54 protein-coding genes and 9 pseudogenes (2 of these 63 cut by a window edge) are annotated in these 57,671 nt (G+C 39.0%); 14 read left to right on the forward strand and 49 right to left on the reverse strand.

The window, feature by feature from the left end:
- A pseudogene (locus ANG_RS08595) lies at nt 1-389 on the reverse strand (GNAT family N-acetyltransferase) (it extends 49 nt beyond the left edge of the window).
- Nucleotides 390-452: 63 nt separating this feature from the next.
- Here ANG_RS08595 and ANG_RS08600 point away from each other — a divergent pair.
- Nucleotides 453-866: a MarR family winged helix-turn-helix transcriptional regulator gene (locus tag ANG_RS08600; RefSeq protein ID WP_003033875.1), complete on the forward strand. Its 414-nt coding sequence runs from the start codon at nt 453-455 to the stop codon at nt 864-866.
- A 236-nt stretch (nt 867-1,102) separates the two neighbouring features.
- Here ANG_RS08600 and ileS read toward each other — a convergent pair whose 3' ends face one another.
- The 15 genes and pseudogenes from ileS to typA form a co-directional block, all read right to left on the reverse strand.
- Nucleotides 1,103-3,895, reverse strand: a complete 2,793-nt coding sequence (gene ileS, locus ANG_RS08605) for an isoleucine--tRNA ligase (RefSeq protein WP_025271930.1) — start codon at nt 3,893-3,895, stop codon at nt 1,103-1,105.
- A 263-nt stretch (nt 3,896-4,158) separates the two neighbouring features.
- A complete protein-coding gene (locus ANG_RS08610) occupies nt 4,159-4,944 on the reverse strand; it encodes a DivIVA domain-containing protein (RefSeq protein ID WP_020999494.1) in 786 nt (261 codons plus the stop codon).
- A 9-nt stretch (nt 4,945-4,953) separates the two neighbouring features.
- Nucleotides 4,954-5,745, reverse strand: a complete 792-nt coding sequence (locus tag ANG_RS08615; RefSeq protein ID WP_003033891.1) for a YlmH family RNA-binding protein — start codon at nt 5,743-5,745, stop codon at nt 4,954-4,956.
- A 4-nt stretch (nt 5,746-5,749) separates the two neighbouring features.
- Nucleotides 5,750-6,013 (reverse strand): YggT family protein, encoded by a 264-nt coding sequence (locus ANG_RS08620; RefSeq protein ID WP_003033872.1) that lies wholly within the window; start codon nt 6,011-6,013, stop codon nt 5,750-5,752.
- A 4-nt stretch (nt 6,014-6,017) separates the two neighbouring features.
- Nucleotides 6,018-6,383, reverse strand: a pseudogene (locus tag ANG_RS08625) (cell division protein SepF); the annotation flags it as partial.
- Nucleotides 6,384-6,479: 96 nt separating this feature from the next.
- Nucleotides 6,480-6,563, reverse strand: a pseudogene (locus tag ANG_RS11650) (cell division protein SepF); the annotation flags it as partial.
- Nucleotides 6,564-6,572: 9 nt separating this feature from the next.
- The gene (locus ANG_RS08630; RefSeq protein WP_003033946.1) at nt 6,573-7,244 is read right to left on the reverse strand and encodes a YggS family pyridoxal phosphate-dependent enzyme; all 672 of its coding nucleotides are present in this window, start codon (nt 7,242-7,244) and stop codon (nt 6,573-6,575) included.
- A 1-nt stretch (nt 7,245) separates the two neighbouring features.
- On the reverse strand, nt 7,246-8,520 hold the full coding sequence (gene ftsZ / locus ANG_RS08635) for a cell division protein FtsZ (RefSeq protein WP_003025701.1): 1,275 nt from the start codon (nt 8,518-8,520) through the stop codon (nt 7,246-7,248).
- 18 nt (nt 8,521-8,538) lie between these two features.
- Nucleotides 8,539-8,739, reverse strand: a pseudogene (locus ANG_RS11655) (cell division protein FtsA C-terminal domain-containing protein); the annotation flags it as partial.
- Nucleotides 8,718-9,924 (reverse strand): annotated as a pseudogene (gene ftsA, locus ANG_RS08640) (cell division protein FtsA); the annotation flags it as partial. The pseudogenes ftsA and ANG_RS11655, both read right to left, overlap by 22 nt.
- A gap of 122 nt (nt 9,925-10,046) precedes the next feature.
- Nucleotides 10,047-11,111 carry a cell division protein FtsQ/DivIB gene (locus tag ANG_RS08645; protein ID WP_003033922.1) on the reverse strand — a complete coding sequence of 355 codons (1,065 nt, stop codon included), beginning with the start codon at nt 11,109-11,111 and terminating at the stop codon, nt 10,047-10,049.
- On the reverse strand, nt 11,108-12,178 hold the full coding sequence (locus ANG_RS08650) for a UDP-N-acetylglucosamine--N-acetylmuramyl-(pentapeptide) pyrophosphoryl-undecaprenol N-acetylglucosamine transferase (RefSeq protein ID WP_003033948.1): 1,071 nt from the start codon (nt 12,176-12,178) through the stop codon (nt 11,108-11,110). The genes ANG_RS08645 and ANG_RS08650 overlap by 4 nt, the downstream gene beginning before the upstream one ends.
- A 1-nt stretch (nt 12,179) precedes the next feature.
- Nucleotides 12,180-13,532, reverse strand: coding sequence for a UDP-N-acetylmuramoyl-L-alanine--D-glutamate ligase (murD, locus tag ANG_RS08655; RefSeq protein WP_003033907.1), 1,353 nt, complete (start codon nt 13,530-13,532; stop codon nt 12,180-12,182).
- Nucleotides 13,533-13,605: 73 nt separating this feature from the next.
- A complete protein-coding gene (locus ANG_RS08660; protein ID WP_003033862.1) occupies nt 13,606-13,890 on the reverse strand; it encodes a DUF3165 family protein in 285 nt (94 codons plus the stop codon).
- Nucleotides 13,891-13,954: 64 nt separating this feature from the next.
- Entirely contained in the window at nt 13,955-15,796 is a 1,842-nt protein-coding gene (typA, locus tag ANG_RS08665; RefSeq protein WP_003032385.1) for a translational GTPase TypA, read from the reverse strand.
- 176 nt (nt 15,797-15,972) lie between these two features.
- Here typA and ANG_RS08670 point away from each other — a divergent pair, with 176 nt between their 5' ends.
- Complete coding sequence (locus ANG_RS08670) at nt 15,973-16,698, forward strand: pseudouridine synthase (protein WP_020999492.1); 726 nt, start codon at nt 15,973-15,975, stop codon at nt 16,696-16,698.
- A gap of 20 nt (nt 16,699-16,718) precedes the next feature.
- On the opposite strand, the gene ANG_RS08675 is transcribed toward ANG_RS08670, so the two are convergent.
- From ANG_RS08675 to ANG_RS08685, 3 genes are all read right to left on the reverse strand, one after another.
- Nucleotides 16,719-17,099, reverse strand: coding sequence for a rhodanese-like domain-containing protein (locus tag ANG_RS08675; RefSeq protein ID WP_020999491.1), 381 nt, complete (start codon nt 17,097-17,099; stop codon nt 16,719-16,721).
- A complete protein-coding gene (locus ANG_RS08680; protein ID WP_003025724.1) occupies nt 17,093-17,317 on the reverse strand; it encodes a YqgQ family protein in 225 nt (74 codons plus the stop codon). The genes ANG_RS08675 and ANG_RS08680 overlap by 7 nt, the downstream gene beginning before the upstream one ends.
- A gap of 273 nt (nt 17,318-17,590) precedes the next feature.
- Nucleotides 17,591-18,118: a Dps family protein gene (locus ANG_RS08685; protein ID WP_003033883.1), complete on the reverse strand. Its 528-nt coding sequence runs from the start codon at nt 18,116-18,118 to the stop codon at nt 17,591-17,593.
- 153 nt (nt 18,119-18,271) lie between these two features.
- On the opposite strand from ANG_RS08685, the gene ANG_RS08690 reads away from it, so the two are divergent.
- Entirely contained in the window at nt 18,272-18,931 is a 660-nt protein-coding gene (locus tag ANG_RS08690; protein ID WP_003033966.1) for a prepilin peptidase, read from the forward strand.
- 171 nt (nt 18,932-19,102) lie between these two features.
- Here the strand turns inward: ANG_RS08690 and trpB are convergent.
- The 11 genes and pseudogenes from trpB to ANG_RS08750 all read right to left on the reverse strand — a co-directional run bounded on the left by trpB (nt 19,103) and on the right by ANG_RS08750 (nt 29,295).
- Nucleotides 19,103-20,238: pseudogene (gene trpB / locus ANG_RS08695) on the reverse strand (tryptophan synthase subunit beta).
- 315 nt (nt 20,239-20,553) lie between these two features.
- Nucleotides 20,554-21,905 (reverse strand): IS3 family transposase gene (locus ANG_RS11020; protein WP_148290573.1). Its coding sequence is split into 2 segments (ribosomal slippage): nt 20,554-21,443 and nt 21,443-21,905, totalling 1,353 coding nucleotides; the frame shifts between segments, so codons are not numbered across the junction.
- A 207-nt stretch (nt 21,906-22,112) separates the two neighbouring features.
- Nucleotides 22,113-22,643 carry a VanZ family protein gene (locus tag ANG_RS08710; RefSeq protein ID WP_003035190.1) on the reverse strand — a complete coding sequence of 177 codons (531 nt, stop codon included), beginning with the start codon at nt 22,641-22,643 and terminating at the stop codon, nt 22,113-22,115.
- Nucleotides 22,636-23,718 carry a dual-specificity RNA methyltransferase RlmN gene (gene rlmN, locus ANG_RS08715; protein WP_025271931.1) on the reverse strand — a complete coding sequence of 361 codons (1,083 nt, stop codon included), beginning with the start codon at nt 23,716-23,718 and terminating at the stop codon, nt 22,636-22,638. Before rlmN ends, ANG_RS08710 begins: the two co-directional genes overlap by 8 nt.
- A gap of 33 nt (nt 23,719-23,751) precedes the next feature.
- On the reverse strand, nt 23,752-24,315 hold the full coding sequence (locus ANG_RS08720; RefSeq protein ID WP_003035207.1) for a YutD family protein: 564 nt from the start codon (nt 24,313-24,315) through the stop codon (nt 23,752-23,754).
- Nucleotides 24,316-24,452: 137 nt separating this feature from the next.
- On the reverse strand, nt 24,453-25,508 hold the full coding sequence (locus tag ANG_RS08725; protein ID WP_021001375.1) for a SepM family pheromone-processing serine protease: 1,056 nt from the start codon (nt 25,506-25,508) through the stop codon (nt 24,453-24,455).
- Complete coding sequence (gene coaD / locus ANG_RS08730) at nt 25,489-25,986, reverse strand: pantetheine-phosphate adenylyltransferase (protein ID WP_003025749.1); 498 nt, start codon at nt 25,984-25,986, stop codon at nt 25,489-25,491. Before coaD ends, ANG_RS08725 begins: the two co-directional genes overlap by 20 nt.
- Nucleotides 25,976-26,524 carry a 16S rRNA (guanine(966)-N(2))-methyltransferase RsmD gene (gene rsmD / locus ANG_RS08735; protein WP_025271932.1) on the reverse strand — a complete coding sequence of 183 codons (549 nt, stop codon included), beginning with the start codon at nt 26,522-26,524 and terminating at the stop codon, nt 25,976-25,978. The genes coaD and rsmD overlap by 11 nt, the downstream gene beginning before the upstream one ends.
- Nucleotides 26,525-26,711: 187 nt before the next feature.
- Nucleotides 26,712-27,254, reverse strand: coding sequence for a ribosome hibernation-promoting factor, HPF/YfiA family (hpf, locus tag ANG_RS08740; RefSeq protein ID WP_003032381.1), 543 nt, complete (start codon nt 27,252-27,254; stop codon nt 26,712-26,714).
- A 77-nt stretch (nt 27,255-27,331) separates the two neighbouring features.
- On the reverse strand, nt 27,332-27,997 hold the full coding sequence (locus tag ANG_RS08745; protein WP_025271933.1) for a ComF family protein: 666 nt from the start codon (nt 27,995-27,997) through the stop codon (nt 27,332-27,334).
- The gene (locus ANG_RS08750; RefSeq protein WP_025271934.1) at nt 27,994-29,295 is read right to left on the reverse strand and encodes a DEAD/DEAH box helicase; all 1,302 of its coding nucleotides are present in this window, start codon (nt 29,293-29,295) and stop codon (nt 27,994-27,996) included. The genes ANG_RS08745 and ANG_RS08750 overlap by 4 nt, the downstream gene beginning before the upstream one ends.
- A gap of 56 nt (nt 29,296-29,351) precedes the next feature.
- On the opposite strand from ANG_RS08750, the gene ANG_RS08755 reads away from it, so the two are divergent.
- The 7 genes and pseudogenes from ANG_RS08755 (at nt 29,352) to ANG_RS08780 (ending at nt 36,200) form a co-directional block, all read left to right on the forward strand.
- The gene (locus ANG_RS08755; RefSeq protein ID WP_003032900.1) at nt 29,352-29,987 is read left to right on the forward strand and encodes a YigZ family protein; all 636 of its coding nucleotides are present in this window, start codon (nt 29,352-29,354) and stop codon (nt 29,985-29,987) included.
- A 98-nt stretch (nt 29,988-30,085) separates the two neighbouring features.
- Nucleotides 30,086-31,015 (forward strand): cysteine synthase A, encoded by a 930-nt coding sequence (gene cysK, locus ANG_RS08760; RefSeq protein ID WP_003035221.1) that lies wholly within the window; start codon nt 30,086-30,088, stop codon nt 31,013-31,015.
- A gap of 64 nt (nt 31,016-31,079) precedes the next feature.
- Nucleotides 31,080-31,693: pseudogene (locus ANG_RS08765) on the forward strand (transposase).
- A 104-nt stretch (nt 31,694-31,797) separates the two neighbouring features.
- A pseudogene (locus tag ANG_RS11025) lies at nt 31,798-32,067 on the forward strand (IS30 family transposase); the annotation flags it as partial.
- Between the two features lie 176 nt (nt 32,068-32,243).
- Nucleotides 32,244-33,122 (forward strand): annotated as a pseudogene (locus ANG_RS10740) (ISAs1 family transposase).
- Between the two features lie 141 nt (nt 33,123-33,263).
- A complete protein-coding gene (locus ANG_RS08775) occupies nt 33,264-34,760 on the forward strand; it encodes an albumin-binding GA domain-containing protein (RefSeq protein WP_025271936.1) in 1,497 nt (498 codons plus the stop codon).
- A 177-nt stretch (nt 34,761-34,937) separates the two neighbouring features.
- Nucleotides 34,938-36,200: an ISL3 family transposase gene (locus ANG_RS08780; RefSeq protein ID WP_025271937.1), complete on the forward strand. Its 1,263-nt coding sequence runs from the start codon at nt 34,938-34,940 to the stop codon at nt 36,198-36,200.
- A gap of 60 nt (nt 36,201-36,260) precedes the next feature.
- Here ANG_RS08780 and ANG_RS08785 read toward each other — a convergent pair whose 3' ends face one another.
- The 7 genes from ANG_RS08785 to ANG_RS08815 all read right to left on the reverse strand — a co-directional run bounded on the left by ANG_RS08785 (nt 36,261) and on the right by ANG_RS08815 (nt 42,975).
- Nucleotides 36,261-36,650, reverse strand: coding sequence for a hypothetical protein (locus tag ANG_RS08785; protein ID WP_003036379.1), 390 nt, complete (start codon nt 36,648-36,650; stop codon nt 36,261-36,263).
- A gap of 7 nt (nt 36,651-36,657) precedes the next feature.
- Entirely contained in the window at nt 36,658-39,303 is a 2,646-nt protein-coding gene (locus tag ANG_RS08790) for a valine--tRNA ligase (protein WP_025271938.1), read from the reverse strand.
- Nucleotides 39,300-40,199: a hypothetical protein gene (locus tag ANG_RS08795; RefSeq protein WP_025271939.1), complete on the reverse strand. Its 900-nt coding sequence runs from the start codon at nt 40,197-40,199 to the stop codon at nt 39,300-39,302. Before ANG_RS08795 ends, ANG_RS08790 begins: the two co-directional genes overlap by 4 nt.
- Nucleotides 40,171-40,776 (reverse strand): GNAT family N-acetyltransferase, encoded by a 606-nt coding sequence (locus tag ANG_RS08800; RefSeq protein ID WP_003036461.1) that lies wholly within the window; start codon nt 40,774-40,776, stop codon nt 40,171-40,173. The genes ANG_RS08795 and ANG_RS08800 overlap by 29 nt, the downstream gene beginning before the upstream one ends.
- A 336-nt stretch (nt 40,777-41,112) precedes the next feature.
- Nucleotides 41,113-41,367, reverse strand: a complete 255-nt coding sequence (locus tag ANG_RS08805) for a DUF1912 family protein (RefSeq protein ID WP_003036340.1) — start codon at nt 41,365-41,367, stop codon at nt 41,113-41,115.
- A gap of 10 nt (nt 41,368-41,377) precedes the next feature.
- A complete protein-coding gene (locus tag ANG_RS08810; RefSeq protein WP_003036471.1) occupies nt 41,378-42,742 on the reverse strand; it encodes a DUF438 domain-containing protein in 1,365 nt (454 codons plus the stop codon).
- Complete coding sequence (locus ANG_RS08815) at nt 42,742-42,975, reverse strand: DUF1858 domain-containing protein (RefSeq protein ID WP_003025778.1); 234 nt, start codon at nt 42,973-42,975, stop codon at nt 42,742-42,744. Before ANG_RS08815 ends, ANG_RS08810 begins: the two co-directional genes overlap by 1 nt.
- Before the next feature lie 309 nt (nt 42,976-43,284).
- Between ANG_RS08815 and ANG_RS08820 the strand changes: the two genes are divergently transcribed.
- Entirely contained in the window at nt 43,285-44,217 is a 933-nt protein-coding gene (locus ANG_RS08820; RefSeq protein WP_003036435.1) for a nitronate monooxygenase, read from the forward strand.
- 335 nt (nt 44,218-44,552) lie between these two features.
- On the opposite strand, the gene ANG_RS08825 is transcribed toward ANG_RS08820, so the two are convergent.
- Together ANG_RS08825 and rlmD are read right to left on the reverse strand one after the other, a co-directional pair.
- Nucleotides 44,553-44,933 (reverse strand): cytidine deaminase family protein, encoded by a 381-nt coding sequence (locus ANG_RS08825; protein ID WP_003036480.1) that lies wholly within the window; start codon nt 44,931-44,933, stop codon nt 44,553-44,555.
- Nucleotide 44,934: 1 nt separating this feature from the next.
- Nucleotides 44,935-46,293 carry a 23S rRNA (uracil(1939)-C(5))-methyltransferase RlmD gene (gene rlmD, locus ANG_RS08830; RefSeq protein ID WP_025271940.1) on the reverse strand — a complete coding sequence of 453 codons (1,359 nt, stop codon included), beginning with the start codon at nt 46,291-46,293 and terminating at the stop codon, nt 44,935-44,937.
- Between the two features lie 37 nt (nt 46,294-46,330).
- Between rlmD and recX the strand changes: the two genes are divergently transcribed.
- The 3 genes from recX to ANG_RS08845 all read left to right on the forward strand — a co-directional run bounded on the left by recX (nt 46,331) and on the right by ANG_RS08845 (nt 48,164).
- The gene (gene recX / locus ANG_RS08835) at nt 46,331-47,107 is read left to right on the forward strand and encodes a recombination regulator RecX (RefSeq protein ID WP_003036445.1); all 777 of its coding nucleotides are present in this window, start codon (nt 46,331-46,333) and stop codon (nt 47,105-47,107) included.
- Nucleotides 47,108-47,193: 86 nt separating this feature from the next.
- A complete protein-coding gene (gene ntdP / locus ANG_RS08840) occupies nt 47,194-47,727 on the forward strand; it encodes a nucleoside tri-diphosphate phosphatase (protein WP_003031472.1) in 534 nt (177 codons plus the stop codon).
- A gap of 119 nt (nt 47,728-47,846) precedes the next feature.
- Nucleotides 47,847-48,164, forward strand: a complete 318-nt coding sequence (locus ANG_RS08845) for a DUF960 domain-containing protein (RefSeq protein ID WP_003036352.1) — start codon at nt 47,847-47,849, stop codon at nt 48,162-48,164.
- A 125-nt stretch (nt 48,165-48,289) separates the two neighbouring features.
- Here ANG_RS08845 and ANG_RS08850 read toward each other — a convergent pair whose 3' ends face one another.
- The 10 genes from ANG_RS08850 to ANG_RS08895 all read right to left on the reverse strand — a co-directional run.
- A complete protein-coding gene (locus ANG_RS08850; RefSeq protein WP_020999484.1) occupies nt 48,290-48,664 on the reverse strand; it encodes a S1 RNA-binding domain-containing protein in 375 nt (124 codons plus the stop codon).
- A gap of 1 nt (nt 48,665) precedes the next feature.
- The gene (locus ANG_RS08855) at nt 48,666-50,066 is read right to left on the reverse strand and encodes a bifunctional Cof-type HAD-IIB family hydrolase/peptidylprolyl isomerase (RefSeq protein ID WP_003036370.1); all 1,401 of its coding nucleotides are present in this window, start codon (nt 50,064-50,066) and stop codon (nt 48,666-48,668) included.
- Nucleotides 50,067-50,105: 39 nt separating this feature from the next.
- Nucleotides 50,106-50,738, reverse strand: coding sequence for a response regulator transcription factor (locus ANG_RS08860; RefSeq protein WP_003036430.1), 633 nt, complete (start codon nt 50,736-50,738; stop codon nt 50,106-50,108).
- Between the two features lies 1 nt (nt 50,739).
- Nucleotides 50,740-51,735 carry an envelope stress sensor histidine kinase LiaS gene (locus tag ANG_RS08865; RefSeq protein WP_003036415.1) on the reverse strand — a complete coding sequence of 332 codons (996 nt, stop codon included), beginning with the start codon at nt 51,733-51,735 and terminating at the stop codon, nt 50,740-50,742.
- Nucleotides 51,732-52,430 carry a cell wall-active antibiotics response protein LiaF gene (gene liaF, locus ANG_RS08870; protein ID WP_003036398.1) on the reverse strand — a complete coding sequence of 233 codons (699 nt, stop codon included), beginning with the start codon at nt 52,428-52,430 and terminating at the stop codon, nt 51,732-51,734. The genes ANG_RS08865 and liaF overlap by 4 nt, the downstream gene beginning before the upstream one ends.
- 260 nt (nt 52,431-52,690) lie before the next feature.
- A complete protein-coding gene (pknB, locus tag ANG_RS08875) occupies nt 52,691-54,565 on the reverse strand; it encodes a Stk1 family PASTA domain-containing Ser/Thr kinase (protein WP_003036358.1) in 1,875 nt (624 codons plus the stop codon).
- Nucleotides 54,562-55,302: a Stp1/IreP family PP2C-type Ser/Thr phosphatase gene (locus tag ANG_RS08880; RefSeq protein WP_003036337.1), complete on the reverse strand. Its 741-nt coding sequence runs from the start codon at nt 55,300-55,302 to the stop codon at nt 54,562-54,564. The genes pknB and ANG_RS08880 overlap by 4 nt, the downstream gene beginning before the upstream one ends.
- Before the next feature lie 18 nt (nt 55,303-55,320).
- The gene (gene rsmB, locus ANG_RS08885) at nt 55,321-56,634 is read right to left on the reverse strand and encodes a 16S rRNA (cytosine(967)-C(5))-methyltransferase RsmB (RefSeq protein WP_003036325.1); all 1,314 of its coding nucleotides are present in this window, start codon (nt 56,632-56,634) and stop codon (nt 55,321-55,323) included.
- Nucleotides 56,624-57,559 carry a methionyl-tRNA formyltransferase gene (gene fmt, locus ANG_RS08890; RefSeq protein WP_025271941.1) on the reverse strand — a complete coding sequence of 312 codons (936 nt, stop codon included), beginning with the start codon at nt 57,557-57,559 and terminating at the stop codon, nt 56,624-56,626. The genes rsmB and fmt overlap by 11 nt, the downstream gene beginning before the upstream one ends.
- Nucleotides 57,560-57,632: 73 nt before the next feature.
- Nucleotides 57,633-57,671 carry the end of a primosomal protein N' gene (locus tag ANG_RS08895; protein ID WP_025271942.1) on the reverse strand. Its footprint extends 2,343 nt past the window's final position, so the window shows 39 of its 2,382 coding nt (coding positions 2,344-2,382); its start codon lies beyond the right edge, outside the window — the gene reads right to left on this strand; its stop codon occupies nt 57,633-57,635.

A 57,671-nucleotide genomic window follows, 5' to 3' on the forward strand; every position in this document is an offset into this window, starting at 1 on the left:
AAGGGTTCGCTGATACCTTCAAATCCAAATTTCTCATACAAGCCCATCACCTGCTCTTGCGCCTCTATGTGAATCTCTTTTTCAGGCCATTTTTCAGCACAAGTCTCCATAATAGCTTGGACCAACTTACGACCAAGCCCTTAACCGCGAGTAGAAGCCGCTGTTACGACACGTCCAAAATGAATAGTAGTACCCGTTTCAAATACTCTCGCATAAGCGTCTACCTCGCCGGCTTCATTTTCATGAAAAATATGGATAGCCTCTAAATCGTGCTCGTCCAAATCATTATAAACACTATTTTGCTCTACGACAAATGTTTCCAAACGTAATTTCAAGCATTTATAAAATTCTAAGGTGGTTAATTCCTCAAATGTCTTTTTATACCACATACTTGTTTTCCCTTCTTCTTTATTATATAATAATTGTAAATGCAACTATAAAAGGAGCCTTTTATAGATTATCGTCATCTCTTTCGTCAAATGGGCATAATTTCTCGCCAAGCCATGATGAATATGAATCATGAAGCCAGCCAATACAACCTAGATAATAATCTTTTTCTTATCCTTATTCGCATTGTTGAGCATGAAGGACTGAATCAATCTCAACTTTCTCATATGGTAAAAATTGATAAAACAACACTTAGTCGCTCCCTTAGAAAACTAGAGGAAAAAGGATTTATCACAAAGAAAGTCAACTCTCAAAATAAGAAGTTTAAAGAGCTTTTCCCTACGACGAAGGCTTTGCAAATCTACGACCGATTGATTGGATTTGAAACGACCTACATCCAGTCTGTCATGAAAGCTCTGACTTCCTCTGAACTCTTTCAATTAGAAGTCATCCTCAATAAAATAGAAAATGCTCAATGAAATCAGTATAGCACACATTGGTTGCATTTGCAACTTTGAAATTAAAAAAATGAAGAGGCTGGGAGAAAAGTCCTTAACCTCGTCAGATTTTTCTGAGTTTCTTGCAAGTCGCAGTGGTTGAGTGGGTTCTATGTGGTTGATAAATCAACCTTTACAGCCCTACTCAACTGTGCGGGGGTGGGACAACAAAATCAAATTTCTTCGAAATTACCGATTTTTGTCCCACTCCCTTTTGATTATTTTGTTTCAAATCCTTCTGCAACTGCTTGCGCAAAATGTTCTTCAACGATTTCTGCGCAGTGGTCACAAACAATTGCATGATAGCTACATTCTTTGACTGTTTCATCTACCCGACGGCAACGTTCACAAACTTGTCCCTCTGCATGCTCAACTGTAAAAGCTACATCCTCGAAAGCAATAGCTTTTTCAGGAGCTTCCCCGTCTGCGATTGTTAATTTAGAGACAATGAGAAGTTGCGCAACGTCGCTATTAACCGCTTCAAGCAATGTTCTCACTACTTCATTTGGATAAACCGTTAAGTGAGCTTCCAAGGATTTTCCAATAACCTTTTCATTACGTGCTTCTTCCAAAGCTTTTTGAGCTTGACTGCGGAAGTGCATAAAGGCTGTCCAAGTATCCAACAGTTCTTCCTCATTAAGGAAAGTCTGCGCATCTGGCAATTCCGCTAACTGAACAAATTCTTCTGGCTCATGTTCTAAATAAGACCAGATTTCTTCTGCTGTATGTGGAAGAATTGGGGTCAACAATTTTGTAATGTTTACTAAAATATCGTAAAAGACGGTCTGCATTTGACGGCGTTCCAATGATTTAGCTGCTTCAATATAGACAACATCTTTTGCAAAATCAAGATAGAAAGCTGATAAATCAACTGTCACAAAGTTTACAATCGCTTTGTAAATATCCAAAAATTCAAAGTTGGCATAAGCCTCACGAATCGTCTTGACAAGTTGGTTAAAGCGAACAGTCATGTACTTATCAACAGAGCGAAGGTCATCATAAGCAACAGCGTCTTCTTTCGGATTAAAATCAGAAGTATTAGCAATCAAGAAACGCAGGGTGTTACGGATTTTTCGGTAGGTTTCAGACACTTGACCAAGAATATCCATAGAGATACGCACATCGTTGCTAGAATCCACACTCGTCACCCAAAGGCGCAAGATTTCAGCTCCAAATTGTCTTTCAACATCACTTGGAGCAATGGTGTTGCCGAGAGACTTAGACATCTTCTCGCCTTTGCCGTCCAAAGCAAACCCTTGTGAAAGGATTTGTTTATAAGGAGCCACTCCATGATTTGCAACAGAAGTAATCATAGAGGAGTTAAACCAGCCACGATATTGGTCAGAACCTTCAAGATAAAGGTCAGCAGGATAAGTCAATTCAGGACGATTGACCACCACACCATTCCAAGAAGAACCAGAATCAAACCACACGTCCATGATGTCCGTTTCTTTAGTGAATGTACCATTTGGTGACTCTGGATGAGTAAATCCTTCTGGAAGCAAATCTTTCGCTTCTCGTTGCCACCAAATGATAGAGCCATGTTCCGTAAAGAGCTCAGCCACATGCTCAATTGTTTGCTCTGTCATAATCGGTGTGCCGTCCTCCGCATAGAAGATTGGAAGTGGCACTCCCCAAGCCCGCTGACGCGAAATGACCCAATCTCCACGGTCACGGATCATATTGTAAAGACGAACTTTACCCCATTCAGAGTGGAACTTCACTTTTTCAATCTCATCAAGAATTTCCTGACGGAATTTTGAAACTGAAGCAAACCATTGCGGTACCGCACGCCAAATTATTGGCTTTTTCGTCCGCCAGTCAAATGGGTAGGAGTGAGAAATTTCTTCTTGCGCAAGGAGAAGTTGACCTAACTTTTCAATTACTGTAGGAACTACCTTGTCATAAAATTGCCCTGCAAAATCTGGGCCAGCATTTTCCATCATGATACCACGTTCATTAACTGTAACGGCTACTTCTAAGCCATTTGCAATCCCAACATTGTAGTCGTCCTCACCAAAACCAGGAGCTGTATGGACAATCCCTGTACCTGAATCTAGTGTAACGTGGTCACCAAGAATCACCAATTCATCTACTTCCTCATCCCACGGGTGCTCTGTCACGATATGGTTCAGTTCAGCACCGCGATGAGTTGCCAAGACCTCCACATCTTCCCAACCAAATTTTTCAGACAAGCTATTGAGCAGATCAGCAGCAACGACAAATTTACGACTTTCCCCAGCGGGCTTTACCACAACATAATCAAAGTCCGCACCTACTGTCAAACCACGAGAAGCCGTAATAGTAAATGGTGTTGTCGTCCAAACTACAATATAAGTATCTGTATCTAGCACATTTTTGCCGTCTTTTACCTTATTTGCATAGTAAAGAGAGGTTGAAACCAAATCATGATACTCAATTTCTGCCTCTGCAAGAGCTGATTCAGATGACCATGACCAATAAACCGGCTTCGCACCGCGGTAGATATAGCCTTTTTTCGCCATTTCTCCAAATACGCGAATTTGAGCAGCTTCATAATCCGGAGTCAACGTCACATACGGATGCTCCCAATCACCAGAAACACCTAAGCGTTTGAAATCTTCACGTTGTTTGTCTACTTGGCTGAGTGCGTAATCACGACAAAGCTTTAAATACTCTGCCAAATCCATTTCTTTGCGTTTCACACCTTGCTTCGCTAGGACTTGCTCAATTGGAAGACCATGAGTATCCCAACCTGGAATGTAAGGCGCATAATAGCCAGACATAGATTTTGAACGCACAATAATATCTTTTGAAATCTTATTCATGGCATGACCAACGTGAATATTTCCATTAGCATAAGGAGGGCCATCGTGAAGTGTAAAGTGTGGTTTACCTTCATTCAATTCTTGACGACGTTGATACAACTTTGCATCTTCCCACTCTTTTTGCCAAAGAGGTTCTTTATTCGGCAAACCAGCACGCATTGGAAAAGCTGTTTTTCCAAGATTAAGAGTTTCTTTTAATTTCATAAGTTCTCCTTTTTCATATTATTAACAAATTAAAATAAAAAAACCACAAATTCATCCAAAGGACGAAAATTCGTGGTACCACCTTCATTTAGATAAGAATAAGATTCCTATCCCTCTTACTCGTAACGTGAGTTAAGCGCTAAATCTTACTGTTTTTCAGATCTAAGTTTGTAAAATGATAATCCTAACAAAAGAGATTACAGGTCTCTCACCGTCACCTGCTCGCTGCGAATATTTTGTTAGCATCTTGTTTTTACATTCTCTTATAAAATATCTACAGATTCTGTTGAAGTAGCTTCTGAGTTATCTGTTGAAGTCTCAGCATTTGTCAGATTTAATCCTAAGACAGACTCATCTAATGTTTCAAACGCTTGTGTTTCGGCTAATTCACGATTTGCTTCTTCAATGCGTCTTTGTAATTCTTCCATTTCCTCTGGAGAGAACTGACGCGTCACATCCACTTCATCCTCTTCTGGAGTCGTTACGACTTCACCTAAAGCAGACTGAACAACTTCTTTAAAAGCTTCATCGCTTGTTTGCAAGTAAGTAGCTGTTGGACGAAGAATATCTTCCCATTCTGAAGAATTCACAATGCTTAATTGACTTTCAATGGTTGATTTTAAACGTTGGTGGAAGACACGCGTTTTATTTTTCAATTCTTCTGTTTCAACAGCCACTTTCTTAGCATTATCTGTCGCTTGACGAAGAATTTCATTAGCCTTGTATTTTGCCTCATCCAACAAATGTTGGGCTTCTTGCTCAGCTTTATGAACAATGTTTTCAGAACGGTCATTTGCCGCTTGTTTCACACGTTCTGCTGTATCTTGTGCAATCAATACAGCCTGGCTAAGGGAATCCTTCATCTCGTCAAAATAGGTCAAACGTTCTTCCAGATTTTTAATTTTTGACTCTTGCTCATGATTGACACGAACTAAATCTTCGTAATCTTGGACAATGATATCAAGAAATTCATCTACTTCATCAACATCATATCCTCTAAATTTGTGAGCAAAAGCTTTATCTTTAATTTCTAACGATGTAATAGCCATATTTTCTCCTTACTTACTAGACAATAATTCAACAGTTAACTTATACTTCCCATTTTTTGAAAAGCCATTTTCTCTTAAAACTTTTACTCTCCCATATCCTCGTACACTAATTAAGTCATTCAATAACAAATGATGACTGGGATTATCCAGCATGGAATAGTTTACCTTAACTTGCTTTGTTGCTATCAGCCGAGCGGCAATGCTTCGTGACAAATGAAATGAGGCAGCTACCACTTTATCCAAACGCATACTAGAGACAAGCACATCTCTTAGCTTTGAATCAGCTTGAGCGATAATTTGTTGTGAAAAATCTACTTGCTTTAATTTTAAAGGTGTCTTTGCTATCCTTGAGATATGATCGATGAAAAATTGAGTGAATTTCTTATCTACCATAATTTGTGCTCTACCTGAAGCTACAAGAATATCACCAAACACTTTACGTTCAATCCCTAATTGATTCAATAACGTTCCCATTATTTGCGAATGGGTTAAGTGGTGAAATTTATTCGCATAGCTGATTTCTAACAGATCCATTTCAAAATCATTTAATTGCAACTCATAGTAGAGAGGAGCAATAATGACTTTAGCAAATTCACTCGTATAATAATCCGAACTTGAAAATATTTGCAATTGTAAGCGATTCCCAAGATTTCGCAAAACTTCAACTTGATGTGGATTTACAAACGAAGTCACTTCAAAAGAATAAGAATCTTCAACTCGCTGCATCTGTTCTAAACTTTTATCAACAAATTCACGATCTTCTTCTGCAAAATGTTGATATAAATGTTTGCTATTTTTCATGAATTTAAGCTAAAAGCAAAAGGGCATTCAAAATGATGCCAGAAACAAAATTCAGAAGAAAGATAACAACAAGAACCGTCCAATCAATCCCAGCAAATTGTAGGTTGAAACGTTGAAATGGTTTTAAAACAGGCTCTACTATCCGTAAAATCAACTGACCAAACGACGTTTGATAGGCACCTGGAAACCATGATAAAAGAGCATACACCACTAAAATAAATGAATATAATCTCACTAAATTATAAAGTATATTTACAATCCAAACCATGCTTTTATCTACGTTTCATATCAAAATCAAATTCGCCACTTTGTAAATCCTCAGGTAATTTCAAATCCTCAACATTTACAACAACATTGATTGGTGTTAAAAGGTACATTGTACTTGCAACTTTTTTTATATTTCCTGCAAGCACATAACGAGCACCATCCAAATAATCCAAACAACGACGAGCTTGCACTTCTGTCATATATTGAAAATCAATCAAAATGCTTTCATTAACAATTAACAAATCAACAATTTCAGTTGTTTCTTCATATTTTCTTGGATAACGAACATTGATTGTCACTTTGTCATCTGAAATTGTCCGATGTTGTGCCAATTCTTGCTGACGTGCATGCAGACGAGTAATGTTCTCATTTGCTCCCGACTTTGTAGAAGATTGTGAAGAGCTACTCGCTGTATGTACTGTTCTTTCTTTAGTAGGTGTTACAGATTGACTACTCGCACGTGGTGGTAGCTCAGGCATTTGAACGCCAGCATCTTCACCATCTTCCGTAAAGTAATCAATGAATTTATCAAATCTATCTTTAAGAGACATAATACTTTCCTATTTAAAAAATGCAATACCAATTCTGACAAAAGTCGAACCATTTGCAATAGCTATTGCATAATCACGGCTCATTCCCATACTTAAATCAGTAAAAGGCATATTAGGTAACTGTTTACGTTGTAATCTTTGCTGTAATTTATAGGCTTGTTGGAAAATGGCATTTAATTCCGCTTCATCTGCTTCAATCGGTGCCATTGTCATCAAACCTACAATCTGAATGTTTTCAAGTTTTTCTAGCTCAGGTAAAATCGTATCTATTTCCTCTATAGCAAAACCATGTTTACTAGCTTCTTTGGAAATATTTACTTGTAAAAAGCATTTAATGATATGTTCAGCTCTTTTATTGATTTCTTGAGCTAATTTTACTGAATCTAAGGCATGGAAATAGTCAACATAATTGATGACATCTTTCACTTTCCGCCTTTGAAGTGTACCAATTAAGTGCCAAGTTACACGTTCATCTTTCAGAGCCTGATATTTCTCTAGAAATTTATCAACTCGATTTTCACCGATATGATGAATTCCTGCTTTAACCAGCTCTTTAGCAGTAGAGCTGTCAACATATTTGGTGACAGCTATTACTTCTACTGAATTTTTTGAGCGATTGGCTTTTTGAGTAGCTTGCGCTACATTTTCCAAAACTTGATATGTATTCTTTTCTAAATCCATTTTAACGGTTTTTAAAGAAAGGTGGTGTTTCTAATTCATCGTCATCAGAACTAGTGTCTTCATAACGTTCCACGGCTGGTGCAGCACTCGCATCTGTTGAGCGAACAATATTTTCACGACGCAAATCCCAATCACCAAATGCTGAAGCCTGTGGCGCTTCTGTCCGTTGACGACTTGGCTTTGGAACTTCAAGATTTTCAGTCAAATCAAAGTTACGGTCATAACCTTGGCTTCCTCTAGAATTACGATTTTCACGAGTTCCAGCTGCATAAGAATTTTGTTGAGCAACTGGACGAACACCACTTACTCGATCAATTTTTTCTTGACGAACACCCGTTGCAACAACTGTCACACGAATTTCATCTTTCATGCTGTCGTCAATAGAAGTACCTAACCAAATATTAACACCATGACCTGCTGCTTGATTGACGATTTCTGATGCTTCTTCTGCTTCAATCAAGGTCATATCAAGACCACCTGTAACGTTGATAATGACATCTTCAGCTCCATCAATCGTTGTTTCAAGAAGCGGTGAATAGATAGCCTTACGTGCAGCTTCAATAACACGTTCTTCGCCACTACCAATACCGATTCCCATAAGAGCATCACCTTTATTTGCCATAACGGTTTTTACATCGGCAAAGTCAAGGTTAATAAGTCCTGGGCTTGTAATCAAGTCCGTAATTCCTTGTACACCTTGACGAAGGACATTGTCTGCTTCGCTCAATGCTTCAAGAAGAGGAGTTTTCTTATCAACAATTTCAAGTAAATTATTGTTTGAAATGATAAGAAGTGTGTCTACATGCTCACGAAGTTCATTGATTCCTTCAATCGCAAAGTTACCACGCTTACTTCCTTCAAAGCCAAACGGACGAGTAACAACTGCAACAGTTAAGGCACCAAGACCTTTTGCAATACGAGCAATAACTGGTGCAGCACCTGTACCAGAGCCACCGCCCATACCAGCAGTAATAAAGACCATATCAGCTCCCGTAAGAGCTTCCGTCAACACTTCTTCGCTTTCTTCAGCCGCTTTACGACCGATTTCAGGCTGTCCTCCAGCACCTAGACCGCGAGTCAACTTTGGTCCAAGCTGAATAACTGTTTCTGCTTTTGAGCCACTAAGAGCTTGTACATCTGTATTGGCGGCGATAAATTCAACGCCTGATACTCCTTCATCAATCATGCGGTTAATGGCATTACCACCACCACCACCGATACCAATAACTTTAATTACTGCTCCTTGTGCCGCAGCTGTATCAAATGAAAATGTCATAATGTATTACCTTCTCCTTTAATCAAACATATTGCCAAGTAGATTTCGAACACGATCTGTCAATTTTTCTTTTGGTTGTTGAGATTGTGTCGGAAGTGGTTCGGGACGTTCAACTTCTTCTGCTGGTTCAGCAATTGGAGCCACAGTTGTTTGTTGCGGCTGAGTAAAGCGCTGCAACGGATTGAACGACTGAGTTTGTTGAGTCGGACGAGAAAATTCAACCGGTTGATGACGCAGAAGTTCATCACCGTGAACGGCAGCTTGTGCTAAAACATCCACTTCAGATAGATTTCCAGCATATTCTGATAAGCTAATGACATGAGCAAAAGCTGGATTACGAATACCGATTTGATTTGGTACATATAGTTTAACAGGAACACCGAAAACTTCTTGCGCCAATTCCACCACACCTGGTAAAATTGCACCACCACCAATAATAACAAGTCCACCTGGAAGTTCTAATAAGTGTCTTCTTTCTAAATCTTGCTTGATTTGTTCAAAGATATGCTTAACACGTGCTGAAATAATTTCTGCTAAATAGCGCTCTGTTACTTCAACCGGTTCCACTTCACCAATTACTTCCACTTGGAAAGACTCATTGCTAGCGGCAGGTACGTATGCTTCTCCATAGTTAAACTTCAAGCTCTCTGCCAACTTCTTAGATGTTTTTAAAACCTTAGAAATATCTTTTGTGACATATTCGCCACCTTCTTGATAGATATTGGTAAATTGCAATTCTTGGTTGCGAACAGAAGCTACTGTTGTTTGGCCACCACCCATATCAATGACAGTCGCACCAAATTCACGTTCACCTTCATTTAGAACAGATTTGGTCATAGCAAGCGGAGAGATGATAATATTTTCCACTTGAACTCCTGCACGCTCAACTGTTTTTCTCAAATTATGAAGAATGGTACGTGGACCTGTATAGAGAAGACCACGCATTTCTAAACGAATGCCCATCATTCCACGAGGATCACGAATTCCTTGGAAGCCATCTGCAATAAACTCTTCAGGAATAAAAGTAATAACTTCGCGGTCTGGAGTCATACTTTTTGTCAAAGCAGATCTCACAACATTTTCAACATCTGCATCTGTGATTTCTTTCGTTTCGCTTGTTACAGGAATCATACCTTGCGTTGGCTCAATCTGCAACAAGTTAGCAGGCAAGCCAACATTCACCAACTTAATGGAAATCCCTGCTTTTTCCTCTGCTTGTGAAATTGCAGATTTTATAGCACTTGCTGCTGCTTCGATATCTACAATGATACCATCTTTTACGCCAGCACTTTTTGCATTACTAACTCCGATTACGTTTAATTCATTGTTTACATGTTCTGCTACCAAGACCTTAATGGAGCTTGTTCCGATATCTAATCCTGTAAAAAAGCCATCTCTAGCCATTAGACCATTCCTCTCTATCTACCAAGTTTCTCACTTATCAATTTAACTATCAAAAAAGTATAGTTATTCAAAGCATATTATAACATAAAAAAATAAAAATTGGGTAGATTTTCTGCATTATTTTAGCTATTTCTATAACTAAATATTCCTGCTTCCATATCTACAGTACTTGTTTCTGTTAGTTGTGGTTTTATTTTTTCATAATAAGGTAGCTTTTTGCCCACTTCTGACAAGGGAACTAGAATTTTATTTCCATCTGTCATAGTGATTGTCAGTAAATCTTCAGTCGCTTTACTCGGTGTATGCTGAACCGTTTGAATTTCTGATTTGATTGTATTAGAAATACCTGATAATTGTTGCACAAATTTCTTAAGCATTGCTTTATCTGAAAAATCAAGTGTTATATAACTTTTTGGCAACTGTGATTTTTTAACTGGAGTAGCAATTTCTTCTCCACTAGATAATACTGGGAAATACTGCTCCCCAGAATAATCATAAGCAACAACTGTATATTCTGTTACTTTTATTTTAAATGTAATTGGAAATTGGTAACTTATCTCTGCTTTTTTCACCCATAGACTTGACAATTTAATATTTCTAGCATGTGCCTTTTGACTTAAATATGTCGTCAAGGTGTAATCCTCTTTTTGAATACTAGAAGCATCCAGCACCTCTGTTTTTGAAAGCTGTTTATTGCCCGTTACCTCTATATTCTTTAATTTTGAATAGGGGCTTATAAAATAAACAGCTAAAATCAACAAAACAGAACTTAGAATCAAGACTGGAAGAGCACGGTAAACATGGCGAGGAGCGATTTTTTCTCTTGTCTCTTTTGCTTCCCGCTTAGCTTGTTTGCGTTCTGCTTTCTTCTTTTTTCGCAAGGCTGCTTTATCAAGAAGAGGTTCATCTTGTTCTTCCTCAGAAGTTTCTGTCTCGGTAGGCTTTTCCGCTTCCTCTGACTCGTTCTCTTGAGTATCCGCTGTCACTTCTTCTGTATTTTCATCATTCTTTTCGACATTCTCTTTTTCAGAACTTGGCAAATGCTGCTTTTTTTGCTCTGCTAGTTCTTTCTCTTTTTCAGCTTCTTCTTGAGCCTTTTTTTCAAGGTATTCCTTGTTTCTTTTTTGCCACTCAGAAAGTTTTTCTGTTTCTTGCTCTTTCTGATCCTCTTGCTTCTTTTTTGTCATTTTCTTCCTTTGTCCATGTCATTTTTTAAAAGATTATAAAATTCATCTAACGATTTTATTTCGTGGGACTGTTTCATGTTTTCTTCATAAAATGCTTTCTGTTCAAGCAACTCTGCAATCATTTTTTGAAGATTTTCTAAATTCAGTTGAGGCTCGTCTAATTTTTTAGCATAGCCTTTTTTTACAAAATAATCCGCATTTTCAATCTGATCACCGCGACTTGCTTCGCGTCCCAAAGGAACAATTACATGGAGTTTTGCCATAGCCAACAATTCAAAAATAGTATTAGAGCCGCCACGTGTAACAACGACATCCGCCAAATCCATCAATGGTTGATAGAGGTCAGTCACATAGGCAATTCGGTAGAGATGACTTGATAATTCGTCTAAACTAGCATCGCCTGATAAATTGATAATATTGTAATGCTGAGTTAGCTCTGCTTTATTTGCCGTTACAAAATCATTAAAAACCCTTGCTCCGGCTGACCCACCAACAAACAGAAGTGTCGGAAGGTTTTCATCAAAATGCTGCCGAATCGCTTGAATCTGCTCATTTGGAGCAGTTGTTTTTTCTCCTACTTTTGTCACAGCTCCCACATGCTCAATTTTTGTCAACGCATGGGCTTGTTCAAAAGTAGAATACATTTTTATCGCACATTTGTAAGCAATTTTATTTGCTAGACCAATAGAGAGGTCTGATTCATGTACATAAACTGGAATCCCAGCTAAGCGAGCTGCAATAACAGGAGGAACCGATACAAAACCACCCTTAGAAAAGAGAGCTTGCGGACGAACCTTTACCATAATTCCTAAAGATTGCAAAATACCCCAAGCCACTTTGAATACATCTAACATATTTTGCCAAGAAAAGTAACGACGTAATTTCCCCGTCGCTATAGAATGAAAAGTGATATCCAAACCTGATTTCTGGATTTCTTGGTATTCAATCCCATGCTTATCACCAATATAGTGAACTTGCCAGCCTGCTTCTAGGAATTTTGGAATGAGTAGAAGGTTTAGAGTCACATGACCAACCGTTCCTCCACCTGTAAATACAATCTTTTTCATCTTAACCCTTTAATTCTTCAAATGTTGCAATAAACTCATCGCCACGGACTTCAAAATTTGGATACATGTCCCAGCTAGCATTTGCAGGACTGAGAAGAACAATGTCACCTGCTTGAGCTTCAGCAAAAGCTTTTTGCGTCGCGTCTTTCACATCAGCAGCATCCATATAGCTCACACCTGCTTTATCTGCTGCTCTCTTGACACGTGCTGCAGATTCTCCAAGAATAACCATTTTCTTCAATCCTTGAATATTTGGCACCAATTCGTCAAATTCATTGCCACGGTCCAGTCCACCAGCAATCAAGATGACCTTACTATTGTCAAAACCAGATAAAGCCTTTTGCGTTGCAAGAATATTTGTGGATTTGCTATCGTTATAAAATTTAACATGGTTGATTTCACCGACATATTGGAGACGATGTTTAACACCGCCAAAACCTGCCAAAGTTTCTTTGATGACTTGATTTTCAATGCCACGCAGTTTCGCAACTGCAATAGTTGCGAGGGCATTTTCAACATTATGACTGCCCGGAACGCCAAGCTCATCTGCTGCCATAACAGGCTCTCCACGGAAGGTCAACATGTTTCCCTCTAAGTAAGCGCCGTCTACCTTTTCTGTCGTTGAAAATGATACAACGGTCGCTTGCGTCTTTGCGGCCAGCTCTTTCGCTAATGTTTGGTTGAAATTCAATACGAGGAAGTCAGATTTGCTCATATTTTTTTGAATGTTCCATTTAGCCGCCACATAATTTTCAAAAGAGCCATGATAATCAATGTGAGTTGGCATCAAGTTGGTAATCACTGCAATCTCTGGGTGAAAGGTTTCAATACCCATGAGTTGGAAAGAAGACAACTCCATAACTAGAGTATCATTTTGGGTTGCAGTTGTTGCAACTTGACTGGATGGAAAACCAATATTTCCAGAAAGTAGACCACTTTGACCACCTGCAGTCAAGACTTCCGCAATCATCGTCGTTGTTGTTGTTTTTCCATTAGAACCCGTAATCCCAATAATTGGAGCATCTGAAATCAAATAAGCCAACTCAACTTCAGTGATGACTGGGATTTCCTTTTCCAATGCTTTCTTGACCATAGGGTTGTCGTAACGAATACCAGGATTTTTGACCATTAGTTCAAATTCTTCATCCAAGAGTTCCAAAGGATGACCACCTGTTACTACTTTGATGCCTTCTTCAAGAAGAGACTGAGCAGCAGGATTTTCCTCAAATGGCTTTCCGTCATTCACTGTGACAATCGCTCCCAACTTATCTAGTAAACGAGCAGCGGATTCACCAGACTTGGCCAAGCCTAAAACTAAAACTTTCTTATTTGCAAAATTTGTAATGTGCTTCATAACATGCCTCTTTTTAATTCTTCTGTATCTATTTTACCTTTTTTTCAGAAAATAAAAAAGCCTTTACGGCTTTTTATTCTTGTCTGTTACGAAGTTTTGAGCGAAACGATACTTTTCTATCTTTTTGTGACAATTTTGAAATATCACGTAGAGAAAAATAAGCTACGCCAATCATTGCAATTCCTACGAAAAATTCAGACGGTAATTGAAAAATCTGAAATACTGCCAATCCTAATAAAATGATAAAAGCGACTAGAGCAATCACTAAAACTACTACATTTAAAGTCCCTTTAATGCTCTGTGGAGCAGCAAAAATGTAAAATAACAAAATGAGAATTCCAAAAATCAAATAAAACATTTCTGCTCCTTTCTAGCCCATCCGCTTCTTTCATATATTAGCAGCAAAGCAAATCATTCTTTCATTATTCAGCTGATTTTTTCTTTTTAGCAGCTTTAGCCCGTTGGTTTTTATCAAGAATTTGTTTCCGCAAACGGATTGATTCTGGTGTGACTTCCATGTACTCATCATCATTCAAGAATTCAAGAGATTCTTCCAATGTCAAGATACGAGGTGTTTTAATAACTGCTGTTTGGTCTTTCGTGGCAGACCGAACATTGGTCATTTGTTTTGCTTTCGTAATATTAACCGTCAAGTCATTTTCGCGTGAATTTTCACCAATAATCATTCCTTCGTAAACTTCTGTACCTGGATTAACAAAAATGGTTCCACGTTCCTCAATAGACATGATTGAATAAGTCGTTGCTTTTCCTGTATCAATCGAAACAAGAGCTCCGCGACGACGACCGCCAATCTCACCTGGAATCAATGGTAGGTATTGGTCAAAAGTGTGGTTCATAATCCCGTAACCACGCGTCATAGAAAGGAATTCAGTTGAGTATCCAATCAAGCCACGCGCAGGCACAAGGAAAATCAAACGTGTTTGTCCGTTTCCGGTAGCCACCATGTCTAACATTTCACCCTTGCGCTCAGAAAGACTTTGAATAACCGAACCTTGGTATTCTTCTGGGGTGTCAATTTGCACACGCTCAAATGGCTCACATTGCACACCGTCCACTTCTTTGACGATAACTTCTGGGCGCGATACTTGTAACTCATAGCCTTCACGACGCATGGTTTCAATTAAGATTGATAAGTGCAACTCTCCACGACCTGACACAATCCATTTATCTGGTGAATCAGTCGGATCCACACGAAGTGAGACGTCCGTTTGCAATTCCGCTTGCAGGCGTTCCTCAACCTTACGAGACGTTACCCATTTCCCTTCACGACCAGCAAATGGTGAATTGTTCACCAAGAAAGTCATTTGCAGCGTTGGTTCGTCAATGTGAAGAATTGGCAATGGTTCTACTGCATCTGTCGGAGTAATCGTTTCACCAACAAAGATATCTTCCATACCAGACACGGCAATCAAATCACCTGCTTTGGCTTCGTCAATTTCACGGCGTTCTAATCCAAAGAAACCAAATAGCTTGGTGACACGGAAGTTTTTCGTTGTGCCGTCTAGTTTAGAAAGCGTCACTTGGTCTCCAACTTTCACCGTTCCGCGGAAAACACGACCAATCCCAATACGACCTACAAAGTCATTGTAGTCCAAAAGAGAAACTTGGAATTGAAGTGGCTCGTCTGAATTATCCACTGGTGCTGGAATATGATCAATAATAGTATCAAAAAGCGGTGCCATAGTGTGCTCTTGGTCAGCAGGATCGTCTGACATAGAAGATGTTCCATTGATAGCAGAAGCATACACAACTGGAAAATCCAATTGGTCATCATCTGCACCCAGCTCAATGAAAAGTTCCAAGACTTCATCCACCACTTCTGCAGGGCGTGCAGACGGTTTGTCAATTTTATTGACCACAACAATCGGCACCAAATCTTGCTCAAGAGCTTTTTTTAATACAAAACGAGTTTGTGGCATGGTTCCTTCATAAGCATCAACAACCAAAACAACCCCGTCCACCATTTTCATAATCCGCTCAACTTCTCCACCGAAGTCCGCGTGTCCTGGAGTGTCCATGATATTGATGCGGACGCCATTATAAGCAACAGCTGTGTTCTTAGCAAGAATGGTAATTCCGCGTTCTTTTTCAAGATCGTTAGAGTCCATTGCGCGTTCTTGCAACTCTTTGCGTTCGTCCAATGTATGTGATTGCTTCAATAATTCGTCCACCAGCGTTGTTTTCCCGTGGTCAACGTGAGCGATAATAGCGATATTGCGAATATCTTCTCTTAATTTTGTCATTTTATCCTCTAAATCTTAAGTTTTATTTCTAACTGAACAATTATACCACAGATTACAGTAAAAAACACGGTTAAACCGGGTGTAAATGTTTTCATTAGAAAATCAATGTCCGACAAATTTATTTACATTCTTTATTGCAAAATTATGATATGATAAGAAAAAACAAAGGAAACTGTATGCGTTTAGATGTCCTACTAGCTCAAGCTCACATTAGTCGTAAAAAAATGAAGCAAGCTCTCCTAAAAAAGAAAATCTTGGTAGATGACCGCCCTGCTCGAAAACTTAGTCAAAATGTTGATACAGGCTTGCAGACTATTACGCTAGAAGAACAACCTGTTCTGGGCAAGCCTCATCAGTATTTTATGATGAATAAGCCACTTGGTGTTGTGACTGCTAACTCTGATAGGAAACACCAAACCGTTCTGGATCTCATCAGACCTGAAGACTTCAATGAACACCTATATTCTGTTGGGCGACTTGATCGAGATACTTCTGGACTATTGTTAATAACCGACAACGGACCTCTCGGTTTTCAACTACTACATCCTCAATACCACATTGCAAAAACATATGAGGTTGAAGTGAACGGTCTCCTAGATAACCAGATGATAAAAACCTTTCAAAAAGGGATTGTTTTTCTTGATGGAACTATTTGTAAACCAGCTCTACTTACAATTCATTCTTCTACTCCAAACAAAAGTACTGCGACAGTCACTATTTCTGAGGGAAAATTTCATCAAATCAAAAAAATGTTTTTGACTGTCGGTGTCAAAGTTCTTTCTCTTAAACGGACTCATTTCGGAGCTTTTGAATTGGACCAAAACTTAGCAGCAGGAGAATACCGAGCGCTGAACCAAACAGAACTCGAAAAAGTAAAACAATATTTAGAAAAAAGCTATTAAAAGTGAGCAACCCTTTTAGATTACTCACTTTTAACTTTTCCTTTCCAACCATCTAGTCCTGCAGAGAGGATGTAAATATCCTTATAACCTTCCTTTTTCAATAAGATAGCTGCATTCATCACACGTTGTCCCCGACTATTTTCATATAGTAAAACAGCCTTGTCTTTGCGAATCGCTCCTAAGCTTGTTTTTAACTGCTGTGACGGGATATTTCGCGCTCCTAAAATATGTTTCCGACGAAAATCAGCTGGGTCGCGCAAATCAATCAACTGACCTTGCCGAATCATATCACCAAATTCTGCATTGTCTACTACCTTAGCCGCATGACGAACACGGACATAGTTAAAGCCCATCCAGCCTAACGTTCCAACAATAATTGCCAATAAAATCCAGTTTAACATGTTTTCTCCTCATTCTTCTTCAAATATTGTAATTCCAACTGATGTTCCTTTCGCAAGACCCGCTCAGCTTCTAGATAGTCCATTCTTTCTATCAAGCCCGCATCATAAATCCTCTCTAACTCAATTTTCATCATTTCAATATCATACAAGCGCTTACCCATATAGATAATAATGCCAAAACTTTTGAGGTATTGCTGCACATCATAAAGTGTTTTCATGAGGCTTATTTTACCAGAATTTTAGGAGTATTTCAAGGTTGAAAAGAACTCATTTTGTAAGTAAAACATTCTTCAAGTGCTCAAAAACAACAAAAAAGCCGCCGATTGGGCGACTCTTATAGGGAGATTATTATGAAAAAGAAAAGTTTAGGATTTTTATCAAATAAAGTTAGGAGGTCTTCATCTGATGGTATTAGTATAACGCTACCTCCTTAAATTTATCTTAAACTCTAAAAGATTTTAAAATTTTATTTTCTATTCTCAAATATTTGCTTACACTCCTGGAGTTTGTCCAATTTCAGCCGTTAACATCCAGATATTCTTTTCAAGATCAGCTTTAGCACCGACAAAAATATCGTTGGTCACATCATCTCCTTCTTCATCTGTTACATCCAGAGCTTCTTGGTAGAGACCTACCAAGTAACGGAAGATTTCGATGACACGTTCCAAACTTTCTGCAACATTCTTACTGAATTTTCCTTCTTTTTCTTCAATATTGCTGTGTTGGATAAATTCACTCAAAGTTGAATACGGCATTCCACCTAAAGTAATCAAACGTTCACTTACTTCATCTAAAGTCGTATCCAAGGTTTCCATATACTCATCCATCTTAGGATGCCAAACCATAAAACCAGCTCCACGCATGTACCAATGTACTTGGTGAAGAGCAATGTGAGCAGTGTATAAATCCGCTACCACTTGGTTTAAAACTGCTTTTGTTTTGGGAAGAGACTTACTGAAAGACTCAACACTTGAGAAAGTTGCAACATCTTTTGCTGCTTCATTTTTTAGATTAACCATTATCCTACCTCGCTTTTATTTAGAATGATTCTAATCTTTTTGATTATGATTTAATTATAATGTTTCTAAATAAGAAAGTCAAATGATTGAACTCTGAAATTTCTTTTATTAGAAAAGTTGCAATTTTTTAGAATTATTTACGAATAAAAAAGTATGATTCATTTTTATTTTTTCTTGGTTGGAAGCATTGTAGCTTCCTTTTTAGGGCTGGTCGTTGATCGTTTCCCTGAACAGTCTATTATCGGTCCTTCCAGTCATTGTAATGCTTGTGGACAGAAATTAGCACCTCGCGATTTAGTCCCTGTCCTTTCTCAGCTTATCAATCGACTGCGTTGTCGGTTTTGTCAGTCAAAAATTCCCATCCGCTATTTGGTATTAGAAATCGCTATCGGATCTCTCTTTCTTGCAACTTCTATGGGCTATCTAAGTATCGGTCAGCTTGTCCTACTTGTAATGGGCATAACCTTATCCCTTTACGATCAAAGAGAACAAGAATATCCTCTGCTTATTTGGCTGTTTTTCCATTTCCTTCTTCTCTTTTTAACAGGTTTCAATCTTCTAATGATTAGTTTTTTAACCCTTGGAATAGTAGCTTTTTTCTTTGACTTACGAATTGGCGCAGGAGACTTTCTTTTTCTAGCTTCTTGTTCAACTGTTTTCAAGTTGACAGAGATTCTTTGGCTGATTCAAATTGCCAGCTTAGTGGGCTTATGTCTCTTTTGCTTAAAAAAGAGAAAAGACAGGATAGCTTTCGTTCCCTGTCTTTTGATTGGAGTGATTGTTCTACTTATGTATGAGTTGTTACTTCAATAAAATTAGAATGACATCCTATCATGAGGCTAGGATGGATGTATCTAGATTCAGCGGAGCCTCGAAATAAGGGAGCGATGATTAAAATTTTCAAATTTTAGTTTTTTTACGTCATCTTCCCAGATTTCATAATTTTTTGGGGGATGATTGTGCTAGCAATCATGGGTGTCTATCTCACTCTTGATTTTTCGTGTTTCTTTTTTCTAAGTAGTCAGCAATAGCTGCTACATCTTTATCACCGCGCCCAGATACATTGACAATGATAATCTTGTCCTTACTCAATCGAGGCGCGCGTTTAACTGCTTCTGCAATAGCGTGAGAACTTTCAATGGCAGGAAGGATTCCTTCTTTTTGTGTCAACAATAACAGTGCATCTACCGCTTCATCATCTGTTGCAGCCACATACTCAACTCTACCTGAATCTTTAAAAAAGGCATGTTCAGGACCAACTCCCGGATAGTCCAATCCAGCGGAAATAGAATAAACAGGAGCCACCTGACCGTCTTCTGAAAATACAGCATACGTTTTCATGCCATCAACAACTCCAATGGACCCTTTAGTCATTGTAGCCGCATGCTTGTCTGTATTCAAGCCATGACCAGCTGCTTCAACACCAACTAAATTGACTTCTTTATCTGCCACGTATTCAGAAAATGCTCCAATTGCATTAGAACCTCCGCCGACACAGGCAATAATATAATCTGGTAGGCACCTTCCTTATCTAGAATTTCACGGCGAGATTCCTGACTAATGACCTTTTGAAACTCATGCACAATCGTTAGATAAGGATGAGGATCAACAGCTGAACCTAGGACATAAAAAGCAGCTAAATCTGTCATCCAAGCAGCAAAAGCAGCATCCACTGCATCCTTTAATGTTTTAGTCCCTATTTCAACCGCATGGACAGTTGCTCCCATCATTTCCATTCGGAAAACATTCAATCGCTGACGTTCCACATCTTCTGCACCCATATATACATCGCATTTCATACCAAACTTAGCTGCTGCAGCTGTTGCTACTCCATGTTGACCGGCTCCAGTCTCTGCGATAACTCTGGTCTTACCCATTCGTTTTGCTAGGAGAATTTGCCCTAAAACATTATTTAATTTATGAGAACCTAGGTGATTCAAGTCTTCTCGTTTGAGATAGATTTTTGTACCTCCTAAGTGGTCCGTCAAACTTTCTGCAAAATAAAGCGGTGTCTCTCGACCTACATAATCTGCTAAATAATGATGATATTCTGCTAGGAACTCTGGATCATTTTTATACTTTTCAAATGTCCCCTCTAGCTCGTCTAATAAAACTTGAATCGGTTTCGGTACAAAGCTACCACCAAATTGACCAAAATATCCTTTATTTTATACCATGATGTTTCCTCACAATCTTTAGTATTCTTGAATTTAAACAACAAAATACCCCCACACAAAAACTGTGTGAGGGCATATGAGCGCGGTGCCACCTCAATCATGGGAAAAGTAGACCTTATCTGCATATCTCTATCTTGTCTATCAACAAGTTGCACTGTAAGGTGTGCACACCGAATTTTTATCGTTTCAAATTCATATCATTTACATCAGCCTATTTCATAAATATTGTACTGCCCCCAAAAAGTTAGACAAAAAATATTAGTGAAAGGATTTAGTTCTGTACTGCACAGGACTAAGTCCTTTTAGTTTAGTTTTGCTCCGTTTATTGTTGTAATAAACAATATAAGTTGCAATAGCTTTCTCCAGCTCCTCAAGCGATTGATAACTCTTCTCATAACCGTAGAACATCTCCGATTTGAGGATGCCAAAGAAGGACTCCATCATCCCATTGTCTGGACTATTGCCCTTGCGAGACATAGATGGGACAATTCCTTTCGCTTCTAAGAATTGATGATAAGACTGGTGCTGATACTGCCAGCCTTGGTCACTGTGGAGAATGGTTCCCTTGTAGGTTTCAGCAGGAAAAGCCTTGGCTAACATTGTTCTGACCTGGTTCAAGTCAGGTGAACGTGACAAGGTAAAGGCAATGATTTCACTATTATACCCATCTAAAATAGGAGACAGGTAGAGCTTTCCATTGACGTTTGGTAAGGCAAATTCGGTTACATCTGTATAGCACTTCTCATAAGGCTTAGAAGCTTGAAATTGACGCTGAATGAGATTCTCAGCTTTCTTACCAATCTCCCCCTTGTAAGAAGAATACTTCCGTTGACGACGAATTCGAGCTTGTAGTCCCATCACTTGCATCAATCGCTGAACTTTCTTATGATTAACGTGAAAGCCACGATTTTTCAGTTCAAGATGAATCCGACGATAACCATAGTTTCCCTTGTGCTCATCATAAATCAATTGAATTTCAGCTTTTAACTCTTGATTCTTGTCTGGTTTGTCCAGCTGTTTTAGCTGGTAATAGTAAGTTGCACGAGAGAGTTTAGCTATGGCTAGTAGGAAACTTAATCGGAATCCTCCCTTGACCATCTCTCTAATTGTCTCTGCTTTTCGTGCTGTAAGGTTTTGTCCCTTAAGCGTAACTCCCTCAACTTTTTTAGATAGGCATTCTCCGTTCTAAGACGCTCGTTCTCTTCTTGAAGTCGCTCTAGTTCCGTCATTTCTTCCCAAGTTTTCTTTTTCTTACGTCCCATCTTTGGTGGTCTCCCTCTTTGTTTCTCAACAATAGTATAGCCGTTTTTCTTATATTGTGCCAGCCAATTTGGGAGAGTCCCCCTGTTAGGAAGGGCAAAATCGAGAGAGACTGACAATTGAGAACGCCCTTCAAGAAGAACTTGATGAAGGATTTTTTGCTTTAGTTCAGGAGAATAATAAGTCTTCTTACCTCTCTTGACAATGCCTACTCCATGCCTATCAATCAGCCGAATCAGATATTCGATCCCTGACTGATTGAAGTTAAACTGTTTTGATAATGACTTGAGAGTTGCGCCGCTTTTTCGCAAGTAATAGATTTGAACCTTGTCTTCATAACTTAATTTCATAAAAATAACACCCTAAAAGTTAGAGTTTTCTTGTCTAACTTTTGGGGTGCAGTTCAATATCTACTACTTGTTTACACCTAGCACAAGCTCTCTGGAAGTATCAATTTACTACTTTTCTGATGTTTGAGCATTATTATAGAGTTTTTCTACCATTCTATCAATAAAATAGTGAAAAAGCATCCTAAATCCGAACAATAACCCTTATTTTTACTTAGAAGTCAGAAACTTATCTTTCCAATGGCTGACACAAGTCTTATACAACAGAAAAGCCAGATATCCGCCTAATGTATTTGTCCATAAATCATCTATTTCAAAAACACGATTGGCATCGATTAAAATATCTAACAAAATCTGCGTGCATTCGATAAAAAGACTCATTGCAAAACTGGCAAATAGCACATGCTTAGTGCTCCTCAACTTAGGAAAAAGCCAGAGAAGTTGAAAAATCAGTGGGCTAAGCAGAAATATATTCATTAGATTTTGTACAAAAACTTTGACCAATTGAAAGAAGGACGTAATTTGCCCAAGATTGATAAAAGAATTAAAAGGAATGAGAAGCACTACAATACGACCAAACTGCTGAATTCCCGGTGTTTCCATTCCCTTTTCTGGCACTTGAGGGAGAAAACACATTAGACATAATAATAAAATGTAGAAAATGCTTCCCCAAGTAAGAAAAGTACGTCCCTTAACGGTTAATTCACCATCTGTTTTCAATAGATTGTTCAATTTAAGCATGCTTGGTAAGAGCTTTCTCCTTGTCTTGCTTCATGGTGTTTGAGCGCAATTGACCGCAGGCTGCATCAATATCTGTCCCATGCTCTTGACGAACAACACAGTTAATACCATTCTTTTTTAGAGTATCGTAGAAAGCCATTACACGTTCTTTGGGACTGCGACTGTATTGATCATGTTCGCTAACCGGATTGTAAGGAATCAAATTGACATACGATAGCTTTTTGATGTTTTTGAGCAATTCAGCTAATTCCAATGCCTGCTCTACTCCGTCATTGACTTCATTTAACATAATATATTCAAAGGTCACTCGGCGGTTGGTCGTTTCAATATAATATTCAATTGCCGCAAATAACTTCTCAATTGGAAAGGCACGATTGATTTTCATAATGCTGGAGCGCAATTCATTATTGGGTGCATGAAGAGAAACAGCTAAATTAACCTGCACTCCTTCGTTTGCAAAATCACGAATTTTATGCGCTAATCCAGAGGTTGAAACCGTAATGTGACGAGCCCCAATAGCCAGCCCCTTGTCATCATTGACAGTTCGCACAAACTTGAGAACATTGTCATAGTTATCAAAAGGCTCGCCAATCCCCATAACAACAATATGGCTGACGCGCTCACCTTGTCCACGCTCATCAAAATATTTTTGCACCAGCATAATCTGAGACATAATTTCCCCATTATTCAAGTCACGCTGCTTTTTAATCAGCCCGCTGGCACAAAAAGTACAGCCAATATTGCAGCCAACCTGAGTAGTTACACAGACCGACAGACCATAGTGCTGACGCATGAGAACTGTTTCAATCAACATACCGTCTGGCAATTCAAAGAGATATTTGACTGTTTCATCAGCCGATTCCTGCACAATTCGTTGCTTCAGTGGATTCACGACAAATTCATCTTCTAATTTTGCCAACAAATCCTTTGAAATATTGGTCATTTCTGCAAAAGACTGAACCCGTTTGCGATAAAGCCACTCCCAAATCTGAGTAGCTCGAAATTTCTTTTCTCCTTTACTTTCTGTCCAATCTATCAAATCCTGACGAGTCAAACTATAAATTGATGGTTTCATTTTCTTCCTCTCTGTTCCCATTCTCGATTTCCACTATTTTTGACGAATGACAAAGTGGCGCTGGCTGCTTGTTTGTTGTTGCTTCGTTGAATTTTGCTTTCTTGCTCTTTGCTTTTGATTTTGTCGCTTACTGCGCTGGCGATTTTCTCGCTTGGGTTGCTCTTCTTTATAGGAGCGAGCTTGTTTAGGACGACGTGGCTTGGTTTCATTTTCCTTTTTGTGATGAGATTTTTTATCAAACGACGCTCGACGTGGTTTCAAATTTTCCAAAACAAAATAAGCACAGCCATAGTTGCAGTATTCTAACAAATAATCTTCTAAGCGACTGATTTTTTCCTCGCTTTCATTTGCCTTGTCATCTTTATAAAATCCACGCAAACGCAACTGCTCGTTGCCCCAGTCGCCAACAATATAATCAAATTTTGTTAAAATTTCTGAAAAGCGCTGATTAAAAGCCGTTATATCAAAGCCTTCCTTGAAATTCTCTACCAAGTCAAATTCAATTGTCTCAGTCAGGATTTTGGTTCCTATTTGCCGAAACTCCGGTCCAGGAAATTTATTGTAATTGTATAATTCAGGTGCAATTTCTTTTCGCATAGTCATCCTTTATCATTTATTCTTGTATTAAACCTATTTTACCATAAAAAGAAGTGTTTTTGATAGTTGAAATAGGGAAAGAAGAAAAGAGCAAAGTCAAATTTCTATCATTAACTTGCTCTTTTATTGAATTATTTTTACGACTTTTTTGTGCTCTTGAGGTAATCAATTGCGTCTTGCAAGGTCTTGACAGGTACAATTTTCATTTTAGTTTTAATTTTTTTAGCAGCTGCCAAAGCTGTCTCATAGTTTGTTTTCGCTTTAGGATTGGATTTTTTCACTTCCTTGGTGACTGGATTATTTGGCGCAAAGAAAATTTCTGCGCCATTTTTAGCTGCTGAAACAACTTTTTTGTCAATCCCACCAATGTCGCCAACTTTTCCTTCGCGGTCAATTGAGCCCGTCCCAGCAATATTTCTGCCGTCTCTCAATGTTGGATCTGCAATTTGCGTATAAATTGCCAAACTAAACATCAAGCCCGCACTTGGTCCACCAATACCGGCAGTTGAAAATTCAATTGGTGTGTTACTTGTGACTTCTGTTCGGTCAATCAAGCTAATGCCAATCCCGTTTTTTCCATTTTCAAGTTTAATAATTTTACCTGTAGCAGATTTCTTCTGACCGTCTTCTACATAGTTCACCTTGACCTTGCTGCCAATCTTTTGCGCTCCGACATAGTCTATCAATTCTTTTGAACTATTGAAAGTCTTATCATTCACACCTGTCACGGTATCTGCAATATTTAAAATACCTTTAAAAGTAGAATTCTTTGTGACTTGCAAGACGTAAACCCCTAGATATTTCAGAGTAATGTCTTTGCCAGCTTTTTTCAAGCCTTGGTATTTAGCTAGGTTTTGCGACGTTTCCATATAAAACTGATTGATCCGCATGTATTCTTTATCAGAAGTTCCGCCAGTCAAATCCTTCGCCGAATAAATATCTGTAAAAGGAGTCAGCCAAGCATAAACCAAATGAGCGAAGGTCGCATGCTGAATCCCAACCGTTACAAAATTATAAGAACCTTTTTCCTTATCTTCTTTGTTGTCCACGCGCAATACCTGACGGACATCCGCTGCACCACCTGGCACCTCAATATAATAAGGCAAGGGAACTACAAAAGATAAGAAAAGCAAAATCAGCCCTACTACTGCAATTATCGGCCATTTTTTAAATTTATTTCTTGGTTTTTCCATATTGTTTCTTTAACTCCTTTATGACACTTTCGGGCACATACTTTGAAATATCCTGCTCAAAGGAAATCAATTCACGAATTCTTGATGAGCTGAGATGCTGATAAGCTGGTTTGCTTATCAAAAAAATGGTTTCTATCTCAGGTGCTAATTCATGATTGAAAAAGTTGAGATTCCCCTCATAATCCAAATCCTGACTATTACGTAATCCCCGTACAAAAGTTGTCACTCCTAGCTTTCTAGCTACTTCCACTGCCAATTCATCATGAGAAGTAACAATTTTTACATTCTCCAAATGAACTAGAGCAGCTGCTATCATTTTTTCTTTTGCTTCAATACTAAAAAAACTCTTTTTCTCAAGATTATAAAAGATACCAACATAAAGGCAATCAAAGAGCTTACTAGCTCGCTTAATCAAGTCAATATGCCCCTTTGTAATCGGGTCAAAAGAGCCTGCAAATAATCCAATTTTATCTGACATAAACCGTTACCTTTGAAATTCCATATATTTTTTGCTTCCAGATACCTAGTCCTGCGATTTCTTCTGGTAAATCCACCGACTTGTCTGTCTCACAAACAACCAGTACATCATCGCTCAGAAGCTCTCGTTCAATCATTTTTATAATATCTGAAACAATCTGTTCTTTTGCATAGGGTGGATCTAACAAAACCAAGTCAAACTGTCCTGTGACCAATTCAAGTGCTCGATTGGACTCCATTTTCAGAAGTTCAAATCGTTCTTTTTCCTTAGTCATACTGATATTTTGGCTGATAATCGCTTGCGCCCTGCGGTCTTTTTCAACCAAAACAGCCGAAACCATGCCTCGCGAAATAGCTTCAATCGCTAAACTGCCGCTTCCAGCATACAAGTCCAGAACCTGTCCTCCATCAAAATAAGGACCAATCATATTAAAGATAGCTCCCTTAACCTTGTCTGTCGTCGGTCTGGTTGTTTTGCCTTCCAATGTTTTAAGAGGACGCCCCCCATATTTCCCTGCAACAACTCTCATAAAGAATATTATAACAAAATCTCTAAAGAATGTATCAGTTTTTCTTCTATGATAGCTGTAAGTCAATTGTTTTTTCTATCTAACTTTTGAAATGCAGTTCAAACATGATGATTTTTAATACAGTTTTTTGCAATTATCTCGAGCTGATTGCAGACCACATAAAAAATCCCCTGATATGAATCAGAGGATTGATTGATTATCTCACTTCAAGCAAGCCAACGTCACCGTCTTCACGACGATACAAAACATTGGTTGTGTTGTCTTCTACATCAGTATAGATGAAGAAGTCATGTCCCAATAAATCCATTTGAAGAAGAGCTTCTTCTAAATCCATTGGTTTTAAGTCAATTTGTTTGGAGCGAACGACTTTTGCAGGTGCAGCTTCTACTTCTTCAATAACAGCATCTGTAAATAACTGACTGGTTGATTTTTTATTACGGTTTTTACGCTCAATCTTTGTTTTATTTTTACGAATTTGACGTTCAATTTTATCTGTCACCAAGTCAATAGAACCATACATATCTTGAGAAACATCTTCTGCACGAAGAGTGATAGAACCAAGTGGAATAGTTACTTCAACTTTGGCTGTTTTTTCACGATAGACTTTCAAGTTTACACGCGCATCCAATTCTTGATCAGCTTGGAAATATTTTTCGATTTTTTCAAGTTTAGAAACTACGTAATCACGAAGAGCTTCTGTTACTTCTAGGTTTTCACCACGGATACTATATTTAATCATATAAGTACCTTCTTTCTAAGCATTTGTTTTTCTTTATTTTATTATAACGCTTTCATTTTTTTTTTGCAAATTTTTTATCATCTGGCTAATGAAAATGTCACAATTTCTTTCACTCCCGCTTCCACTAAAATTTCCTTGGCTAATTGTAGGGTTGAGCCTGTTGTATAAATGTCATCTATCAAAAGGATTTTGGGTGGAAGTTGAACGTTGTCTTTCAATTTAAAACACTGCCGGCTTTGCAATCGCTCCTCTCTTGTTTTACTGGATTGAGCAATTGTATCATGCTTTTCTAAAACTTCCTTAAATGGCAACTTTGCGCCCTCAAGAAGAGCTGTCACTTGATTAAACCCTCTTGTCTGATACTTTTTGGCACTTATAGGAATGGGAACAAGCGTATAATCGCTGTATCTTTTTAATTCCTTTTGCAAAACTTCTGTAAATACAGAATAAAGGGCATAATCTCCTTGAAATTTGTATTGACTAAAGAAGTCTTTCATAGCTTCGTTATACATAAAGCAGCTTTTATGGAAAACTTCTTTTCCTTTTTTTATCCATACTTGGCAATCCATGCAGACTTCGCACGTCCCTTCACGATAGCACTTCGGGCAATGCTGCGCTGAAATGCGCTGAAATTTTTCAAAACAGTCATCACAAGCCCTTGCTTTTGGCTTCTTCAAGGTCAATAAATCACAGAATGTTAGTTTTTCATCAAGTGTATTTTCACATAAAACACATGAATTCATAAACCGGCCTCCTGATTCATCTCCTGAATTTCTTTAATCGCTTTTTCTATCGCCATAGTTGTACCATCATGAAAAAAGATTAACTCGCCTGTCGGTCGATCCATACTGCGACCGACGCGTCCAGCGATTTGTACCAGAGCGCTGCGACTAAACAGACGGTGGTTGGCTTCCACCACGAAAACATCTACACAAGGAAAGGTCACCCCACGCTCCAAAATCGTCGTCGTTACCAAAATCGTGATTTCTTTTTGACGAAACTTCTCTACAATTTCTAGTCGATTTTCAGTCGTCGAAGCTACAAAACCAACTTTTTCATTTGGAAAATTGCTTTGGAGAATCTCTGCCAGCTCCTGCCCTCTTCTGATCTCGGAAGCAAAAATAAGAAGTGGAAATCCTGTTTTTCTCTGCTTTTGAATAAACTGCCTTAGCTTGGTAACTAGCTTCTTTTGACCAAGATATTTTTGAAAATCCGCCAACCAAATTTTTTGCGGAACAATCAAAGGATTGCCATGAAAACGTCTGGGTAGACTCAAACGAGTTAATTCTCCTTTAGCCACTTTTTTATCCAGCTCATCTGTGGAAGTTGCTGTTAAGAAAATCTTCGTCCCCTCTACTTTGACTGCCTGATGAACTGCATGATAAAGCATCGGATTGTCCACATAAGGAAAGGCATCTACTTCATCAACGATAAGAAGATCAAATGCTTGATAAAATTTGAGAAGCTGATGTGTGGTGGCAATCACGAGAGGACTGCGGGAATATGCTTCTGATTCGCCGTGCAGGAGTGAAATATCACAGGTAAAATCTACTTTCAGTCTGCGATAAAGTTCTAAGCAGACATCAATTCTGGGGCTAGCTAAGCAGACGGCTCCGCCTTGATTGATGACTTGTGCCACCACCTGATAGATCATTTCCGTCTTTCCGGCTCCTGTGACTGCGTGAACCAAGCTATCTTTGCGTTTGGTAACCGCCTCTACAAGTCCTTGAGAAACCTTAGCTTGAAATTCTGTCAACTTTCCTTGCCATTTCAAGACATTCGCTTTAGGAAACTCTTCCTGTGGAAAATAGTAGAGATCTTCATCACTTCTAACCCTTCCTAAGATCAAGCAGGATCTACAGTAGTAAGCACCTATTGGCAGTTGGTGTCTTTCTTTATCAACTGCTTGCCCACAACGATTGCAACATAATTTTCCTTTTTCTTCTTTCATTGCTGGTAAAGTTTGCGCATATAATTGCAATTCTGCTGGTAGTTGTGCTTTTGTAAACATACGGCCTAAGCAATCTTGTAATTCTATCATATCTATTTATTCGAAAAAACTTTGGCAAAATACAAGTTTTTTTGTAAAATGAAGATATGGAGTTTAGAACAATCAAAGAGGACGGACAAGTCCAAGAAGAAATCAAAAAATCGCGCTTTATTTGTCACATCAAGCGTGTAACAACAGAGAACGAAGCACGAAATTTTATTCAGGCTGTCAAAAAAGAACACTACAAAGCTACTCATAACTGCTCTGCCTTTATATTAGGAGAGAAGAGCGAAATGAAGCGAAGTAGCGATGATGGCGAACCCAGCGGAACTGCTGGTGTACCTATGTTAGGCGTTTTAGAAAATCAGCAACTAACTAATGTCTGTGCTGTCGTGACACGCTATTTTGGTGGTATCAAGCTAGGGGCAGGAGGTCTTATTCGGGCGTATAGCAGCAACGTTGCTTTAGCTATCAAAGAAATCGGGATCGTCCATATAAAAGAACAGCTTGGGCTGAGAATCGCTCTCTCTTACAGTCAATATCAAGAATTACCCAATTTTCTTAAAGCTAACCATTTACAAGAACAAGATACATCCTTTACAGAACAAGTCCAAACGACCATTTTTGTTGATAAAGATGATAAGGACAGCGTTATAGAGGAGTTGATTGAGTTGTTTAATGGAAAAATCGACATTACTGATCAAGGATTACGGAAAGTTGAAGTTCCCATTTCTTTATCCTAAATATTAAAAAAAGCTATCACCTTGATAGTTTTTTTATATTTTACAAAGACTTTTTTTCGTTTTATACTGTTTCTATCACTATTATTGAGGTATCATTTATGGCACAAATTTATCATAACATTACAGAACTCATTGGAAATACTCCTATTGTGAAATTGAACAAGCTGGTTCCAGAAGGCGCTGCTGATGTCTATGTCAAGCTAGAAGCTTTCAATCCGGGGTCATCCGTCAAAGATCGCATTGCTCTTAGCATGATTGAGACCGCTGAGCAAGAGGGCTTGCTTCAACCAGATGCAACCATTGTCGAAGCAACGAGCGGAAATACTGGAATCGGTCTGTCTTGGGTTGGCGCTGCTAAAGGTTATAAGGTCGTTATTGTTATGCCAGAAACCATGAGTGTAGAGCGTCGCAAAATTATCCAAGCTTATGGCGCCGAATTGGTGCTCACTCCTGGAAGCGAGGGAATGAAAGGTGCGATTGCCAAAGCTGAAGAAATCGCCAAAGAACGCAACGGATGGCTGCCGCTACAATTCAACAATCCAGCTAATCCTGAAGTACACGAAAGAACAACAGGAGCTGAAATTATAGCTGCTTTCGGTGAAAAAGGATTGGATGCCTTTGTCGGAGGAGTTGGCACAGGTGGTACAATTTCTGGCGTTTCTCACGCTCTCAAAAAGGTCAATCCAGATATACAAGTTTACGCAGTTGAAGCCGATGAGTCCGCTATCCTGTCTGGTAAAAAGCCTGGACCACACAAGATTCAAGGAATTTCAGCTGGTTTTATCCCAGAAACACTAGACACTCAAGCTTACGACAGTATTGTTCGCGTTACTTCTAATCAAGCACTTGAACTTGGACGTCGTATCGGTGGACAAGAAGGTTTTCTGGTAGGTATTTCTTCTGCTGCAGCTATTTATGCTGCACTTGAAGTAGCCAAAAAATTAGGCGCAGGCAAAAAAATCCTAGCTCTTGCTCCAGATAATGGCGAGCGCTATTTATCAACAGATCTTTATAATGTTGAAGTTTAAATGTTTGATCAACCGTCGTTATTCTAGACCGGTTAGATGCCGCGTGAAAGTCATTACAATGGACATGTTTAGTCCCTACTACGATATTGCTAGAAAACTATTTCCATGCGCTAAAATCGTCCTCGATCGTTTTCACATTGTACAACATCTCAGCCGGGCTATGAGTCGTCTTCGTATCCAAATCATGAATCAATTGGATCGAAAATCGCACGAATACAAGGCACTGAAACGCTACTGGAAACTCATTCAACAGGATAGCCGTAAACTCAGCGATAAACGATTTTATCGTCCAACTTTTCGCATGCACTTGACCAATAGAGAGATTCTAGACAAACTCTTGAGCTATTCAGAAGATTTAAAAATTTCTATCAACTTCTGCTTTTTCATTTTCAAGAGAAACAAGCTGATCATTTCTTTGGTCTCATTGAAAAGATAATTTCTTGTGTAAATCCTATCTTTCAAACTGGTTTTAAGACCTTTTTGAAAGAGAAAGATAAAATTATAAACGCTTTAGAGCTTACCTACTCAAATGCAAAACTAGAAGCTGCTAACAACCTTATCAAGGTCATCAAGCGCAACGCTTTTGGATTCCGGAACTTTGATAACTTTAAAACTAGAATCCTTATTGCTTTGAACATCAAAAAGGAGAGGGCAAATTCAGTCCTCTCCAGGTTGTAACTTTTCATCAACCCACCACAGTTGACAATGAGCCGAAAAGTCCCATATGACTTATAATGAAAAGCGACCAAACCATCATTAGAAAGCTCCATATGGAACAGCTTCATTCTATTACGGCGAATAATGGCACAGAATTCAATCGTTTGGCTGACATATTTCCTAAGGAACATATCTACTATCCTCACCCTTATTCCTCTTGAGAGAGAGGAACCAATGAGAGCCACACCAGACTCATTCGTCGTTGGTTGCCTAAGGGAAGCAAAAATGCGACTCAGAAACAAGTCGCATTTATTGAAAACTGGATAAATAACTATCCAAAGAAAGTATTAGATTACAAATCTCCTAGACTGGTTTTACAAGAGGGGCAAACTTAGACTTGAATTTTGGCGATAATCCGACTACTTTATTATTTGACATCAGGCAAAGAAGTATGAAAATTTTACAAGGAGAAAACAACACGCCAAATGCATGAATAAAATAAAGTTTTCAGAAACTGACTTTTCATAACTAAAACTCCATTTATGTAGTAAACTAGAAGAGAGGTGCTACAATGATGAAGTTTATTTTATCAATCGAAGAAAAAGTCGTAGGCATGGATAGGCGCCAGTCTACCAAGATTCGCTATCCCCTTTCAACTATTTTATTCCTAGTCTTCTTTTCTCAGCTGGCCGGTGCAGAAACTTGGGGCGAAATAGCTGATTTTATGGAGTGGAATGAGAAGGTTTTAGGGAAATACGTTGATTTGTCTGAGAGCTGCCCATCTCATGATACTTTTGAGCGGGTCATAAGTATGATTTCTGACACCCATTTTCAGGAATTGAACCGCTGTTTCCAAGAAGAAATCAACTTCATTTTGTCCAAGGAGTTCAGTCGCTTGATTTCTCTGGAGGGTAAAACCATGCGTGGCAATCGCAGTAAAGAACAGTCAGCCAATCACATCATCACCTCTTATGACGGAGAAAACCGTATGAGTTTGAGTCAAATTGTGGTTGATGAGAAAAGCAATGAAATCACTGCGAATGTGAAATGGCTGACGGTGCGGCATCCTCAGTGGGAGAAACTGTGAGGTATCGGTATGACGCGGAACAGGATTGAGCGTGACGGGGAGCTTCGTGAGGAGGTGCGCTATTTTATCTTCAGTTTCAACGCAGGAGTGGAAGAGTTTGCGCGATGTGTTCGAGGACATTGGCAGGTAGAGAGTCTTCATTGGCTGCTGGATGTGATTTATCGGGAAGACGGAAACCGGACTTTGAACAAAGAGGCTGCCGCTAATTTGAATGCCTTACGAAAAATCTGTCTTTATTTCTTGAAACAGATGAATTTTTCGAAGCCGAACAGGGGTTACCGCCGTAAAATGCACTATGTAGCCAGCCGTTTAGATGAATGTATTCAGCAGTTGATGAGATTAGAAGAGGAAAGCTATTTTTAAAATGTCCCAAGTGATGAATAGATAAAAAGAAAATATTCATGCGTTTGGCGTGGCTATTGTAAGATTACACTTGACAATTCTTAATAAGAAGTATATACTTCTTATTAAGAAAATTTAATTTACAAAGAGGAGTTTTTTAAAATGGAAAACAAGAAAATGAAGTATTACTTGAGAAAATCAGCTTTTGGATTAGCAGCTGTCTCAGCTTCTGTGCTAGTTGGTGTAACTACTGTTTCTGCACAAGTTACTACAAGAGCTCAAGCTGCGAAACTAAGAGAAGAAGCTACACAAAAAATTTCTGAATTGGAAAAAACAATTGATAACAAGACACAGTTAGACTCAGTAAAAAAAGAAATTCAAAATGCTGTTGATAGAGATAAAATTCAAGAACTATCAAACCAAGCAGACCAGATTGTTTCTGCACAAGCAGAGAAAGAAGCTCTTATTAAATCTGAAAAAAAGTTAGCGGATGCTTGGGAACTTGAAGCTGCAAAAGATGCAGCACTCAAAGAATTGAATCAGTATGGTGTTAGTGACTATTATAAGAAGCTAGTCAACAGCGCTAAAACTGTTGCGGGGGTTAAAAAGCTCCAAGCACAAGTTGTTGAGTCAGCTAAAAAAGCACGTGTTTCAGAGGCAACAGATGGTTTATCTGGTTTCTTGAAGTCTCAAACTCCAGCAGAAGATACTATTAAATCACTTGAATTATCAGAAGCTAAAACACTAGCTCTTAGAGAATTTGATAAATACGGTGTTAGTGACTATTATAAGAAGCTAGTCAACAGCGCTAAAACTGTTGCGGGGGTTAAAAAGCTCCAAGCACAAGTTGTTGAGTCAGCTAAAAAAGCACGTGTTTCAGAGGCAACAGATGGTTTATCTGGTTTCTTGAAGTCTCAAACTCCAGCAGAAGATACTATTAAATCACTTGAATTATCAGAAGCTAAAACACTAGCTCTTAGAGAATTTGATAAATACGGTGTTAGTGACTATTATAAGAAGCTAGTCAACAGCGCTAAAACTGTTGCGGGGGTTAAAAAGCTCCAAGCACAAGTTGTTGAGTCAGCTAAAAAAGCACGTGTTTCAGAGGCAACAGATGGTTTATCTGGTTTCTTGAAGTCTCAAACTCCAGCAGAAGATACTATTAAATCACTTGAATTATCAGAAGCTAAAACACTAGCTCTTAGAGAATTTGATAAATACGGTGTTAGTGACTATTATAAGAAGCTAGTCAACAGCGCTAAAACTGTAGAAGGAGTTGCTGCGCTTAAGGACCTTATTCTTAACTCTTTAGTTAAGCCAGAGGTTAAACCGGAAGTTAAGCCAGAGGTTAAACCGGAAGTTAAGCCAGAGGTTAAACCGGAAGTTAAGCCAGAGGTTAAACCGGAAGTTAAGCCAGAGGTTAAACCGGAAGTTAAGCCAGAGGTTAAACCGGAAGTTAAGCCAGAGGTTAAACCGGAAGTTAAGCCAGAGGTTAAACCGGAAGTTAAGCCAAAAAACAAACTAGCTAAAGTTAAGAAAGATGAGAAGAAACTTCCAGCAACAGGCGAATCTGTGAACCCATTCTTCACAGCAGCAGCATTTGCAGTTATAGCAGGTGTAGGTATGGTTGCTGTTTCATCAAAACGCAAAGAAGATTAGTTCTATTAACTATATTGTAAAAAAGGGAGGGACTTATAGTTTCCTCTTTTTACCGGCTCTATAATTTCTGTAGTGGGTAAAACCACTTTAGGAATTATGGAGCCTATTTTGTTGTAGAAAAAAAGTCCCATAAGACCTATAATGAAAAGTGACCAAACCATCATTAGAAAGAATCTTATGGAACAATTAAATTTTATCACAAACTTACTCGGAATTAAAGACAAAAATATCATCATTCTAGATTACAAGGACTCGGAGACTCATAAAGAAATCTTCGCCAAGCTAGATTATCCCGCTTCTAAATGCCTCCACTGCCAAGGACAAATGGCTAAATATGACTTTCAAAAAGAATCGAAAATCCCCTATTTAGAGTGTGCGGGATACAAGACTATGATTCGATTGAGAAAACGCCGTTTTCATTGTAAAGTCTGTGGGAAAATGGCTGTAGCTGAGACTTCCTTCGTCAAGAAAAATCACCAAATCGCAACTATCGTCAACCAGAAAATCACACAAAAATTGATTGAGAAAGTCCCTATGACTACCATCGCTGAAAGTTTATCTGTATCTACTTCCACCGTCATTCATAAATTGAAAGAATTCAAGTTCAAGACTGACCTTAGCTACCTTCCAGAACACATAAAGCTGGGAATGAAAAACAGCTTCAAGAAAAGGAAAGATGAGGCTTCATTGCACAGGATTTCGACTCAAAGACAGGTCATAACTATCCTAGATGGCGAACTCAAAGCGAGGATTCACAATCACTTCCTTCATTATTCTAGACCGGTTAGATGCCGAGTGAAAATCATTACCATGGATATGTTTAGTCCCAACTATGACTTGGCTAGGCAACTTTTTCCATGCGATAAAATAGTCCTCGATCGCTTTTGCATTGTACAACATCTCAGCCGGGCTATGTGTCGTATTCGTGTTCAAATCATGAAGCAATCAGATCGAAAGTCTCATGAAAATAGGGCGCTGAAACGCTACTGGAAACTCATTCAACAAGATAGTCGAAAACTAAGTCATAAACGCTTTTATCGTCCGACTTTTCGTATGCACTTGACAAATCAAGAGATTCTTGACAAGCTGCTCTCTTACTCTCAAGAACTCAAAGAACACTATGAACTCTACCAACTCTTACTTTTTCATTTTCAAGAGAAACAAGCTGAACATTTCTTTGGACTCATTGGAAAAACAATTTCTTGTATAAATCCTATCTTTCAGACTGTTTTTAAAACCTTTCTCAAGGACAAAGATAAAATTATCAACGCTCTTGAACTCCCTTACTCAAACGCAAAACTAGAAGCTACTAACAACCTCATCAAGGTTATCAAGCTCAATGCTTTTGGCTTTCGGAACTTTGACAACTTTAAAACTAGAATTCTCATCGCTTTAAATATCAAAAAGGAGAGAACCAATTCGATCCTCTCCAGGATGTAACTTTTCGTTAACCCACTACAGCTGACAAAGAGCCGCTTTCAACTGTGCTTATAAAAGTTGCTAACCAAGTAACTTTCTAAGAGATTCCTCTGAAATTCTTTTATTAAATCTCTGCAAATCTAGCCTCATGAGATTGATTAGTTTTAAATATTCCAAATGTTTTTGTTCATTATTTTTAGTAAAATTTATAGGTTCAATTTTCCCTGCTAATTCTACAATTTCTTCAGGAGCAAAGAGAACTAATTCTTGTTTTGAAAGGAGGTGTTTTTGTTGTAATTGAATTTCCCTTTGCTTTTCTGGTGATAAAATTGACAATGCAACTACTGCAAGATAGTTTTTATAAACTCGCAGTTTTTCATCAAACCTTTTTTGCCAAAAATATTGTAAAATTCCAAAAAATAAAGTAAATAATCCCAGTAAGATTGTTATCATCTCAACTAAATTTTTCATTTAGCCACTACCCCAACTTTTCCATCTCTTTAATCCGTTCCACTGTGGCATCGTATTTAGCTTGGTAGTCAGCTTGTTTTTGTCGCTCTTTCTCGACGATTTCGGGTTTGGCATTGGCGACGAATTTTTCGTTGCTGAGTTTCTTGGCAACTATATCCAATTCTTTTTGCCATTTAGCCAGTTCTTTGTTAAGTCGAGCTAATTCTTCTTCGACATTGAGCAAATCAGCGAGAGGCAGATAGATTTCTGCTCCTGTGATGATGCTGGACATAGCTAATTCTGGCACCTCAATGTCAGAAGCAATTTCCAAATGCTCTGGATTTGTAAAGCGTTTGATGCAGTTCACATTGCTGTTAAAGAAGTCTTCCAATTCTTTATCGCTTGTTTTAACAAGGATGGTGATTGGTTTGCTTGGGGCAACATTCACTTCACTACGTGCGTTACGGACAGCACGAATCAGGTCTTTCAGACTTTCAACACCTTTGTGCGCAGCTTCATTTTCAAATGCGGGGTTAACTGTTGGGTATTCAGCTGTTACGATTGAACCTTCAGAAATTTGTTCAAAGATTTCTTCCGTCACAAACGGCATGATTGGGTGAAGCAAACGAAGGATCTTATCAAGTGTGTAAAGCAGAACTGAGCGAGTAATCACTTTTTCATCTTCGTTGTCGCTGTAAAGCACTTCCTTGGTCAATTCAACGTACCAGTCGGCAAATTCGTCCCAGATGAAGTTGTAGAGGATGTGCCCCGCCACACCAAACTCAAACTTGTCAAAGTTTTCCGTCACTTTGGCAATGGTTTCGTTGAGATTGTGGAGGATCCAGCGGTCTGTGACATTACCAGCTGTACCAGCAACAACTTTTTCAACGTTTGCGCTAGCTTGATCAAGGCTAAGACTCTCATTGTTCATGAGAATATAGCGGGAAATGTTCCAAATTTTGTTGATGAAGTTCCAAGAAGCATCCATCTTTTCATAGCTGAAGCGGACGTCTTGACCTGGTGCAGAACCGTTTGAAAGGAACCAACGCAGACTATCCGTACCATATTTTTCGATAACATCCATAGGGTCAATGCCGTTACCGAGAGATTTAGACATCTTGCGCCCTTGTTCGTCACGGATAAGTCCGTGGATGAGGGCATTTTTGAATGGTGACTTGCCGGTAAATTCCAAACCTTGGAAAATCATCCGAGATACCCAGAACGGGATAATATCATAGCCAGTCACCAAGGTTGATGTTGGATAATAGCGTTTGAAGTCTTCTGAGTCTGTGTCAGGCCAACCCATTGTGGAGAATGGCCATAGGGCTGAACTGAACCAAGTGTCAAGCACATCTTCATCTTGAGTCCATCCGTCACCTTCTGGAGCTTCTTCACCAACGTACATGTCACCTTCAGCATTGTACCATGCTGGGATTTGATGCCCCCACCAGAGCTGACGAGAGATAACCCAGTCGTGAACATTTTCCATCCATTGAAGGAAAGTATCGTTGAAACGTGGCGGGTAGAATTTCACTTCGTCATTAGTATCTTGGTTGGCAATCGCATTTTTAGCCAATTGGTCCATTTTAACGAACCATTGTGTTGACAAACGTGGTTCAACCATGACCCCAGTCCGCTCAGAATGACCAACGCTGTGAACCATTTTTTCAATATTAACAAGGACACCGATTTCTTCCAATTTTTTAACAACGGCTTTGCGAGCTTCAAAGCGATCCATGCCAGCAAATTCACCAGCAAGGTCGTTCATTGTACCGTCATCATTCATGACATTAACTTGAGGAAGATTGTGACGTTGACCAACAAGGAAGTCATTAGGGTCGTGGGCTGGAGTGATTTTAACCACACCAGTACCGAATTCTGGGTCAGCGTGTTCGTCAGCCACGATTGGAATAGGTTTATTGACAATTGGCAGGATAACATTTTTGCCAATCAAGTCTTTATAGCGAGGATCTTCTGGATTGACAGCGACAGCCGTATCTCCAAACATAGTTTCAGGACGAGTTGTTGCCACCTCAAGAGCGCGTGAGCCGTCTTCTAACATGTAGTTCATATGGTAGAAAGCACCTTCCACGTCCTTATGGATAACTTCAATATCAGAAAGAGCTGTACGAGCCTTTGGATCCCAGTTGATGATAAATTCACCGCGGTAAATCCAGCCTTTTTTGTAAAGTTCAACAAAGACTTTACGAACCGCTTTTGACAAACCCTCATCAAGGGTGAAACGTCCACGAGAGTAATCGACAGAAATCCCCATTTTACCCCATTGCTCCTTGATAGTGGTAGCATACTCGTCTTTCCATTCCCAGACTTTATCTAAGAATTTTTCACGACCGAGGTCATAGCGTGAGATACCATCTTCAGCTAGACGTGCCTCAACTTTTGCCTGTGTTGCAATCCCCGCATGGTCCATACCAGGAAGCCATAAAGTATCAAAACCTTGCATACGTTTTTGACGGATAATAATATCTTGCAAAGTAGTATCCCAAGCATGGCCAAGGTGGAGTTTACCAGTCACGTTTGGCGGTGGAATAACGATAGAATACGGATGAGCTTTCTTATCGCCAGATGGCTTGAAAACATCCTCATCTAACCATTTAGCGTAACGACCAGCCTCAACCTCAGCTGGATTGTATTTTGGTGAAAGTTGTTTCATTTTAGTTCTCCTTTTTTTGCTTTTATATATAGTTGTATCGTATTATTAAATCTCTTTAAACCTATTTTCTCCCCAATCTTTAATATATGTTTAACCACTCTTCCTTCTTTTTCTTCTCTATTCAATAGATAGTAGTATCCAAATAACAGAACACATAATATAATCAATAATATTATAAGTGATAACATTGAATATACTCTGATTGCTCCGTTATTTAAATAGTCTTCAAAAGAATATGGAGTTTTCTTTTCGAAGAATGAAGAGATTACAAGCGAGAAGTAAAATAAAAATGTAAAAATGTAGATAACTAATTTATTAATTGACCATTTATATTTCAACTCTCTTGGAACATCTTTTAATTCTTTTCCAACTCGTAAATAAGTAAGAAAATCTTCCGAATTGATAAAGTTCCACAGTGTAATGAAACCAGTAACCAAAGCCCACCACTTTATATCAAAGGCTCCTAACAATAATAATATTGGTAGAAAAACTATCATAAGAACGAAAAGTGTTCTTAGTTTTATTCCCATCATTATTGCCAATAATGAAAAAATTAAAGAATACGATAATAAGAGAAAAAATAAATCTATAAAATTTTTATTGATTTCTATTCCGACTGAAGTTAAACACTTAAAAATTACAACTGTTAATAAGCGATAAACAATACTCCTTATAATTAATGCGATCTTATTATTATCATTTTTTCTATCAAGTTTATGATGGTTCGATGATAAAAAGTACGAAATAGATATTGCAACCATGACCAAGTACAACATTTTTATGATAAAATTACTGGTATTCTGAAAACAGTGTGTAATTACAAAAAATATCCCGACTCCTAATAATATATGCCACCCAAAAATATCATTAAATAACTTTTTTAATTTCCTTTTCATTTTTCTCCTTCCACTCACTTTTCAGCAATCCGTAACGCAATAGGTCACAACGTTGTCCTTGTGCGTCTTTGCGGTCACGGATGCGAGATTCGAGGGTGAAGCCAAGTTTTTCAGCAATACGCTGGCTTGCTTTGTTGTATCCATAGCATCCAATTTCGATTTTGTGGAGATTGAGTAGGGTGAAGCCAACTTCCAACAGCGCACGCGCAGCTTCTGTCACAATACCTTGCCCCCAATAATCTGGGTGAAGCAAATAGCCCATTTCAAGAACATCATCAGCATGGCGATGATTAAAATCAATCGAGCCAATGACTTCATCTGTTCCTTTCAAGCAGATACCATAACCAGACGGTATTTTTTGCTCAATCCAGCGCTTTGGCATAATGTTTTCGAGATAATTTTCCTCTTCTTCCACGCTTTCTGCAGGTGGAAAACCAGCTGGCCAAGTCACCTCTGGCAAACTCGCATAAGCAAAAATCTCTTTAGCATCTGAGACTAGACGTTGGCGCAAATACAGCCGCTCTGTCTCAATATCAGGAAGTTTATTATCTTCAATTTGACCTAAAATATTTATCATAATTTCTCTCCCCATTCCGCTTATAAAAATTCGCCCCTGCCACACATGACAGGGACGAATCACTCCGCGGTACCACCCAATTTCGGGCAGACGCCCGCAACTCTAGCTTTCTTGTTTATCTTTTATTACGTCGTTAGCCCGCTTAGGCATACGCCAGTACAATCCGCAACTCGCTGCCTAGTCCTAAAAGTAAACAAAAAGACACCATTATTTCAATTTTAGCCTTAGCAACCAGTTTTGACATTTGTGCGGATTTCTCAGCAGTGCCGCTTTCTGTGACAAATGGGATTCAAAACACCTCTAATGCATTTAGTTTAACATGTTTTCTAGAGAAAATCAATAATTTCTCTGCCCAAAAAGTCCGTCTGGTAGGTCATGAAATCCCTTGCCCTCTTGATAGTTGGCAAATTTCCCCAATAAAAACTGATAAGCATCCAGACGGCTCTCGTAACGAATCGCAGCTTCTTTAGCGCGTTCATCTTGGTCTTCTTCATAGACTTTCTGACTCTCTTGAAGAGCCATTTCGTTGATTGCCACCTGAGTTTTGACCCAAGCTTCAAAATCCTTTAAAAATTCTTGTTCGTACGTCATCATATACCTTCTAATCTACTCCTCTGTAGAAATCTTCTTCAATATCACGGAAAGGCTGAATATCTTGGACATATTCCAGCACACCTTGAAATTCTCCTGCTTCATCTCGCACTGCCGCATATGTCACATGAACAAATTTATCCCGCGACTCAGACTTGAACCACATAACAAACTTGTCTCGCTTGCCTTCACTCAATTCCTTAAAAATAAAGCGAACTTTCTCCAAAAACTTAGGCGGGTGGCACAGCTCGACATTGCGCCCCACTTGACTCGGCGTCCGCTTGAAAATCATCTCGTCGGCTGGTACGCTGTCATTGTAGTACTGGAAAATATCTTCCTTATTGACAAAGGTAATCTCCATCGGCAGATGATTCAAGATTAGATTTGCCTCTTCCACTGACAAATAGCCATGTCCAAACGGCTGTTGGTTCTGCCGATCAAAATTGTTTTCTGCCTTTTTCTTTTTTGGTTTAAAGGAAATGGTGACCTGCCCATCAGGCGTCTCAATGACTTGCTGAATAGTACCGTCTGACACCAACTCATCACTAGCTGCCGCTTCGCTTCCAGTCTTCTCAGCAGCCTCTTTTTCTGCCTCCGTGAATGATTGACAATCTGGTACCCATTTCTCAGTCGGCTTGATAATCGCATAACCGTAGGCACCACTTTCTTCTGCAATTTTCAACCAATCGTCCTGTGTGAAAGATTCCAGCAAAATCATAAGCAAGATGGACTCTTCCTTGAAAATCATCGCTTCAAACTCAGCTGCAAAATTTTCAAATGTTGCTCGAACTTGCTCGATACCTAGATTGGACAAATCTTCAGCAGCAGTCTTTGCTTCTTGAAAAAGCTCTCGAATCTGGTCGTCCACACCCCACATAACCTTGGGTGGTGAATCGTGACCATATCTCTCCATAATCGGAAACATCAGCTCTTCCTTGCGCTGATAATGAATGTCAAATTGACCGACCAAGCCCAGCTGGCGCATCAACCCCTTTTCCAACTCTGTCTTCATTTCTGCATCATCTGTTTGAGCATAGGTATCAAGGAGGCGCCGGATCCGCAACAGAGCCGCTCTCAGAGCCAGATTTTCCTGCTTAAAAATTTGAACTGGATGTCCTGGGTGATCTGTGTCAGCCACTTCTACATTTTTCACTGCTCCCTTAAAAAGATTCGCATGAACATTGCAAAGCGACATAACATCCTCAAAAGTTACACCCGTATCCGAGTTCATCAGTTCGTGCTCCATAAGACTGATCTCAATAGCCGAAACACCTGTAAAATGTTTGTTAAACTGCTCTTGAACCTCCTCTGCTGTTGCACCATGATGCAAATCCAGCAAAATGGATTTCAAAATTTCAATTCGTTCATCTGCCATTAGTCTAGCCCCACCACTTCATAGCCATTTGCTTCCAATGTCATGACAATTTTATCCATAGGGGTTCCCTCTAACTTAGAACCTTGCTTTAACGACACCTTGCGACCAACCGTATTGCGCATGATCGGATTGGCAAGTGGCTTAAAACCAAGCTCCACCAAAATCTCCAACACTTCTGGGTGCTTGTCAACTACTTCTGCCACAGGAATGGATACATCAATGATATTGTCCATACTTCACCTCATGAACATTTTTCTATTATTATAACACAAAAAGCAGTTGCTTTCTAAGCAAAACCAAAACGCTCTTTATCTTTGATTCATTCCATTTTTCTGAATCAAGCATCTATAACTATTTTTAATATAGTATAAGTAATTGTTATAATAAAATGATTCTGTGTTTTTCACAAGCAAAATAATTGATAAATTCTCTTTTCAAAGCAAAATATTTCACAAATAAAAGAAAGATTATTAAATCGCAGATTTGAAAACGTTTTTATAATCGTGATATAATAATTTCAAAAACAGGATGAAGGAGATAGTATGTCTATTACAACTTTACTAAACATCAAATATCCAATTTTTCAAGGTGCTATGGCGCAAATTTCTCACTATCAGTTGGCTGCTGCTGTTTCAGAAGCGGGTGGCTTGGGGATTATTGCTTCAGGTGGTATGACTAGCGACCAATTGCGCGAAGAAATTCGTGAATTGCGTAAACTCACAGACAAACCATTCGCTGTTAATGTGATGCTGATGCTGAAAAACATCGAAGAGCTTGTGAATGTTATCACCGAAGAAAAAGTTCCTGTTGTGACAACTGGTGCTGGCACCCCTAAATTTATTCTGCCTGCTCTCAAAGAAGCAGGTATCAAGGTTATTCCGGTCATTGCCAGCGTGAAACATGCTAAAAAAATGCAGGAATTAGGTGTTGACGCTGTTATCGCTGAAGGAGCTGAAGCGGGTGGTCATATCGGTAGCACCAATACCATGGCTTTGCTGCCACAAATCGCTGATGCGGTTGATATTCCCGTGATTGGTGCAGGAGGTATTGCAGACGGTCGTGGACTTGCTGCTGCTTTCGTTTTAGGCGCACAAGGAGCTCAGCTCGGTACGGTGTTTCTCGCGTCAAAAGAATGCCCAATCGCTGAAAGTTATAAAGAAGCCGTTCTCAAGGCAAATGATACAGATACAGCTGTCACAGGAAGGAGGGCGGGTGCACCCGTTCGTTGTATCCGAAACGAAATGACAGATCATTATATAGAACTTGAAAATAAAGGTACCAGCCGTGAGGAATTGGAAGAGATTACTATTGGAGCTCTCTCAAAAGCTGTATATGACGGAGACACCAAAAACGGCTCCATGATGTGCGGTCAAATTGCTGGTATGATAAAAGAAATCCGACCATGCAAAGAAATCATTGAAACAATCGTCTCAGATGCACAAAAAGCATTGGAAAACACAGAGATTTCCTTGTAAAATCGAAAAAACTTGTAGAAAATGATCTCTACAAGTTTTTCTATTGCTGAAGTAGTTAAAAATATTTGCGTTTCATTTTAGTTGCTCAACTTCTGTCGCCTATTTGTCTCATCTGCCTCAAACTAGACTCACTCATGAACAAGTCCATTTACCAAATACTATAAAATATCAATAGCATTGCTACAGGATACCTTCTTTGCAATTTTTACATCCTGATTCTTTGAACTTTCGTTGTTAGGAAGTGCCTTGTATATTATTCTAACATACAGTAAAAGTATTTCATATCATTTCCCGTCATTTTCAGTACGTTCTTGTCCCCACCAGTAAGGCATGAGTTATCCCAAAGTAATCGTTTCGCGTTTTTCAAAATCCAACATAAACTCTAGATGACGATTCTCAGGATTCAACTCCATTAAAAATTCTCTACACGCCCCACAAGGCATACCAGAACCTCCTCCATAAGGTGGTTTATCACGAAAAGCCAATACTCGTTTCATTTTTGTTTGTCCAGAACACTGATACATATTAAAGGCTGCTACCCTTTCAGCGCAGAGATGAAAAACACCATAGGTTCCTTCAAAGCAAAAGCCGGTATAAATCTTTCCATCCTCTGCTTCAATAGCTGCTACAACATGATTAGCGTACACAAAGGGCGATACCTCATGCGGATCATAGAGCTTCTTGGCTTCTTCATACATTTTTTCCCAAATATCCATTCTAATCCTCTTTCCTCATCAACTTCACTACAGCCTCGGTCCTGGCTGTGTGTGGAAACATATCCACAGATTGAATATAATGAACATCGTAGACCTTGCTCAATTGCACCAAATCTCTAGCTAGAGTAGAGACATTACAGGAGACATAAACCATTTTCTTCGGTGCATAACGGACAATCGTCTCAAGCAGCTTTTTATCCAAGCCAGTTCGTGGTGGATCGACAATCAAAGCATCCGCCCGATAGCCTTCCTTATACCAACGAGGAATAATGCTTTCAGCAGTCCCAGTCTCATAATGAGTATTGTTAAAGCCTAAGCGAGCAGCATTTCGCTTAGCATCTTCAATAGCTTCCGGAATAATGTCCATACCTCGCAGAGACTTGACTCTTTTAGCAAAGGCAAAGCCAATCGTTCCCACGCCGCAATAAGCATCAATCAAATGCTCTTCAGATGTCACATCAAGCGCCTTGACTGCTTCACTGTAAAGCACTTCTGTCTGCTCTGGATTGAGCTGGTAAAAAGCCCTAGGCGATAAGGAAAACTCGTAATCCAAAACACCTTCTTGAATTGTCTCTTTTCCCCAGATAATTTCCGTCTTATCTCCATAAATTTCACTTGATTTTGTCGTATGGTAATTGACCGCCACTGCTTCTAATTCTGGAAATTCTGCTGTTAAATCTCGAATGACTGGAGAGAAGTCCAACTTCTTTCCCGTGACAAAGATCATCTGCACCTGTCCCGTTTTCCGAGCCCTGCGAATCATAACCGTCCGAACGCCTGCTCTCTTACGCTCATCGTAGATAGGAAGATTGTACTTCCCCAAAAGGAGAGCCACTTTATTGATGATTTTCTGCGTTACCTTATCCTGAACCAAACAGTTTTTCAAAGAAATCAGATAATGGGAATTCTGCGCATAAAGCCCTGCTTTGACTTCATCTCCTAATTTCCGTGTCTGAAATTGAAGCTTAGCCCGATAGTAAAGTGGTTCTTGCATGCCAATCGTTGGACGAATCTCATAGTTTTCATAACCTTGAGGTGCAAATTTTTTCAAAGCCTGCCGCAGCAGATCTGTCTTAAATTCTAACTGTTTGTCATAATGCAAGTGCATAATCTGGCAGCCCCCGCATTTTTCATAAATCTCACAAGGAGGCTCTACTCGATACTTGGTGCGTTTGTTAATCGTCAACAGTTTTGCTTCGACAAAATTACGCTTAACCGTCGTGATTTGACAAAAAATATCCTCACCTTTTAAAGCACCTGGCACAAAGACCAATGTCTTTTTATAAAATCCAATCCCTTCCCCGTTGATTCCCATTTTTTTGATTTTCAAGGGGATTTTTTGTTTTACTTTCAGATTCATAAACCTATCTTACCATATTTTGAGGTATAATAGAATCATGAAAATTACAAAAATCGAAAAGAAAAAGCGGCTTTATCTCTTAGAGCTGGATGAGACAGAAAAACTGTATATCACCGAAGATACCATTGTTCATTTTATGTTGTCAAAAGGCATGAACATTACTGAGCAAGAGCTGAAAAAAATCCAAGAATATGCTCAATTTTCTTATGGAAAAAATCTGGCATTGTATCATCTTTCTTTCAAGCAGCGTACTGTAAAGGAAGTCAATGATTATTTGCGTAAGCACGACATGGAAGAGGAAACGATTGTTCACGTTATTGACAACTTAAAAAAAGACAACTGGCTAGATGATGCCAAATATGCTCATGCTGTTATCAATGCTAACCTCTTGTCTGGAGACAAAGGTGCTTATGCGCTCAAGCAAAAGTTAATGCAAAAAGGAATTGCTGCTTCTATCATTGATGATGAATTACATCAACATGATTTTACAAATCTAGCAGAAACAGTTGCTCAAAAATTACTCAAAAAATATCAAGGGAAGCTCCCGACAAAAGCACTTCACGATAAAATCTTACAACAGCTCATCAATAAAGGTTTTTCCTATGAAGAATCAAAAGTGGCATACCAAAACCTCACGATAGAAGATGATGATGGAAACCAGCAAGAATTGCTTTACAAAGAATTAGACAAACAATACCGCAAGTATTCTAAAAAATACGATGGCTATGATTTAAAACAACGGCTCACCCAAGCACTCGCACGCAAAGGCTACGATTTTTCTGATATTGCTAGCGCTCTCAGAGAATATCTATAAAAAATGTAAGGTTTATTTATGTTTTTTCATGAAAATATGTTACAATAAGAGCGATAACCTGATTAATTGTAGAAAGTTGGTAGAAGATGAAGCTTCCAAAAGAAGGCGACTTTATTACAATTCAAAGTTATAAGCATAATGGAAGTCTGCACCGCACTTGGCGCGATACCATGGTACTAAAAACAACAGAAAATGCCATTATTGGTGTCAACGACCACACCTTGGTCACAGAAAGTGACGGGCGGCGTTGGGTGACACGTGAGCCAGCTATTGTCTATTTTCATAAAAAATATTGGTTTAACATTATCGCTATGATCCGCGAAAATGGGATTTCCTACTATTGCAATCTAGCCAGCCCCTATTATCTTGATGCAGAAGCATTAAAATACATAGATTATGATTTAGATGTCAAAGTCTTCACCAATGGTGAAAAGCGATTGCTGGATGTAGATGAATACGAGCGCCACAAGCGGCAAATGAACTATTCCAATGATTTAGATTACATTCTCAAGGAGAATGTGAAAATCTTAGTAGACTGGATTAATAATGAGCGTGGACCTTTTTCACAAGCCTATGTCAATATTTGGTACAAACGTTATGTAGAGCTAAAGAATCGCTAAAGTTGCCAAGGGACCTCTGGTCCTTTTTGATTTTCAAAGAACAATTTCTTGCAATTCAAGCTTATTTTATGTATCATATAGAAAATCCTTTGATGAATGAGCACAGAAAGGAAGAAACGATGGCTTTTACAAATACACGTGGACGTTATGCCAGCTTTGGCGTTGTAACCAGTTTACCAGATGATATCGTTGACAGCTTTTGGTATATTATTGACAATTTTCTAAAAGGTGTGTTTGAATTAGATGAACTTCTTCGATTTGAACTCATCAACAACAAAGGAAAAACGACTTTTCAATTTTCACAAGAGAGCCTAGCGACTGTTGTCACTTTTGATTTTAATGACTCTTTCGATCCGTTTTTTCCACGAGAAATCTTTGTGACTGACAATAATGGTAAAGAAACTATTATGCTGCCAGATGAGTATACCTTGATGTAATAGTATATTAAGTAGAGCATATGTGATGATACAACCACTCCTTAATGTACGAAAACACATAAAAGCCCTCATAGAACCATTCTATTGAGGGCTTTATATTGAGTATTTAAAGTCTGCTTTGATGCTTATTCAGCAGTTTCCTCTTTTGATTGATTCAGAAAATCCATTGCTTCCTTGGTCCAAGTCGGCAAATTTTTAGCGAGCGGTGCAAAACCAATCTTGTAACGGTCATTTGAAAAGCGATGGCGTTTAGGCAAATGATGCTTCTCTTCTTCCAGAGTTCTCATTGACAAACTAGCCTTACCCGAAAATTCATCATAGTCCATCACTTGCACCAAGACCTGATCGTCAACATGCAGAATTTCGTGGATATTTTCGATATAGCCTGTCCGAATTTCTGAGATATGAATCAATCCCATGTCACCCGTTTCTAGTTCCACAAAAGCACCATAAGGCTGAATACCGGTAATTCGGCCTTTTAGTTTTTCACCAATTTTCATTTTAATCCTCAATCTCAATGGTTTCAATCACGACATCCTCAAGCGGTTTATCCATTGCACCAGTTTCAACTGCCGCAATCTTATCTAACACTTGATAAGAAGCTTCATCTAGCAATTGACCAAATACAGTATGCCTGCGATCCAAATGCGGCGTTCCACCTTTACTTGCATAGACTTCAGCAATCGGTGCTGGCCAACCACCTCGTTCCAATTCCTTTTGTGCATAAGGGATCTTGCTATTTTGCACGATGAAAAATTGACTGCCATTTGTATTTGGACCAGCATTAGCCATCGAAAGTGCACCACGGATATTGTACAATTCTGGAGAAAATTCATCTTCAAACTTTTCTCCATAAATAGATTCGCCACCCATGCCCGTACCAGTTGGATCTCCACCTTGAATCATGAAATCCTTGATAATGCGGTGGAAAATCACGCCATCATAGTAGCCATCCTTTGATAAAGCGATAAAATTAGCCACTGTCTTCGGCGCTTGCTCTGGAAATAGTTGAATTTTCAAATCACCGTGGTTGGTTTTAATAGTCGCTTTCGGACCTTCTGTTTTTTCAATCGTCACTTGCGGAAAATGCAATTCTTTTTCTACCATTCCTAACTCCTCTAAGGCATAAAAAATGCCGTCTTCTTCTACTGTTTTTGTCACAAAGTCAGCCTTTGCTTTGATCTTTTCATGGGAAATGCCCATAGCAACGCTGATACCTGCATAATCAAACAATTCTAAATCATTGAGTTCATCGCCAAAAGCCATGACATTCTCCGGTTTCAATCCTAGATACTCAACAACTTTTGCAACCCCAGATGCTTTTGAACCATTTGTCAGAACCACGTCTGATGAATGTGGATGCCAGCGAACCAAGCGCAGATGTTCTCCCAAGTCTTTTGGTAATTGCAAACTATCTCCGATATCTTCAAATGTCCACATTTGATAAACGTTGTGATCTTGATAAAAATCCGGCTGAATAGGTAAATTAGGATAAACAATATCAATGGCTTCATCAATAAGCGGTGTTCGCGTCGAAAGCGCTGCCTCATGACTACCAACGAGGCCAAAGTCAATCCCAACTTCCTTCGTCCAAGCGATATAAGTTTCTACTAAATTTCGATCAATCGGGGTTTGCGCAATAACCTTTCCTGCTTTATCTTCAATATAGGAACCATTTAAAGTGACAAAAAAATCCGGCTGCAATGCTTTCAGCTCTGGAACTACACCAAAAATCCCTCTCCCTGAAGCAATTCCTGTCAAAATTCCTTTTTCTTTTAGCTGTTTAAACACCGTTTTGATAGAGTCCGGAATATAGCCAGTCTCTTTCACTCGCAACGTATCATCAATATCGAAAAAGACGATTTTGATTTTCTTGGATTTATATTTTAATTTTGCGTCCATAATCTCCCTATAGGAATTATTCTGCTTTCTATTATACCACTAAATGTCATCTTGTGGGACAAGGTGATGTTGGAAAGCATAAACAACAGCTTGTGTACGATCGCTCACTTCTAGCTTTGATAAGATATTGGACACATGTGTTTTCACTGTCTTTAAAGAAATAAATAATTCATCTGCTATGCGTTGATTTTCATAACCTTTTGCCAGTAGTCCTAAAATATCTCGCTCACGCGCAGTCAAATCTTCGTGCAATTCAATATGATTTCGATGATATTCCACTTTTTGGCTGACCTCTGTTTCAATGGCAAGTTCACCCTTAGCTACTTTTCGGACAGCTCGTAAAATATCATCAGCACTAGATGTTTTCAGCATATATCCTTTAGCACCTGCGTCTAAAACCGGATAAATTTTTTCATTATCCAAATAAGAAGTCAAAATGAGAATTTTAGCTTCAGGCCATTCTTTTAAAATAGCAAGTGTCGCTTTAATCCCACTCATTTCAGGCATAACAATGTCCATCATAATCACATCTGGGCGCAACTCCAAAGCTTTTTCAACTCCTTCGCGACCATTTGAAGCTTCTGCCACTACATCCACATCGTCTTGTAAATCCAAATAACCTTTCAAGCCAAGTCGTACCATTTCATGGTCATCTACTAATAAAATATGCATCCTAAACTCCTTTCAATAAAGGTACACGAATGTCAATCGCTACTCCTTGTTTAGGAGCCGTTAAAATCTGAATCGTTCCTGCAATATCGTTTACTCTTTCTTCTATATTTTTCAAACCATAACTCAATTCATCAGACGAAGTGTGCTCAAAGCCAATCCCATCATCTATCATCTTTAACTGCAATTCGTACGGTGTTTGATATAGATAAACATCTAAATGATTTGCATTGGCATGGCGAAGCGTATTACTGATAATTTCCTGAGCAATTCTAAAAATATGCTCCTCAATCTGTTTCGGTAATTTTTGCACATCATGGTGAAAACTTACCTCAATATCGCTTTTATCTGATAGCTCTTTCAAAATGAGGTTCAGCCCTTCAACCAAGCTTTTCCCTTCCAACTCTGTCGGTCTCAAATGTAGAAGCAAGATACGCAAATCCCTCTGAGCCGTATTTAAAATTCCTGATACGCCTGTCAATTGCTTCGATAAGGTGTCCGTATCTAAGTTCTCCACTTGACCTGTCACACCTGACAAAATCATATTAGCAGCAAAAAGTTCTTGACTGACCGTATCATGTAAGTCACGCGCAATTCGCTTGCGCTCTTTCTCAATAATCGTCTCCTCATTTTGCAGGGCGCGGTTCTCTGACTTTTGCAGATTTTCTGTCAAATGAGTTAATTTCTCTGAAACCAGCCGAAAAGAGGAATCAATTTCAGGCTGACGAATCTCTTGCAATTCTCGACCTTCTAAAACATTTTTTAGGTTTGTTTGAATGGTAGACAAAGTGACCATTTGAATCACTTTAACACCTAAAATCATCAGCATCGTCAGAGATAAAGTCAGCACAATTACAAAGAAACTAAATTTTTCTAGCCGCTCTACATTACTAAAAATCAGTTGCCAATCAAAATTAAATAGGCTAAAAATATAATGAATAATGATTCCTAAAATGAGTAGGGAATAAAAGCTAATCAAGAGATAGTAGACTTTTTTCATTTGCGAACCACCTCAACATTTCCTAAAAACGTTGACAGGACAATTTTGACGCTTTTATGTGCTCGCTTGAAGTCTGGTGTCGTTAGGCTGATACTTTCATTTCGCAACTCATAGGCAGGTTGACCTAAGAATTGTAATTCCCCATATAGATTATTCACTTTGAGACTAACTGCTACATCAACTGGCACAATGATTTTTGTGTTACCGAAAAATTTACGCAAAATAATCACATTGTCATGGTTTGTGATAATGACCTGTTCCAAGTGAATCGTATCTTTTCCCACCAACCGAAATAGATTAATGTCATCAAATCGGCAGGTATCTAATGGGCCAAAATGATGAAGATTTCCTAGCCATTTATTTTTTTCTCGTTTTGGATTCACTGTATCATCAAAAATGAGATTTGTTACTCCATTTTCCTTATAAATATAGGGGTAAGCCACAATCATGCCATAAATAACCGCGAAAAGCAAAGCAGCAATAACATAGGGATTGAGCATAATAACGAAAAAAAGTAATATAGTAGATGTCACTAGGAGGAAGTTTCCTCTTTGTTTTCCAAAATAATAATAAAGCAACAACAAGAAAAGCACCAAAAAAAGAATAACACGTGAAAAATGACCAGATAAAATCGTCACTAATGCAAATGTTAGTAGAATAGATTCAACAAAAATAAAAAATTGGAGCTTTTTCATAGTCTCGATACCTTTCTAATCCTATTGTATCAAAAACTTTCAAAAATTCCTCTGGCTAAGGTATGAAAAGAAGGGAGTGAACTGGAAGAAAATATTTTCAAGTTCTAGTTTGTAGTCCTAGAAGCTAACATTTTTATTTACAATATACTGGATAAACTTGATTGAGCAAAAACAATGCTTATCAATGATGTAAAACGAGTGCAAAAAAAGAGTGAGGGAAAATCGGTTTAACAAAACTACGATTTTATCCTCTCTCTTTTTTAATTACTTGCACTAGCACTTGTGTCTGGTGTTTTTGAGCTGCTTCCATCATTACCACTAGTTGACGAACTGCTAGAGGATGGGCTAGTTTTATCTGAGCTGCTATCAGATTGTGAACTACTTTCAGATGTTGAAGAATCTTCGTTTTTTGGCTCATATACATATAAGACAATGCGATCACTCTTCAAATTCAAAGACTGACCAGCTTCTGGGGTTTGTCTGATAATCGTATTTGCCTGTGTACCCGCTGGAGCTGTTGTAACCGTACGTTTTTCAATATTCGCACCTTGAATACCAATCACTTCCGTCAAATTATTATAAGCAAATTCATAGGTTGAGCCGATATAGCTTGGCATCGTGACACTTGAAACGGACTTCGCTACTTTTAACGTAATACGTGTCTTTGAAGTCAAATCATAAGTGCTGCCTGCTGCTGGTGTTTGAGCAACAACTGTTCCTGCCGCATACTCACTACTTTCAACTTCTTCTGTTTTAATTAAGCCTTTTGAAACCTTGTATTTTTGTACCAGATTGTTGATGGCATCTGCTCTTTTCTGACCTTTATAATCTTCCATAATAAAAGTTTTAGTCCCTTTTGAGACAATCAGATCCACCGTACTGCCCTCACGCCGTTGCGTTCCCGCTTCTGGATTGGTGCGAATAACTGAATCTTTTTTAACAGAATCACTGTATTCGTCTTTTTCCTTGCCAACTTTCAAACCTGCAGCTTCAATCGCGGACCGTGCTTGCGCAACGGTTTTTCCAGTAACATCTGGTATTTTTACATTTGACGGACTCAAATAGACTAAAGCCACCAGAGCTACGATGACTAAAACCACCGCTGATAACAAAACTTTATAGCGCGTTCTTAAACGGCGCTTCTTTTTTGCTTTTGGCTTAGGCGTAGGCTTACTACTGACTGCTTCTTTTGTAGGAGTAGGTGTTGACTTCGTCACAGAAGTCAAGGTATTTTGTGATACTTTCGGCAGTGTCTTTGTGTCTGCTTTAGCAGTGTCATCAAAAACTAGTTTTTTCTCATTTCGACGGTCAGCAGATAAGCAGCTTGATAAATCCACATACATTTCTGCAACTGACTGATAACGATCCGTCAATTTTTTGGCCGTTGCCTTGATGACTACATTTTCCAATGCCTGTGGAACATTTGGATTTTCAGCAATAATAGACGGTAGGGGCTTTTGGAAATGTTGTAGGGCAATCGTAACAGCACTATCTCCATCATAAGGGATGTGTCCCGTTAGCATTTCATAGAAAATAATCCCCATAGCATAAATATCACTTTGAACCGTTGCTTTTGAGCCACGCGCCTGTTCTGGTGACAAATAATGTACAGACCCCAACATAGAGTTGGTTTGCGTTAAACTCGTTTCTGCAAAAGCTACTGCAATCCCAAAGTCTGTTACTTTTGCATCGCCATCTGGAGTTAAAAGGACATTTTGAGGTTTTAAATCACGGTGAACAATCCCATGCGTATGCGCCAAACGCATCGCCAAAAGGATTTGTCCCATGATTCGCACCGCTTCTTCATTGGACAAAGGAGCATGCTCTTTGATATAGCGTTTCAAGTCAAGTCCAGCCACATACTCCATTGCTAGATATTGCTGGCCTTCTTCTTCTCCAATGTCGGTAATCCGGACAATATGAGGATGATCCAAATCTGCCATGGCTCGCGCCTCTCTTTGAAAACGCGCTACAGCAATCGGATCCGTCTGGTAATTGGTTCTTAGAACCTTAACTGCGACTTCTTCCCCGTCTAAAATCAAGTCTTTCGCCAAGTAGACATCTGCCATGCCTCCTCGGCCAATTTGTTTGATGATTTTATATCGTCCGGCAAATATCTTGCCGACTTGAATCATTCTGCATCCTCCTTATGATAATGAACCAGGGCAACTGTAATATTGTCCAGACCGCCTGCATTATTTGCAAAGCGAATCAAGGTTTCTGCTTTCTCTGAAAGAGCAATATCACTTGTCATAATATCATAAATTTCACTTTCTGAAATCATATTGGACAAACCATCACTATTCAAAATAATGTAATCATCATCTTCTAAGCTAATCATGCCAACATCAGGCTGCACTTCGCCTCTTTGACCGATTGATTGCGTGATGATGTTGCGTTGTGGGTGACGTTCTGCTTCCTCAGGCGTAATTTGTCCTGCTTTGAGTAATTCATTCACCAAAGAATGATCGCTCGTCAACTGTCTGTAGCTGTCCCCACGCACCAAACCAATACGAGAATCCCCTACATGAGCATAAATTGCTTGATTGCCAATAATTACTAAGGCTTCAAGCGTCGTTCCCATGCCTTTATATTCTTCATCTTGACCAAATTGATGAACTTTTTGATTTTCTGTTTCGAGATGTTCTGCGAACCACTCACGGACACCGTTAATAGAATCAATTTGAGTATCCACCCAAGCGGCACCGAGGTCTGTTACTGCCATTTCACTAGCAATATTACCGGCACGGTGACCTCCCATACCATCTGCTAAAAGAACCATTGTCATACCGGCACGATTAACAAATTGATTGGCATAATCTTGATTATTTGTACGCTTCTGACCAACATCTGTTAATAATGAAATTTCCATACTGTCAGTTTCCTCCTATTAGGATATTCGTTTGAATTGACTGATGAAAAATCCGTCACTTCCATACAATTCTGGCGTAATTAAAATACAGCCATCTTTTAGAATATCCTGTCTATTATGTTCTAGTTTTACCTGTTCAAAATTTGGATGAGCTGCCAAAAACTGCTCAACAACTTGAAAATTTTCTTGCGAAACAATCGTACAGGTACTGTAAGTTATTATACCACCTTTTCGCAAGCTTTGACAAACACTATCCAGTATCTCAAGCTGAATTTTTTGCAACGAGGCAAAATCTGCATTTTCTTTATTGTATTTAATATCTGGTTTCCGTCGGATTAGACCAATTCCTGAACACGGCGCATCTACTAAAATTTTATCAAAGGCGTCTGCCCCAAAAGTTTCAAAAACCTTTCTCGCATCTAGCTTTTTCGTAATCACTTTATCTGCCACACCTAAGCGCTGTGCATTTTCTTTTATCAGAGCCAACTTATGCTCATAGAGATCTAATGCCGTAACCTGCCCTGTCGTTAAGTAAGAAGCAATGTGCATGGTTTTACCACCGGGTGCACTGCATGCGTCTAACACTTTTTCATCGCCACGCAATTCAAGAGTTGGCGCGACCAATTGGCTAGACTCGTCTTGAATAGTAATAGCACCTTCCTCAAACAAGGCATGCCCTGCAAAATGACCGTGGCTTTTCACCAACGCACTCGGAGCTAATAGCGAATCTTCTGCTTGCAACACTTGTTTTAATTCTTCTTTACGACTTAAATCCACCACTCGAATACTGGCTTTGTTCCGAAGAAATAAACTCTCAAAAATGGCTAGAGCTCGTTTTTCACCGTACTCTTCAATCAGCACTTTAACCAGCCAAACTGGCAAAGAATATTGAATAGAATAGCGTTTGTTTTTACGTTTAATACTGCCTATATCTGCTACACCGTCCCGTAATAATCCTCGCAGTACTGCATTGATGAACTTTTCGCTTCCCTTTTTTCGTGCCTTTGCCAGCTCTACCGCTTCATTGACGACCGCATGCGCTGGAATTTTATCAAGATATTGTATCTGATACAAGCTCATCAACAAAAGAATATAAAGCCAGGAATCCAACTTATCTCGATCTTCAATAACATGAGACAAATACCATTCTAAAGTGATTTTACGTGCAACGGTACCATATACGATTTCTGTTACAAGTCCTTTGTCTGCAGAACTTAAAGGCACTCCTAGCAAAGCCTGATTGAGAGCGACATTAGAATAAGCTCCTTCTGAAAAAACTGCTTCTAAAACTGCAAGAGCCGTTTGCCGCGCTGTTTTTATTTTATTGACCAAAGAAATCACCTACTGATAATTGCCGTCCCAGACCATTCAGAAAATCAATGATAGTCATTTTGGACTTTCCAGCTGGCTGTACTGTTTGAAGAGAAAGTGCACCTTCACCAGTTGCCACAATCAATTCTTTTTTTCCGATAACAAGGATTTCTCCAGCTTGTCCTAAGCCCTCTACTGGAGTAGCTTCGTAAATTTTAAAACGTTCTCCATTTAAAAGCGTATGTGCCACTGGCCAAGGATTCATTCCTCGAATTTGGTTAAAAATTTGGTGATTTGTCTTAGTCCAGTCAATTCTCTCCTCTTCTGGTAAAATATTTGGTGAAAAGGTAACTTGATTTTTGTCTTGCGGAACTGGTTTTAAATCCCCAGCTATATAACTAGGCAAGCTCTCAAGCAGTAAATCACGCCCTACAAGTGCTAGCTTGTCAAACATCGTCCCAACATTGTCTGTTTCCTCAATAGGAATCGCTCGACGCGCAATCATATCACCCGCATCCATCTCTTTGACCATTTCCATGATGGTCACACCAGCTTCTTTGTCACCATTGATAATGGCGTAGTGAATGGGTGCCCCTCCACGATATTTAGGTAACAACGACGCATGCACATTGACGGCAAAATTGACCGAATCTAGCAATTTGCTTGGTAAAAATTGACCGAAAGCTGCTGTGACGATACCATCAGCGTTTAAATTCATCAAACTATCTAATTCAGCACTTTTAGACAATTTCTCTGGCTGATAGATTGGTAAGCCATAGTCTAAAGCCAGTTCTTTAACAGGCGTCATGCGGATTTCTTTTTTACGTCCTACTGCGCGATCTGGCTGTGTAACTACTGCCAAAATCTCGTACTGTTTGCTTTCCAGCAATCCTTTAAGCACCGTTGCAGAAAAATCTGGCGTTCCCATAAAAATAATGTTTGTCATGGTTTCCTCATATTCTTTTTTACTATTATATCAGAAGAAGTCGTGTATTTCTTTAAAAAAGGCTAAAATAAGGCTACATAAAACTTTGTGGTTCATGGTCTATGCTTAAACG

The sequence above is a fragment of the Streptococcus anginosus subsp. whileyi MAS624 genome (genome assembly GCF_000478925.1).
In the GTDB taxonomy this organism is placed as follows: Bacteria; Bacillota; Bacilli; order Lactobacillales; family Streptococcaceae; genus Streptococcus; species Streptococcus whileyi.

What these genes read in the sequence shown, in the direction of transcription:
- ileS (WP_025271930.1), bottom strand. Translation starts at nt 3,895, where the DNA reads ATGAAATTAAAAGAAACTCTTAATCTTGGAAAAACAGCTTTTCCAATG.
- ANG_RS08610 (WP_020999494.1), bottom strand. Translation starts at nt 4,944, where the DNA reads ATGGCTATTACATCGTTAGAAATTAAAGATAAAGCTTTTGCTCACAAA.
- ANG_RS08615 (WP_003033891.1), bottom strand. Translation starts at nt 5,745, where the DNA reads ATGAAAAATAGCAAACATTTATATCAACATTTTGCAGAAGAAGATCGT.
- ANG_RS08620 (WP_003033872.1), bottom strand. Translation starts at nt 6,013, where the DNA reads ATGGTTTGGATTGTAAATATACTTTATAATTTAGTGAGATTATATTCA.
- ANG_RS08630 (WP_003033946.1), bottom strand. Translation starts at nt 7,244, where the DNA reads ATGGATTTAGAAAAGAATACATATCAAGTTTTGGAAAATGTAGCGCAA.
- ftsZ (WP_003025701.1), bottom strand. Translation starts at nt 8,520, where the DNA reads ATGACATTTTCATTTGATACAGCTGCGGCACAAGGAGCAGTAATTAAA.
- ANG_RS08645 (WP_003033922.1), bottom strand. Translation starts at nt 11,111, where the DNA reads ATGACAAAAAAGAAGCAAGAGGATCAGAAAGAGCAAGAAACAGAAAAA.
- ANG_RS08650 (WP_003033948.1), bottom strand. Translation starts at nt 12,178, where the DNA reads ATGAAAAAGATTGTATTTACAGGTGGAGGAACGGTTGGTCATGTGACT.
- murD (WP_003033907.1), bottom strand. Translation starts at nt 13,532, where the DNA reads ATGAAGCACATTACAAATTTTGCAAATAAGAAAGTTTTAGTTTTAGGC.
- ANG_RS08660 (WP_003033862.1), bottom strand. Translation starts at nt 13,890, where the DNA reads ATGTTTTATTTGATTTTTGGAATTCTCATTTTGTTATTTTACATTTTT.
- typA (WP_003032385.1), bottom strand. Translation starts at nt 15,796, where the DNA reads ATGACAAAATTAAGAGAAGATATTCGCAATATCGCTATTATCGCTCAC.
- ANG_RS08670 (WP_020999492.1), top strand. Translation starts at nt 15,973, where the DNA reads ATGCGTTTAGATGTCCTACTAGCTCAAGCTCACATTAGTCGTAAAAAA.
- ANG_RS08675 (WP_020999491.1), bottom strand. Translation starts at nt 17,099, where the DNA reads ATGTTAAACTGGATTTTATTGGCAATTATTGTTGGAACGTTAGGCTGG.
- ANG_RS08680 (WP_003025724.1), bottom strand. Translation starts at nt 17,317, where the DNA reads ATGAAAACACTTTATGATGTGCAGCAATACCTCAAAAGTTTTGGCATT.
- ANG_RS08685 (WP_003033883.1), bottom strand. Translation starts at nt 18,118, where the DNA reads ATGGTTAATCTAAAAAATGAAGCAGCAAAAGATGTTGCAACTTTCTCA.
- ANG_RS08690 (WP_003033966.1), top strand. Translation starts at nt 18,272, where the DNA reads ATGATTCATTTTTATTTTTTCTTGGTTGGAAGCATTGTAGCTTCCTTT.
- ANG_RS08710 (WP_003035190.1), bottom strand. Translation starts at nt 22,643, where the DNA reads ATGCTTAAATTGAACAATCTATTGAAAACAGATGGTGAATTAACCGTT.
- rlmN (WP_025271931.1), bottom strand. Translation starts at nt 23,718, where the DNA reads ATGAAACCATCAATTTATAGTTTGACTCGTCAGGATTTGATAGATTGG.
- ANG_RS08720 (WP_003035207.1), bottom strand. Translation starts at nt 24,315, where the DNA reads ATGCGAAAAGAAATTGCACCTGAATTATACAATTACAATAAATTTCCT.
- ANG_RS08725 (WP_021001375.1), bottom strand. Translation starts at nt 25,508, where the DNA reads ATGGAAAAACCAAGAAATAAATTTAAAAAATGGCCGATAATTGCAGTA.
- coaD (WP_003025749.1), bottom strand. Translation starts at nt 25,986, where the DNA reads ATGTCAGATAAAATTGGATTATTTGCAGGCTCTTTTGACCCGATTACA.
- hpf (WP_003032381.1), bottom strand. Translation starts at nt 27,254, where the DNA reads ATGATTAAATATAGTATCCGTGGTGAAAACCTAGAAGTAACAGAAGCT.
- ANG_RS08745 (WP_025271933.1), bottom strand. Translation starts at nt 27,997, where the DNA reads ATGAATTCATGTGTTTTATGTGAAAATACACTTGATGAAAAACTAACA.
- ANG_RS08750 (WP_025271934.1), bottom strand. Translation starts at nt 29,295, where the DNA reads ATGATAGAATTACAAGATTGCTTAGGCCGTATGTTTACAAAAGCACAA.
- ANG_RS08755 (WP_003032900.1), top strand. Translation starts at nt 29,352, where the DNA reads ATGGAGTTTAGAACAATCAAAGAGGACGGACAAGTCCAAGAAGAAATC.
- cysK (WP_003035221.1), top strand. Translation starts at nt 30,086, where the DNA reads ATGGCACAAATTTATCATAACATTACAGAACTCATTGGAAATACTCCT.
- ANG_RS08775 (WP_025271936.1), top strand. Translation starts at nt 33,264, where the DNA reads ATGGAAAACAAGAAAATGAAGTATTACTTGAGAAAATCAGCTTTTGGA.
- ANG_RS08780 (WP_025271937.1), top strand. Translation starts at nt 34,938, where the DNA reads ATGGAACAATTAAATTTTATCACAAACTTACTCGGAATTAAAGACAAA.
- ANG_RS08785 (WP_003036379.1), bottom strand. Translation starts at nt 36,650, where the DNA reads ATGAAAAATTTAGTTGAGATGATAACAATCTTACTGGGATTATTTACT.
- ANG_RS08790 (WP_025271938.1), bottom strand. Translation starts at nt 39,303, where the DNA reads ATGAAACAACTTTCACCAAAATACAATCCAGCTGAGGTTGAGGCTGGT.
- ANG_RS08795 (WP_025271939.1), bottom strand. Translation starts at nt 40,199, where the DNA reads ATGAAAAGGAAATTAAAAAAGTTATTTAATGATATTTTTGGGTGGCAT.
- ANG_RS08800 (WP_003036461.1), bottom strand. Translation starts at nt 40,776, where the DNA reads ATGATAAATATTTTAGGTCAAATTGAAGATAATAAACTTCCTGATATT.
- ANG_RS08805 (WP_003036340.1), bottom strand. Translation starts at nt 41,367, where the DNA reads ATGACGTACGAACAAGAATTTTTAAAGGATTTTGAAGCTTGGGTCAAA.
- ANG_RS08810 (WP_003036471.1), bottom strand. Translation starts at nt 42,742, where the DNA reads ATGGCAGATGAACGAATTGAAATTTTGAAATCCATTTTGCTGGATTTG.
- ANG_RS08815 (WP_003025778.1), bottom strand. Translation starts at nt 42,975, where the DNA reads ATGGACAATATCATTGATGTATCCATTCCTGTGGCAGAAGTAGTTGAC.
- ANG_RS08820 (WP_003036435.1), top strand. Translation starts at nt 43,285, where the DNA reads ATGTCTATTACAACTTTACTAAACATCAAATATCCAATTTTTCAAGGT.
- ANG_RS08825 (WP_003036480.1), bottom strand. Translation starts at nt 44,933, where the DNA reads ATGGATATTTGGGAAAAAATGTATGAAGAAGCCAAGAAGCTCTATGAT.
- rlmD (WP_025271940.1), bottom strand. Translation starts at nt 46,293, where the DNA reads ATGAATCTGAAAGTAAAACAAAAAATCCCCTTGAAAATCAAAAAAATG.
- recX (WP_003036445.1), top strand. Translation starts at nt 46,331, where the DNA reads ATGAAAATTACAAAAATCGAAAAGAAAAAGCGGCTTTATCTCTTAGAG.
- ntdP (WP_003031472.1), top strand. Translation starts at nt 47,194, where the DNA reads ATGAAGCTTCCAAAAGAAGGCGACTTTATTACAATTCAAAGTTATAAG.
- ANG_RS08845 (WP_003036352.1), top strand. Translation starts at nt 47,847, where the DNA reads ATGGCTTTTACAAATACACGTGGACGTTATGCCAGCTTTGGCGTTGTA.
- ANG_RS08850 (WP_020999484.1), bottom strand. Translation starts at nt 48,664, where the DNA reads ATGAAAATTGGTGAAAAACTAAAAGGCCGAATTACCGGTATTCAGCCT.
- ANG_RS08855 (WP_003036370.1), bottom strand. Translation starts at nt 50,066, where the DNA reads ATGGACGCAAAATTAAAATATAAATCCAAGAAAATCAAAATCGTCTTT.
- ANG_RS08860 (WP_003036430.1), bottom strand. Translation starts at nt 50,738, where the DNA reads ATGCATATTTTATTAGTAGATGACCATGAAATGGTACGACTTGGCTTG.
- ANG_RS08865 (WP_003036415.1), bottom strand. Translation starts at nt 51,735, where the DNA reads ATGAAAAAAGTCTACTATCTCTTGATTAGCTTTTATTCCCTACTCATT.
- liaF (WP_003036398.1), bottom strand. Translation starts at nt 52,430, where the DNA reads ATGAAAAAGCTCCAATTTTTTATTTTTGTTGAATCTATTCTACTAACA.
- pknB (WP_003036358.1), bottom strand. Translation starts at nt 54,565, where the DNA reads ATGATTCAAGTCGGCAAGATATTTGCCGGACGATATAAAATCATCAAA.
- ANG_RS08880 (WP_003036337.1), bottom strand. Translation starts at nt 55,302, where the DNA reads ATGGAAATTTCATTATTAACAGATGTTGGTCAGAAGCGTACAAATAAT.
- fmt (WP_025271941.1), bottom strand. Translation starts at nt 57,559, where the DNA reads ATGACAAACATTATTTTTATGGGAACGCCAGATTTTTCTGCAACGGTG.